At 35.5% G+C, this 57671-nt stretch carries 40 protein-coding genes, 1 pseudogene and 1 riboswitch (1 of these 42 running past the window's edge); of the genes and pseudogenes, 38 read left to right on the forward strand and 3 right to left on the reverse strand.

Features of this window, described 5'->3' with window-relative positions:
* Positions 1-489 precede the first annotated feature (489 nt).
* The 13 genes from CN946_RS00525 to purD all read left to right on the forward strand — a co-directional run bounded on the left by CN946_RS00525 (position 490) and on the right by purD (position 17331).
* A complete protein-coding gene (locus tag CN946_RS00525; protein ID WP_098859431.1) occupies positions 490-4011 on the forward strand; it encodes a S8 family serine peptidase in 3522 nt (1173 codons plus the stop codon).
* Between the two features lie 246 nt (positions 4012-4257).
* A riboswitch (purine riboswitch) is annotated at positions 4258-4359 on the forward strand.
* A 133-nt stretch (positions 4360-4492) separates the two neighbouring features.
* Positions 4493-4978, forward strand: coding sequence for a 5-(carboxyamino)imidazole ribonucleotide mutase (gene purE, locus CN946_RS00530; RefSeq protein ID WP_098859432.1), 486 nt, complete (start codon positions 4493-4495; stop codon positions 4976-4978).
* Positions 4975-6123, forward strand: coding sequence for a 5-(carboxyamino)imidazole ribonucleotide synthase (gene purK, locus CN946_RS00535; protein WP_098859433.1), 1149 nt, complete (start codon positions 4975-4977; stop codon positions 6121-6123). Before purE ends, purK begins: the two co-directional genes overlap by 4 nt.
* Entirely contained in the window at positions 6120-7415 is a 1296-nt protein-coding gene (gene purB / locus CN946_RS00540; protein WP_098859434.1) for an adenylosuccinate lyase, read from the forward strand. The genes purK and purB overlap by 4 nt, the downstream gene beginning before the upstream one ends.
* A gap of 115 nt (positions 7416-7530) precedes the next feature.
* Positions 7531-8253 (forward strand): phosphoribosylaminoimidazolesuccinocarboxamide synthase, encoded by a 723-nt coding sequence (gene purC, locus CN946_RS00545; protein WP_069032644.1) that lies wholly within the window; start codon positions 7531-7533, stop codon positions 8251-8253.
* Positions 8241-8495 carry a phosphoribosylformylglycinamidine synthase subunit PurS gene (gene purS / locus CN946_RS00550; RefSeq protein WP_069032645.1) on the forward strand — a complete coding sequence of 85 codons (255 nt, stop codon included), beginning with the start codon at positions 8241-8243 and terminating at the stop codon, positions 8493-8495. The genes purC and purS overlap by 13 nt, the downstream gene beginning before the upstream one ends.
* Positions 8492-9175: a phosphoribosylformylglycinamidine synthase subunit PurQ gene (purQ, locus tag CN946_RS00555; protein ID WP_098859435.1), complete on the forward strand. Its 684-nt coding sequence runs from the start codon at positions 8492-8494 to the stop codon at positions 9173-9175. The genes purS and purQ overlap by 4 nt, the downstream gene beginning before the upstream one ends.
* On the forward strand, positions 9159-11378 hold the full coding sequence (purL, locus tag CN946_RS00560; RefSeq protein ID WP_098859436.1) for a phosphoribosylformylglycinamidine synthase subunit PurL: 2220 nt from the start codon (positions 9159-9161) through the stop codon (positions 11376-11378). Before purQ ends, purL begins: the two co-directional genes overlap by 17 nt.
* On the forward strand, positions 11363-12775 hold the full coding sequence (gene purF / locus CN946_RS00565) for an amidophosphoribosyltransferase (protein ID WP_098859437.1): 1413 nt from the start codon (positions 11363-11365) through the stop codon (positions 12773-12775). The genes purL and purF overlap by 16 nt, the downstream gene beginning before the upstream one ends.
* Positions 12776-12860: 85 nt before the next feature.
* Positions 12861-13898, forward strand: coding sequence for a phosphoribosylformylglycinamidine cyclo-ligase (gene purM / locus CN946_RS00570; protein ID WP_098859438.1), 1038 nt, complete (start codon positions 12861-12863; stop codon positions 13896-13898).
* On the forward strand, positions 13898-14461 hold the full coding sequence (purN, locus tag CN946_RS00575) for a phosphoribosylglycinamide formyltransferase (RefSeq protein WP_098859439.1): 564 nt from the start codon (positions 13898-13900) through the stop codon (positions 14459-14461). The genes purM and purN overlap by 1 nt, the downstream gene beginning before the upstream one ends.
* Positions 14462-14510: 49 nt before the next feature.
* Positions 14511-16046: a bifunctional phosphoribosylaminoimidazolecarboxamide formyltransferase/IMP cyclohydrolase gene (gene purH / locus CN946_RS00580; RefSeq protein WP_098859440.1), complete on the forward strand. Its 1536-nt coding sequence runs from the start codon at positions 14511-14513 to the stop codon at positions 16044-16046.
* A gap of 19 nt (positions 16047-16065) precedes the next feature.
* Positions 16066-17331 carry a phosphoribosylamine--glycine ligase gene (gene purD, locus CN946_RS00585; RefSeq protein ID WP_098859441.1) on the forward strand — a complete coding sequence of 422 codons (1266 nt, stop codon included), beginning with the start codon at positions 16066-16068 and terminating at the stop codon, positions 17329-17331.
* A 109-nt stretch (positions 17332-17440) separates the two neighbouring features.
* On the opposite strand, the gene CN946_RS00590 is transcribed toward purD, so the two are convergent.
* Positions 17441-17698 (reverse strand): YgaP family membrane protein, encoded by a 258-nt coding sequence (locus CN946_RS00590; RefSeq protein ID WP_056474726.1) that lies wholly within the window; start codon positions 17696-17698, stop codon positions 17441-17443.
* A gap of 221 nt (positions 17699-17919) precedes the next feature.
* Here CN946_RS00590 and pcrB point away from each other — a divergent pair, with 221 nt between their 5' ends.
* The 10 genes and pseudogenes from pcrB to gatB all read left to right on the forward strand — a co-directional run bounded on the left by pcrB (position 17920) and on the right by gatB (position 30858).
* On the forward strand, positions 17920-18618 hold the full coding sequence (gene pcrB / locus CN946_RS00595) for a heptaprenylglyceryl phosphate synthase (protein WP_098859442.1): 699 nt from the start codon (positions 17920-17922) through the stop codon (positions 18616-18618).
* Positions 18618-20795: a DNA helicase PcrA gene (gene pcrA / locus CN946_RS00600; RefSeq protein ID WP_098859443.1), complete on the forward strand. Its 2178-nt coding sequence runs from the start codon at positions 18618-18620 to the stop codon at positions 20793-20795. Before pcrB ends, pcrA begins: the two co-directional genes overlap by 1 nt.
* 16 nt (positions 20796-20811) lie before the next feature.
* Positions 20812-22812 (forward strand): NAD-dependent DNA ligase LigA, encoded by a 2001-nt coding sequence (gene ligA, locus CN946_RS00605; protein WP_098859444.1) that lies wholly within the window; start codon positions 20812-20814, stop codon positions 22810-22812.
* Between the two features lie 73 nt (positions 22813-22885).
* Positions 22886-24088, forward strand: a complete 1203-nt coding sequence (locus CN946_RS00610; RefSeq protein ID WP_098859445.1) for a CamS family sex pheromone protein — start codon at positions 22886-22888, stop codon at positions 24086-24088.
* 201 nt (positions 24089-24289) lie between these two features.
* Complete coding sequence (gene pruA / locus CN946_RS00615) at positions 24290-25837, forward strand: L-glutamate gamma-semialdehyde dehydrogenase (RefSeq protein ID WP_098859446.1); 1548 nt, start codon at positions 24290-24292, stop codon at positions 25835-25837.
* Between the two features lie 447 nt (positions 25838-26284).
* A pseudogene (locus CN946_RS00620) lies at positions 26285-26488 on the forward strand (FtsW/RodA/SpoVE family cell cycle protein); the annotation flags it as partial.
* 343 nt (positions 26489-26831) lie between these two features.
* Positions 26832-27356, forward strand: coding sequence for a deoxycytidylate deaminase (locus tag CN946_RS00625; protein ID WP_098429207.1), 525 nt, complete (start codon positions 26832-26834; stop codon positions 27354-27356).
* Positions 27357-27652: 296 nt separating this feature from the next.
* Complete coding sequence (gene gatC / locus CN946_RS00630; RefSeq protein ID WP_098859447.1) at positions 27653-27943, forward strand: Asp-tRNA(Asn)/Glu-tRNA(Gln) amidotransferase subunit GatC; 291 nt, start codon at positions 27653-27655, stop codon at positions 27941-27943.
* Between the two features lie 14 nt (positions 27944-27957).
* The gene (gene gatA / locus CN946_RS00635; RefSeq protein WP_098859448.1) at positions 27958-29412 is read left to right on the forward strand and encodes an Asp-tRNA(Asn)/Glu-tRNA(Gln) amidotransferase subunit GatA; all 1455 of its coding nucleotides are present in this window, start codon (positions 27958-27960) and stop codon (positions 29410-29412) included.
* A 15-nt stretch (positions 29413-29427) separates the two neighbouring features.
* Positions 29428-30858 carry an Asp-tRNA(Asn)/Glu-tRNA(Gln) amidotransferase subunit GatB gene (gene gatB / locus CN946_RS00640; protein ID WP_098859449.1) on the forward strand — a complete coding sequence of 477 codons (1431 nt, stop codon included), beginning with the start codon at positions 29428-29430 and terminating at the stop codon, positions 30856-30858.
* A 61-nt stretch (positions 30859-30919) separates the two neighbouring features.
* Here gatB and CN946_RS00645 read toward each other — a convergent pair whose 3' ends face one another.
* Positions 30920-31387: a formate/nitrite transporter family protein gene (locus CN946_RS00645; protein WP_098859450.1), complete on the reverse strand. Its 468-nt coding sequence runs from the start codon at positions 31385-31387 to the stop codon at positions 30920-30922.
* A gap of 267 nt (positions 31388-31654) precedes the next feature.
* On the opposite strand from CN946_RS00645, the gene CN946_RS00650 reads away from it, so the two are divergent.
* The 15 genes from CN946_RS00650 to CN946_RS00720 all read left to right on the forward strand — a co-directional run bounded on the left by CN946_RS00650 (position 31655) and on the right by CN946_RS00720 (position 56299).
* Positions 31655-32539, forward strand: coding sequence for a diacylglycerol kinase (locus CN946_RS00650; protein ID WP_098859451.1), 885 nt, complete (start codon positions 31655-31657; stop codon positions 32537-32539).
* A gap of 109 nt (positions 32540-32648) precedes the next feature.
* Positions 32649-34031 (forward strand): 23S rRNA (uracil(1939)-C(5))-methyltransferase RlmD, encoded by a 1383-nt coding sequence (gene rlmD / locus CN946_RS00655; RefSeq protein ID WP_098859452.1) that lies wholly within the window; start codon positions 32649-32651, stop codon positions 34029-34031.
* A gap of 206 nt (positions 34032-34237) precedes the next feature.
* The gene (locus CN946_RS00660; protein WP_098859453.1) at positions 34238-35221 is read left to right on the forward strand and encodes a tRNA dihydrouridine synthase; all 984 of its coding nucleotides are present in this window, start codon (positions 34238-34240) and stop codon (positions 35219-35221) included.
* A 363-nt stretch (positions 35222-35584) separates the two neighbouring features.
* Positions 35585-36502, forward strand: coding sequence for an N-acetylglucosamine kinase (locus CN946_RS00665; RefSeq protein ID WP_098859454.1), 918 nt, complete (start codon positions 35585-35587; stop codon positions 36500-36502).
* Between the two features lie 35 nt (positions 36503-36537).
* Positions 36538-37665: a MupG family TIM beta-alpha barrel fold protein gene (locus CN946_RS00670; protein ID WP_098859455.1), complete on the forward strand. Its 1128-nt coding sequence runs from the start codon at positions 36538-36540 to the stop codon at positions 37663-37665.
* Between the two features lie 25 nt (positions 37666-37690).
* Positions 37691-39058, forward strand: coding sequence for a nucleotidyltransferase family protein (locus tag CN946_RS00675; protein ID WP_218012624.1), 1368 nt, complete (start codon positions 37691-37693; stop codon positions 39056-39058).
* Between the two features lie 33 nt (positions 39059-39091).
* Positions 39092-39808 carry an SIS domain-containing protein gene (locus tag CN946_RS00680; protein ID WP_098859456.1) on the forward strand — a complete coding sequence of 239 codons (717 nt, stop codon included), beginning with the start codon at positions 39092-39094 and terminating at the stop codon, positions 39806-39808.
* Positions 39809-40249: 441 nt separating this feature from the next.
* A complete protein-coding gene (locus CN946_RS00685; protein WP_098859457.1) occupies positions 40250-42190 on the forward strand; it encodes a BglG family transcription antiterminator in 1941 nt (646 codons plus the stop codon).
* A 168-nt stretch (positions 42191-42358) separates the two neighbouring features.
* Positions 42359-46660, forward strand: a complete 4302-nt coding sequence (locus tag CN946_RS00690; RefSeq protein ID WP_098859458.1) for an InlB B-repeat-containing protein — start codon at positions 42359-42361, stop codon at positions 46658-46660.
* Between the two features lie 99 nt (positions 46661-46759).
* Positions 46760-48064, forward strand: a complete 1305-nt coding sequence (gene celB / locus CN946_RS00695; RefSeq protein WP_098859459.1) for a PTS cellobiose transporter subunit IIC — start codon at positions 46760-46762, stop codon at positions 48062-48064.
* A 51-nt stretch (positions 48065-48115) separates the two neighbouring features.
* Positions 48116-48631 (forward strand): RDD family protein, encoded by a 516-nt coding sequence (locus CN946_RS00700; protein ID WP_025568868.1) that lies wholly within the window; start codon positions 48116-48118, stop codon positions 48629-48631.
* Between the two features lie 29 nt (positions 48632-48660).
* Positions 48661-48969, forward strand: coding sequence for a PTS sugar transporter subunit IIB (locus tag CN946_RS00705; protein ID WP_098859460.1), 309 nt, complete (start codon positions 48661-48663; stop codon positions 48967-48969).
* A gap of 140 nt (positions 48970-49109) precedes the next feature.
* Positions 49110-49421, forward strand: a complete 312-nt coding sequence (locus CN946_RS00710; protein WP_097974004.1) for a PTS lactose/cellobiose transporter subunit IIA — start codon at positions 49110-49112, stop codon at positions 49419-49421.
* Positions 49421-50734, forward strand: a complete 1314-nt coding sequence (locus tag CN946_RS00715; protein WP_098859461.1) for a 6-phospho-beta-glucosidase — start codon at positions 49421-49423, stop codon at positions 50732-50734. Before CN946_RS00710 ends, CN946_RS00715 begins: the two co-directional genes overlap by 1 nt.
* Positions 50735-51367: 633 nt before the next feature.
* Positions 51368-56299 (forward strand): S8 family serine peptidase, encoded by a 4932-nt coding sequence (locus CN946_RS00720; protein WP_098859462.1) that lies wholly within the window; start codon positions 51368-51370, stop codon positions 56297-56299.
* 128 nt (positions 56300-56427) lie between these two features.
* Here the strand turns inward: CN946_RS00720 and CN946_RS00725 are convergent, their stop codons facing one another.
* On the reverse strand, positions 56428-57671 hold the 3' portion of the coding sequence (locus CN946_RS00725; RefSeq protein ID WP_098859463.1) for an amino acid permease. The gene runs 175 nt beyond the window's last position; the window shows 1244 of its 1419 coding nt (coding positions 176-1419); its start codon lies off the right edge, out of view — the gene reads right to left on this strand; the stop codon is at positions 56428-56430.

The following is a 57671-nucleotide window of genomic DNA, read 5'->3' on the forward strand; positions in this document are numbered from 1 at the left end:
CTTTACATAGGGTACATTTTACATTGGTGCACCTTTTTTTATTTGAAGGAAGAAAAACATTAAAAAACTATTAGTACTTTTTAATCATTTTTTTCTACCATATTCGAGGATATATTTAAAATTAATAGAATTTTCTTTATATTTTCACAAATATCGATTTTAAACAATTGATTAAACAAAGGAAATTCGACGTATTTATATATTTTTCTTCCTATTATTTATTATTTTTAAGATTAAGAATACCAATAATAATTTTTTTTGTAATGATTTGTAGAAAAAAGACAAATTATTTCATAGGAATTTCCCCCAATTTACTCCAGCATTTGATGAATGTACATTTAGATAGTATTGACTTACTTACTAAATGGTAAGAGCTTAAGTTTAACCAAATTGATCATTCTAAAGTTATTAAACTACTAACCTCTTAATCATAGTATTAAAGCAAATACATAATCGAAATATTACATCCATAAAAAGGAGAGGGATTTCATGAAACTTCGAAAAATTTTACCGTTTAAAGTAATGACCACAGTGGCGATCTCATCTTTGATTTTCTCATCTTATACGGCTCTTGCGGAAAATAATGATTCAACAACTCAATCGGTCGAAGATCAAGTACCCCAATTACTAGACCAAAGTCCTAAAGCTAAAGAGGACTTATATAAAGAAGATATTCAAAAGGATGAATCTGAGAAAACTTATAAACCTACCGATAAAGTTCGTTTTATAGTTGAAATTGAACAACCATCAACTTCCGACACTTCTACATCAAACAAAAAATCCTTACTTAAAGAAAAGCAAGACAAAGTAATCGAAGAAATCACAAAAAATAATAAGGCTAAATCAAATTCACCTAAATTAAAGCAACGCTTTTTTGAAGGGTTCAATGGATTTAGTGTTGAGACAGAATATCAAAACCTAAATGAAATTAAGTCTATTCCCGGAGTACTTAACGTAAATGTTGCGAGAACATTCCACGAAACGATGGCAGCAAGTAAAGAGTTAGTACAAGCACAAAAGGTTTGGAATCAATATGGTTATCAAGGAGAAGGTTTACTTGTTGCAGTTGTCGACTCTGGTATCGATTATACTCATAAGGATATGAAGTTGACTGATAAAGGTAAGGAAAAAGAAAAATTAACTCAAAGTGGCATACAAAGTAAATTAGACACTACATCTGTAAATGATATTTGGTATACAGATAAAGTTCCAACAGGTTATGATTGGGCAGATCATGATACTGATGTTATTCCTCGTGGAGATGGAAGTCCACACGGTACGCACGTTGCAGGTACTGTTGGTGCGAATGGCGATGAAGCAAATGGCGGTGTTCAAGGAATCGCTCCTGGAACTCAATTATTAGCTGAAAAAGTATTCTCCGATGTAGGTGGAGGTGCTTATGAGGATGACATTATCGCAGGTATTGAGCATGCAGTTACGATGGGTGCAGATGTAATCAATATGAGTTTAGGTGTTGATGCAGGATTTGTGGGTGAAGATTTTGACCCTGTTCAAAAAGCAATCAAAGAAGCAACTGAACAAGGAACGCTTGTCGTAGTTGCTGCTGGAAATTCAGCTTATAGTACAAAAACTAATTTATTATTAGATTCTGCTTCAAAACCATATGTAGAAAACCCAGATATTGGAACAGTCAGTGCACCAGGGGTAAGTCCGTTTGCATTATCAGTCGCATCTTATGAGAATACGAAAATGCACTTAAATACAATGGCTGACGCAAATGGTTTTAAACTTCCTTTCCAAGATCAAACAATGTTTGCTCCAAGTAAAAACTTTAAACTATCTAAAAACTTAACACCAGGTCAAGAGTATGAATTGGTTTATGTAGGTGAAGGATCAAAGCTTACTGATTTTAGTACAAAAAATGTTGAGGGCAAGATAGTTGTAGCAAAAATGGCAAATCAATACACTTCATATTCATTCGTTCAATTTAATGCTGCAAAATATAAAGCTAAAGCTGCAATTATCATCCCGCCAAATAGTATGGGTGATTATCCATATATGAAATTTGCGGATACTTCTATACCAGCTGCAACAACTGGTAAAGCTGTAGGTCAAGAATTAATCAATAAGCTATCCAATAATCAAGTTGTAAAAATGAAACTTGCCGGAGATACTTGGATCGATAATCCAATTAAAGATACGATGTCTTATTTTTCATCATATGGAGCTCCAAGTACATTAGATTTTAAACCAGAAATGTCTGCTCCAGGTGGTAATATTTATTCAACTGTACCTGGAAATGATTATGAAGTAATGAGTGGTACATCAATGGCAACTCCTCATGTTGCAGGGGGTTCTGCATTAGTATTACAGTCACTATATGAAAAAGGATTACAACATTCAGAGAATACAGCTTTAAAAGCAAAAATCGCTTTAATGAACACATCAAAAATTGTTATGGATCCAAAAACAAACGGAGAAATTCCATATTCTCCACGTATTCAAGGCTCTGGTTTAATGCAAATTCAAAATGCAATTAATACACCAATCATTGTTACAAGTAGAAACACACCATTAGAGCAAGCTGGTGCAGTAGCTTTAAAAGAAATTGGACAAAACACAAGCTTTAAACTAAATATTGATGCATTTGATGCACCAAAAGGAAAAAATAATAGTGATGATATCGAATACAATGTTTATGTAGATTTATTAAAGGATAAAACGGAAACTAAGCAATTTGATTTAGATAACGACGGTGCACTTGATACAAAGGATTATTTAGCATTAACAAGTGAACGCATAGACGGTGCAACGATCACTGTGAATGATAATAAAGTAACTTATAAAGAGGGCTCATTGCTTAAAATAAAAGCAGGTCAGACAAAAATGCTGACAATTAATGTTAACCTACCAGATTCATTAAAGAAAAATAGTTTTGTCGAAGGGTTCGTACGTTTAGTTCCAGTGGCAAAAGACCAAGATAAAGCTGTACCAATTTCTGTTCCTTATATGGGCTTCTATGGTAATTGGGATGAGCCTAGAAATATCGATCCACCAGCGTGGGAAAAAGATGCATTTTTAGGTTATACTGCACTTTGGGATGGAACTTCAGAGCGTTATCCTAAAGGATACAACTCTACAACTGGTACATTTGATCTAAGCAAAATTGCAATTTCACCAAATTACCATATAAATGGAATTTATTCCTCATTTACAGCATTACGAAATTTAGCAAAAACTGAAATGTATATTGAAGATCAATCAGGAAAAATGGTTAATTATTTAGGAGATTTTAGTGAATTTGATGGAACTCCATATAAATTCAGAAAAAATGTCATGTCATATGGTGATACAAGCTATAATGAACTTTATACTTGGGATATGACAGATGAGTCAGGACAATTTGTTCCAGACGGGGACTATAAATATGTTATTCGTACAACTTTAGACTATCCAGGGGCAAAACCTCAAGAAGTAAAAATGCCAGTAAAAGTTGATTCGATTTTACCTAAAGTTACAGATATTAAAGTTACTCCAAAAGATGGTGGTAAATATGAAATTTCTTGGAAGGGTACTGATGATGAATCTGGTTATGCTGCTTCAGTTGTCTGGGTAAATGGAAATTATTATTCACCAGGGGCAGCTCAAACATTATTAGTAAATGTTGAACCTAAGAATATTGTAATAGGTGGAGCTGACAATGCGTTTAATCACTCATTTACTACATGGGGAGATCAAAGTGCAAAATATATGAGTGAATGGATGGTTCTTTCGAACGGTAGCGTATATCCTACTACAAATATTAACAAAAACAGAGTAGCTTCAGTCGACTTCTGGGCTCAAAACAGAGTAGATTGGAAATTTAATGTAAAAGATACAAACGGAAATGTAGTAGATACTTTCGAATACAAAAATGCAAAAGAAGTTCATACAAAATGGATTCCAAAGGCTGATCTGCCAAACGGCACATATTATATCTCTGCTGATGTTACGACAAAAGATGGGTTTAAAGTAACATCAACTCCGACTAAAGTAACGGTTCTTCAATAAAAGTCAAGAATTGAAAAAGCTATCTTTCCCATTTATTATAGGGATAGATAGCTTTTTTGTTCTTCATTGATTATTCGATAATAGAAATCCGAATAAGAAATAAAAAAATTACAGTTGCTATCAGTAATTTAATAAAAATAGACATCATAGAATGTAAAAAACTGAGTAAAACACGAACATTAAAATATTTTTTGATAAAAACATTCATATTTTCTTGAAAAAAGAGTTATAAATTGATACTATAGAGATAGGAAATTTAGCAAACCTCATATAAGTTTGGGAATATGGCCCAAAAGTTTCTACCTAGTAACCTTAAATTACTGGACTATGAGGGGAAGTTAATCACACGTGTACGTATTTAAGTATACGCCTAAGTAGATTATCTTTCCTCACCATAGAGGGATAATACTATTTAGGCGTTTTTTGTTGGAAATTTATGATAAACATAAAAAAATAGCGAATAAACTTGGGGGATAAGCAGATGAAACCGGTAGTTGGTGTCATTATGGGGAGTACAAGTGATTGGGCAACAATGAAACATGCTTGTGATGTGTTAGAAGAGTTAAATATTAACTATGAGAAACGAGTTGTTTCGGCACATCGTACACCAGATTTAATGTTTGAGTATGCGGAATCAGCTAGAGAACGTGGTATTAAAGTAATTATTGCAGGTGCAGGCGGTGCTGCTCACTTACCAGGAATGGTAGCAGCAAAAACGACACTTCCAGTAATTGGTGTACCAGTACAATCAAAAGCTTTAAATGGATTAGATTCATTATTATCAATTGTACAAATGCCAGGTGGAGTACCTGTTGCTACTGTTGCAATTGGTAAAGCAGGTGCGACGAATGCAGGCTTACTCGCAGCTCAAGTATTAAGTATCCAAGATCAAGAAGTTTATTTAGCATTAGAAACTCGTCGTGAAAACACTACTAAACAAGTTCTAGAAAGCAGTGAATCACTATGAATAGCAAAGTAATTCTACCAGGACAAACAATAGGGATCATTGGGGGAGGCCAACTTGGAAGAATGATGGCGCTTTCGGCGAAAGAAATGGGCTATAAAATAGCTGTTTTAGATCCTACTCCAAACTCGCCTTGTGGGCAAGTATCTGATATAGAGATTACGGCTGAATATTCTAATATAGAAGCAATTAAACAGCTTGCGAAAGTAAGTGATGTTATAACATATGAATTTGAAAATATTGATGTAAACGCTCTTGAGTATTTAGATGAACATTCTTATTTACCTCAAGGCAGTGAGTTATTAAAGCTTACAAGAAATAGATTAACTGAAAAAACAGCTATTCAAAATTTAGGTATAAAGGTTGCTCCATTTCAACTAGTAGAAAATGAAGAGCAATTTTCTGAGGCAGTTACGAAAATAGGTTTACCAGCTGTTTTGAAAACGACAACTGGTGGTTATGACGGAAAAGGGCAAGTTGTTTTAAAATCTGAAGAAGACTTTGTTGAAGCGTTAGAACTTGTTAAAAAACAGCAATGTATTCTTGAGGGCTGGGTTCCTTTTGAAAAAGAATTGTCAATAATTGTCGCAAGAAATAGTAATGGAGAGGTAAATACGTTTCCAGTAGCAGAGAATGTTCATATAAATCAAATTCTGCATACTTCATCTGTACCGGCAAATACTTCAAAATCAGTACTAGGAACAGCAGAGAACTATGCAAAAAAAGTAGCTAGCTCATTTCATCTTGTAGGTGTTTTAGCAATTGAGTTATTTGTAACAGAAGATGAGCAGGTTTATATTAATGAATTAGCTCCGCGTCCACATAATACAGGACACTATACGATGGAGGCAGTTGAAACTTCACAGTTTAAGCAGCATATTCGAGCGGTTTGTAATTTACCATTAGGGAATACGGAATTACTTAAACCAGTTGTAATGGTAAATATATTAGGTGAACATGTTGAAGAAGTATTGAATGTAATGCAAAATGATAGTACATTAAATGTCCATCTTTATGGTAAAGAAGAAAGCAAAAAAGGCCGTAAAATGGGACATATTAATATAATGGCAGCATCAACAGAACTAGCGATGCAAAAAGTACAAGAGTTAGGGATTTGGAAACAAAACCCGGTGGAGGTAAAAATATGATTGAACGTTATTCACGCCCAGAAATGGCAGCAATTTGGACAGAAGAAAACAAATTTAAAGCTTGGTTAGAAGTTGAAATCTTAGCATGTGAAGCATGGGCTGAATTAGGAGATATTCCTAAAGAAGACGTAAAAGTGTTACGTGAAAAAGCTTCTTTCGATATAAACCGAATTTATGAAATTGAAAAAGAAACACGTCATGACGTAGTTGCATTTACACGTGCAGTTTCTGAAACATTAGGTGACGAACGTAAATGGGTACATTATGGTTTAACTTCAACTGATGTAGTAGACACGGCACTTTCATACTTACTACGTCAGGCAAATGATATCTTATTAAAAGATTTAGAGAATTTCATTGGAATTCTAGAAACGAAAGCTAAAGAACATAAGTACACAGTAATGATGGGACGTACTCACGGTGTACATGCAGAACCAACTACTTTTGGTTTAAAACTGGCATTATGGACTGAAGAAATGAAGCGTAACTTAGAGCGATTTAAGAATGCGATTGAAACAGTTCGAGTAGGCAAAATCTCAGGCGCTGTTGGAACTTACGCAAATATTCCTCCATTTGTTGAAGAATATGTTTGTGAAAAGTTAGGAATTCAAGCAGCTCCAATTTCAACTCAAACTTTACAACGTGATCGTCATGCTCACTACATGGCAACATTATCTCTAATTGCAACTTCAATTGAGAAGTTTGCAACTGAAGTACGTGGATTACAAAAAAGTGAAACACGCGAAGTTGAAGAATTCTTTGCAAAAGGTCAAAAAGGCTCTTCTGCAATGCCACATAAACGTAATCCAATTGGATCTGAAAACATGACAGGTTTAGCTCGTGTAATTAGAGGTCATATGGTTACGGCTTATGAAAATGTATCACTTTGGCATGAAAGAGATATCTCACATTCATCAGCAGAAAGAATCATCTTACCAGATGCAACAATACTTTTAAATTACATGTTAAATCGATTTGGAAATATTATTAAAAACCTTACAGTATTCCCTGAGAATATGAAACGTAACATGGACCGTACTTACGGACTAATTTATTCTCAACGTGTACTTCTTGCTTTAATTGAAAAAGGAATGTCACGTGAAGAGGCTTATGATACTGTTCAACCAAGAGCAATGGAAGCTTGGGAAACTCAAGTACAGTTTAAAGAGCTTGTAGAAGCAGAAGAGAAAATTACTTCTTTATTATCTCAAGAAGAAATTAATGATTGCTTTGACTACAGCTACCACTTAAGTCAAGTCGATACAATTTTTGAACGCTTAGGATTAAATTAATAAATATTGTTTGGCTAAGATTAGAGAAAAAAATTCTTAGCCAAGCAATTCAAATAACAGATAAAGCATAAATTCTATTGGGTGTTTAAATGAGGATATGGGAGGCATTGTTAGCATGGCAGAGCAAGTAATGTTGTATGAGGGAAAAGCAAAAAGAATTTTCTCAACTGAGAATCCTGAAATTGTAAGAGTTGTGTACAAAGATTCAGCAACTGCATTTAACGGTGAAAAGAAAGCAGAGATTGCCGGTAAAGGTCGCTTGAATAATGCAATTACTAGTTTACTATTTTCAAAGTTAATGGAATCAGGAATTGCATCTCATTTCGTAGAAAAAACATCAGAACTTGAACAACTTGTAAAACGAGTAACAATTGTACCAATTGAAGTAGTTGTTAGAAATATCGTTGCTGGTAGCTTATCGAAACGCATGGGATTAGATGAAGGTGTTAAGTTAGAAAAGCCAATCATTGAGTTTTATTACAAACGTGATGATTTAGGTGATCCAATTATTAATGAAGATCATATCGCTGCACTTAAACTAGCAACAACTGAAGATCTTGAAACAATTAAAGAGATTGCTCTCCGTGTTAATGATGTACTAGTAGAACAGTTTAATGCATGTAATGTTCGATTAGTCGATTTTAAATTAGAGTTTGGCAAATTAAATGATGGAACAATTTTGTTAGCAGATGAGATTTCACCAGATACTTGCCGATTATGGGATAAAGATACAAACGCGAAATTTGATAAAGATGTATTCCGTAGAGATTTAGGTAACTTAACAGATGGATACGAAGAAATTTTAAAACGCTTAGGGGGATTATCATGTTCAAAGTAAGAGTATTCGTTACATTAAGAGAAAGTGTTTTAGATCCACAAGGAAATGCAGTTAAAAATGCACTTCATAGCATGAATTTTAGCGAAGTTCAAGATGTTCGTATCGGTAAATATATGGAATTATTAATTGATAAAAATGTTGCAGATTTAGATACTACAGTAAAAGAAATGTGTGAAAAGTTATTAGCAAACATCGTAATTGAAGATTACCGTTATGAGGTAGAGGAGGTAGTCGCACAGTGAAGTTTGCAGTAATTGTGTTCCCGGGCTCAAATTGTGATGTTGATATGTATCATGCAATCAAAGATGAGTTAGGCGAAGAAGTAGAATACGTATGGCATGATTCAACGAATTTAGATGAATTTGATGGTATCTTATTACCAGGTGGGTTCTCATATGGAGATTACTTACGCTCTGGCGCAATTGCAGGTTTTGCAAACGTGATGGATGCCGTGAAGAAAGCTGCTGCTGAAGGTAAACCAGTATTTGGCGTTTGTAATGGATTCCAAATACTAACTGAAGCAGGTCTACTACCAGGTACTCTTAGACGTAATGAGAAATTAAAATTTATGTGTAAGCCTGTTGAGTTAGTTGTTGAAAACAATGAATCAATGTTTACATCTGGTTATGAAAAAGGTCAAGTAATTACAGTTCCAATCGCACACGGTGAGGGAAATTACTATTGCGATCAAGAAACATACGAAGCACTTAAAAGTAATAATCAGATAATTTTCCGTTATCAAAATAATCCGAATGGTAGCTTAGATGATATCGCAGGAATTGTTAATGAAAAAGGAAATGTATTAGGAATGATGCCACACCCTGAGCGTGCAGTTGATGCATTATTAGGTAGTGCAGACGGACTTCAACTATTTCGTTCGATTGTAAGAAACTGGAGGGAAAACCATGTCGTTACTTCTTGAGCCAAATCCAATTCAAATTGAAAATGATAGAATTTATGCCACTATGGGCTTAACTGATGAAGAGTTTCAATTAGTCAAATCAATTATTGGTCGCAATCCGAACTATACAGAGCTTGGATTATTCTCAGTAATGTGGTCTGAACATTGTAGTTATAAAAACTCAAAACCCTTATTACGTAAATTCCCAATAAGCGGTGAGCATGTTTTACAAGGACCAGGTGAAGGAGCAGGTATTGTTGATATTGGCGATGAGCAAGCTGTAGTATTTAAAATCGAAAGCCATAATCATCCTTCTGCAATTGAACCGTACCAAGGTGCTGCAACTGGTGTAGGTGGAATTATTCGTGATGTATTTTCAATGGGAGCACGTCCTGTTGCACTTCTAAATTCTTTACGATTTGGTGAATTAGAAACTCCAAGAGTTAAATATTTATTTGAAGAAGTTGTTGCAGGTATTGCTGGATATGGAAACTGTATTGGTATTCCAACAGTTGGTGGAGAAGTAAACTTCGATCCATGTTACGAAGGCAACCCTTTAGTAAATGCAATGTGTGTTGGATTAATCAATCATAAAGATATTAAAAAAGGTCAAGCGCATGGTGCTGGAAATACTGTAATGTACGTTGGTGCTTCAACTGGTCGTGATGGAATTCATGGTGCAACTTTTGCTTCTGAAGAGTTATCTGATGCATCTGAAGAGAAACGCCCAGCAGTACAAGTAGGCGATCCATTTATGGAGAAGTTATTACTTGAAGCATGTTTAGAAGTTGTTCAAAATGATGCTCTTGTTGGTATTCAAGATATGGGCGCAGCTGGATTAACATCTTCATCTGCTGAGATGGCTTCAAAAGCAGGAATGGGAATTGAGATGAATCTTGATTTAGTTCCTCAACGTGAAGCTGGTATGACAGCTTACGAAATGATGCTATCTGAATCTCAAGAACGTATGTTACTTGTTGTAGAAAAAGGTAGAGAGCAAGAAATCGTAGACTTATTTGAAAAGTATGATCTACATGCTGTATCTGTAGGACGTGTTACAGATGATAAGATGCTTCGCTTACTTCATAATGGTGAGGTTGTAGCTGAATTACCTGTAGATGCTCTTGCTGAAGAAGCTCCAGTATATCATAAGCCATCAACTGAACCTGCATATTATGGTGAGTTCCAAGCGATGGAAAACTATATTCCTGAAATTAGTGATTCAAAAGAAACATTAAAACAATTACTTTCTCAACCTACAATCGCAAGTAAAGAGTGGGTTTACGGTCAGTATGATTATATGGTTCGTACAAATACAGTAGTTGCTCCAGGTTCAGATGCTGCAGTAATCAGAATTCGTGATACAAAAAAAGCTCTAGCAATGACAACTGACTGTAATGCTCGCTACTTATATTTAGATCCTGAAGTTGGTGGGAAAATTGCAGTAGCAGAAGCAGCTCGTAACGTAATTTGTTCAGGTGCTCGTCCACTTGCGATTACAGATTGCTTAAACTTCGGAAATCCTGAAAAACCTGAGATTTTCTGGCAGTTAGAAAAAGCAACAGATGGTATGAGTGAAGCTTGTAATGTATTAAGTACTCCAGTAATCGGTGGTAACGTATCATTATATAACGAAACAAATGGTGAAGCAGTTTACCCAACTCCTGTAGTTGGTATGGTAGGTCTAATTGAAGATGTCGAGCATATCACGACTCAAAACTTTAAAACTGCTGGCGATTTAATTTATGTAATCGGTGGAGCAGAAGCTGAATTCGGTGGAAGTGAGCTTCAAAAATTATTAAATGGCAAAATCTTTGGTAAAGCACCAAGTATTGATTTAGCTGTTGAATCTAGCCGCCAAGAGCAAATTCTTGCTGCTATTCAAGCAGGTGTAGTTGCTTCAGCACATGATATTTCTGAGGGTGGTTTAGCTGTAGCGATTGCAGAAAGCACATTTGGTCCGTCAGAAGTTGGTGCAACTATTACGATCGAAGGAAATGAGGTTGTTTCATTATTTAGCGAAACTCAATCACGTTTCTTACTTTCAGTTAAACCTGAACATAAAGAACAATTCGAAGCATTAGTAGATGCAAAGTTAATCGGTACAGTTACAGAAGAAACATCAGTAACAGTTCGTAATGAAAACAATGAAACAGTTCTTCTTGCTTCAGTTGAGGAACTGAAACAAGCTTGGAAAGAGGCGATCCCATGCTTGCTGAAATAAAAGGACTAAACGAAGAGTGTGGAATTTTTGGGATTTGGGGGCATACTGATGCTGCCCAAATCTCCTACTATGGTCTGCATAGCTTACAACATAGAGGCCAAGAAGGAGCTGGAATTGTTGTAACGAATGGGAATGAACTTGAAGGTGCAAAAGGACTTGGTTTAATAACAGAAGTTTTCAGTAAAGGTCAATTAAATGATTTACACGGAAAAGCTGCTATTGGTCATGTTCGTTATGCAACTGCAGGCGGAGGCGGCTATGAAAATGTTCAGCCTCTATTATTCCAATCGCATACTGGAAGCATTGCTCTTGCTCATAATGGTAATTTAGTAAATGCTTCAAGATTACGTAAAGACTTAGAGATGCAAGGTAGTATTTTTCAAACTACTTCTGATACTGAAGTGCTTGCTCATTTAATTAAACGTAATGGCTCTGCTCCATTGAAAGATAGCATTAAAGCCTCTTTAAATATGATCAAAGGAGCTTTCGCTTACTTAGTTCTAACTAAAGATGCAATGTATGTCGCACTAGATCCAAATGGCTTTAGACCATTGGCGTTAGCTAAACTAGGTGACGCTTATGTTGTAGCTTCAGAGACGTGTGCATTTGATGTAGTCGGAGCAAAATATATTCGAGATATTAATCCGGGAGAATTACTAATTATTTCAGACAATGGAGTGGAAACTGATCAGTTTACTTCATCAGTTAATCACACAATTTGTAGTATGGAATATATTTATTTCTCTCGTCCTGATAGCAATATTGATAATATCAATGTTCATGCTGCACGTAAAAACATGGGGCGTGTATTAGCTAAAGAAGCTCCTGTTGAAGCAGACGTAGTAATCGGTGTTCCAGATTCAAGTATTTCAGCAGCAGTTGGTTACGCAGAAGAATCTGGTATTCCATATGAACTTGGTTTGATTAAAAATCGCTACGTAGGTCGCACATTTATTCAACCTTCTCAAGAACTTAGAGAGCAAGGGGTTAAGATGAAACTTTCTCCAGTTCGTTCGATCGTTGAAGGGAAACGTGTAGTAATGGTAGATGATTCAATCGTTCGTGGAACTACAAGCCGCCGAATCGTACAAATGTTACGTGACGCAGGTGCAAGTGAAGTTCATGTTCGTATTGGCGCACCACCATTGAAAAATCCTTGCTATTATGGTATTGACACTTCTACAAGAGAAGAGTTAATTGCTGCAACTAATACAATAGAAGAAATTTGCGAAGAAATTGGTGCAGATTCATTAGAATTTATTAGTTTAGAAGGATTATTAAATGCTATTGGTAGAAATCATGAGGGACCAAATAGAGGGCAATGTACTGCTTGCTTTACAGGGAAGTATCCAACAGTAATCTATGATGAAAATGAATTAGTACATTCTCATAATTAATATTAAAAAACAGAGGCGGTGAGCAAAGTCGCCGCCTCTTTTCAATTGAATCTATTCATAAGGAACTGAAAGGGGAAATCATCACATGGCGAATGCATATAAACAAGCTGGAGTAGATATCGAAGCTGGCTACGAAGCAGTGAACAGAATGAAGAAACACGTTCAAAAAACAATGCGTCAAGAAGTTCTTGGTGGATTAGGCGGATTTGGAGGAATGTTTGATCTTTCCAAATTCAATCTTAAAGAACCAGTTCTTGTATCAGGGACAGATGGAGTAGGAACAAAATTAAAATTAGCTTTCCAAATGGACCGTCACGATACGATTGGCATTGATGCAGTCGCGATGTGTGTGAATGATATTGTGGTTCAAGGAGCGGAGCCTTTATTTTTCCTAGATTACTTAGCAGTTGGCAAGGCTGTACCTGAACGAATTGAGCAAATTGTTAAAGGTGTATCTGATGGCTGCGTTCAAGCAGGTTGCTCATTAGTGGGTGGAGAAACTGCAGAGATGCCTGGCATGTACCCAGAAGATGAATATGATATTGCTGGTTTTGCAGTTGGGATTGTTGACAAGCCGAAGCTTGTAACAGGACAAAGCATTAAAGAAGGAGATTTTTTATTAGGAATCTCATCAAACGGAATCCATAGTAATGGATATTCTCTAGTTCGTAAGGTTTTATTAGAAAAAGGTGGCTTAACGCTTGATCAACACATTGATAAATTAGGTCATACTTTAGGCGAAGAACTACTACGCCCAACTAAAATTTATGTAAAACCAATCTTAAATGTCCTTAAAAAGTTTGAAGTAAAAGGTATGGCACATATTACTGGTGGTGGGTTTATTGAAAATATCCCAAGAATGCTTCCAGAAGGAATCGGTGCAGAAATTGATTATGGTTCATGGCCAATCCAACCAATCTTTGATTTATTAGAAGAGATTGGTGAATTGAAGCGTGAAGAAATGTTTAATATTTTTAATATGGGTATTGGTATGGTTCTTGCGGTTAGTGAAGAGAACTTACATGACACTATTAAACTATTAGAAGAAGACGGAGAAAAAGTATTTATTATCGGAAGAACAAAAGCAGGTGAAGGTGTAACCTTTGGCGGAGGTTCTCTGTAATGAAGAAGATTGCCGTATTTGCTTCAGGAAATGGCAGCAACTTTCAAGCCATTCTTGATGCAACTCTAAGCGGAGAAGTGAATGCTGAAGTGAAATTACTTGTTTGTGATCGTCCAAATGCATTTTGTATCGAACGTGCAAAGCAAGCAAATATACCATCATTTATATTTTCAGCGAAAAACTATGAATCAAAAGAGCAATATGAAGGTGAAATTATTGCCCATCTTAAAGAGTTAAATGTCGAATTTATCGTATTAGCCGGCTATATGAGATTGATTGGTCCGACAATTTTAGACTCATTTCCTGGGAAAATAGTAAATATTCATCCTTCATTTCTACCATTATTTCCTGGAAAAGACGCAATTGGTCAAGCTCTCCTAGCAGGTGTCGAATCGACTGGTGTAACGGTTCATTTTGTCGATGAAGGAATGGATACTGGTCCAATTATTGCGCAAGAAGAAATTCTGATTGAAAAGGGAGATTCTAAGGAGTCTCTTGAGCAGAAGGTTCATAGTGTCGAGCATGTTTTATATGTGCAAACACTAAAAAAATTGTTTAGTTAATTAGATTAGATATAGAGCATGAAATCGATTAGATAGGGGAATGTATATCATGAAAAAACGAGCTTTAGTTAGCGTTTCAGATAAACAAGGGATTATTGAATTTGTAAGTGGATTAATTAAGCATGATTTTGAAGTTATATCAACAGGTGGAACTTATAATTTATTAAAAGATGCTGGATTAAATGTAATTGGTATTTCAGAAGTAACTAACTTTCCAGAAATTATGGATGGTCGTGTAAAAACATTACATCCTTCAATTCACGGAGGTTTACTAGGTGTTCGTTCAAATGAAGAACATATGCGTCAAATGAACGAGTTAGGAATTCAACCAATTGATTTAGTTTGTGTAAATTTATATCCGTTTAAAGAAACGATCATGAAGCAGGATGTTACATTTGAAGATGCAATTGAAAATATCGATATCGGTGGCCCTACAATGCTTCGTTCAGCAGCTAAAAATCATGAATTTGTATCTGTAGTAGTGGACCCAACAGATTATGAAGTAATTTTAGCTGAGTTAGCTGGAAATAATTCGGTTTCTATTGATACGAATCGTCGATTAGCTGCTAAAGTTTTCCGTCATACTGCAGCTTATGATTCATTAATTTCTAATTATTTAACAGAGCAAGTAGGAGAAGAAAATCCTGAAAGCTACACTGTTACTTACGAATTAAAACAATCTTTACGTTATGGTGAAAATCCTCACCAAAAAGCGACATTCTATCGTGATCCAATGCCAACAGTTTCGTCAATTGCTTATGCAGAGCAATTACATGGTAAAGAGCTTTCTTATAACAATATTAATGACGCTAATGAAGCATTAAATATTGTACGCGAATTCTCAAATCCAGCTGTTGTCGCTGTAAAACACATGAATCCTTGTGGAGTAGGCGAAGGCACTACAATTGAAGAAGCATATGATCGTGCTTATACTGCTGATCCAGTTTCAATTTTTGGAGGAATTATTGCGACAAACCGTGAAGTTGATGCTGCAACAGCTAAGAAATTGCATGAATTATTCTTAGAAATTATTATCGCTCCTTCATTCAGTGAAGAGGCTTTAGAAATCTTAACTAGTAAAAAGAACTTACGTTTATTAACAGTAGACTTAGAAACTAAGCCTACGTTTGCACCTAAATTAACGACAGTTCACGGTGGCTTATTACGTCAAGATATGGATACATTTGGATTAGATGATGCAACTATTACAGTCCCTACAAAACGTCAACCGACTGAAGAAGAGTGGGAGAATTTAAAATTAGGTTGGAAAGTTGTAAAACATGTTAAATCAAATGCAATTGTTTTAGCGAAGGATCATATGACAATCGGTGTTGGTGCAGGTCAAATGAATCGCGTTGGAGCTGCAAAAATTGCGATTGAACAAGCTGGCGAAAAATCAAATGGCGCGGCGTTAGCTTCAGATGCATTTTTCCCTATGAATGATACAGTAGAAGCAGCGGCTAAAGCTGGTATTACAGCAATTATTCAACCGGGCGGATCAATCAAAGATGAAGATTCAATTAAAAAAGCTGATGAATATGGAATTGCAATGGTCTTTACAGGGGTTCGTCACTTTAAACATTAAGAAATAAGGAGATGACAAGATGAAAGTATTAGTCATTGGTCGCGGAGGCCGTGAGCATACAATTGCTTGGAAGGTAAATCAATCGGAGAATGTAACAGACGTATTTGTTGCTCCAGGAAACGATGGAATGATTGATGTTGCAACACTTGTCAATATTGATGAAAGTGACCATGAAGCACTTATTGCATTTGCCAAAAATGAAGAAATTGATTTAACAATCGTTGGTCCTGAAGTTCCTTTAATGAACGGAATTGTAAATGATTTTAGAGCTGCTAATTTAAAGATATTTGGTCCAACTAAAGAAGCGGCAATTATTGAAGGAAGTAAAAGCTTTACAAAGGATTTAATGAAAAAATATGCTATTCCAACTGCAGCTTATGAAACATTTACAAATTTTGAAGAAGCAAAAGCATATGTTGAAAAAGTTGGTGCACCGATTGTTATTAAAGCTGATGGATTAGCAGCTGGTAAAGGTGTAGTTGTAGCGATGACAATGGAAGAAGCAATCATCAGCCTTCATGACATGCTACTTGATGAAAAGTACGGCGATGCAAGTGCATCTGTAGTAATTGAAGAATATTTAGAGGGTGAAGAATTCTCGCTAATGTCGTTTGTTAACGGGAATAAGGTTTATCCTATGGTAATCGCTCAAGACCATAAACGTGCTTATGATGGAGACAAAGGACCTAATACTGGTGGTATGGGTGCGTATTCGCCAGTACCACAAATCTCAGAGTCAGTTGTTGAACAATCTCTAAAAGAAATAGTAGTCCCAGTCGCAGAAGCAATGATTTCTGAAGGAAGACATTTTACTGGCATACTATATGCAGGTTTAATGTTAACAAGCCAGGGACCTAAAGTAATCGAGTTTAATGCAAGATTTGGGGATCCAGAGACTGAAGTTGTATTACCTCGTTTAGAGAGTGAGTTAGCTGAAGTATTGTTAGGAATATTAAATGAAGAAGAAATCCATTTAGAATGGTCAGAGGAAGCCGTTGTTGGAGTTGTGCTTGCTGCAAATGGATATCCTGAAGTTCCTGAAAAAGGTGCTGTAATAACTGGATTAAATAATGTAAGTAATGAAACGATGGCTTTCCACGCAGGTACAAAACTTGAAAATAATGAATTTGTTACAAATGGTGGAAGAGTATTAATTATTGCACATAAAGGAAGCTCCATTAATGAAGCTTGCGAAAATGTATATAAGCAAATTGATACGATTCAATCTAATGGCTTATTCTATCGCCACGATATAGGTCATAAAGCAATTAAAGTAAATAATTAGAAAGAAAGGGTCGTCATTTATGATCAATGACGACCCTATTTCTTGTTAAAATAAGAACGAATGTTCTATTTTTATCTATACAATCTACTCCATTTTTGATAAACTACTTTTATGAAGGTTGAATGCAATCTTCGAATGTATCTCCCTCGTCGTGTTTATCTGCCATAATCTTACATTTCTTACCTAGAGCAGTCATTGGGCAAAAACGTAATACTCCCTCTGCAACTTTCATGGCACCGATTATGATCAAAATGATTACAGAATTACTACATCTTCTGCGTGTAAGCTTTGCTGTGCCGTAAGCTAAAATTGTTAAGCCAGCAGTTATACGTATAAGTGCATTTATTATGCTAATATTTGGTCTCAACTGTAACTCCCCTTATAATAAGTATCAGTGACTACATCACTCTTTACCATTTTTCCCTTTAATTGTTTCAATATCATAGGAAACAATTAGTATTAATTACTTAAAATGGGGACGTAGGGTTACTTTTCCTTTTTTATAAGATACAATACATTTATATTTTTGATAAAAAGTACTTAATAAAATAGATAAATTAATGTTAAAAAACAATTCCGGAGGACAAAATGTACGATTATTCACAATGGAATCACATATTTAAATTAGATCCAAACAAAGAAATCTCTGATGATGAATTAGAAAAAATTTGTGAGTCAGGAACGGATGCAATTTTAGTTGGTGGAACGGACGATGTAACGTTAGATGCTACGATATCTCTACTAGTTAGAATAAGGCGCTATGCAGTACCATGTATTTTGGAGGTATCAAATCTTGAAGCCGTAACTCCAGGTTATGATTTCTATTTTATCCCGACAGTTTTAAATAGTAATGATCCTAAGTGGATTATTGGAATGCATCAACAAGCAATGAAAGAATTCGCTCATTTAATTCATGCTGAAGAATTGGTAATGGAAGGTTATTGTATATTAAATGAAGATTGTAAGGCTGCAAAGCTAACAAGTGCAGTGACAGATCTTTCAATAGAAGATATTGTAGCTTATGCGGAAGTTTCTGAGCAATTATTAAAATTACCGATTTTTTATTTAGAATATAGCGGCACATATGGTTCACCCGAGGTGGTAGAAGAAGTTTCAAAAGTATTAAACAATACGAAACTATTCTATGGTGGGGGAATTTCATCAACTCAACAAGCAATTGAGATGAAGCAATTTGCTGATACGATTGTTGTTGGGAACATTATATATGATAACTTACAAGAGGCTTTACTAACTGTGAAAGCTGTGGAAAAAGGAGCGACTAAGTAATGAAAACAGCAGAAGAATTATTGCAAGGTTTAAATCCGATGCAAAAAGAAGCCGTTAAAACGGTTGATGGTCCATTATTAATTATGGCTGGAGCCGGTTCAGGTAAGACTCGAGTACTAACACATCGAATTGCGTTTTTATTAGGTGAAAAAGGTGTCGCTCCTTGGAATATACTTGCGATCACCTTTACAAATAAAGCAGCTAAAGAGATGAGAGAGCGTATATTTAATCTAGTTGGAAAAGATGCAGAAGATATTTGGGTTTCCACATTCCACTCAATGTGTGTGCGCATTCTTCGTAGGGATATTGATCGAATTGGCTTTAACAGAAGCTTTTCTATATTAGATACAACTGACCAATTAACAGTCATAAAAAATATTCTGAAAGAGAAAAACTTAGATTCAAAGAAATTTGATCCTCGTAGTATTCTAGGTTCTATTAGTAGTGCAAAAAATGAACTGCAAACTGCTGCAGATTATTCAAGAGATGCTTTTACTCCATTTGAAAAAGTTGTTGGAGAAATTTATGCATCTTATCAAGATCGACTACGTAAAAATCATTCATTAGACTTCGACGATTTAATTATGATGACAATTAATTTATTTGAACGTGTTCCAGAAGTACTACAATATTATCAACGAAAATTTCAATATATTCACGTGGATGAGTATCAAGATACTAACCATGCTCAGTATAAAATTGTAAAATTGCTTGCCGAGCAATTTAAAAATATTTGTGTAGTTGGTGATTCAGATCAATCAATTTATCGCTGGCGTGGAGCAGATATTTCTAATATTCTTTCATTCGAAAAAGATTATGATAAAGCACAAGTAATTCTGTTAGAACAAAATTACCGTTCGACTCAAACGATTCTAGATGCTGCTAACGCAGTTATTACGAACAATTCAAACCGTAAAGCGAAAAAGCTTTGGACAGAAAATGGACAAGGTACACCGATACATTATTTTAGAGCTGCCTCAGAACAGGACGAAGGATATTTTGTAGCTGGAAAGCTAGCCGAGTGGAAAAAAGAAGGAGTTCATCAATATGGTGATGTTGCTATTCTTTACCGTACAAATGCGCAATCACGTGCAATGGAAGAAGTTTTAGTTAAGTCTAATATTCCTTATAAAATGGTCGGCGGAGTAAAGTTCTATGATCGTAAAGAGATTAAAGATATACTTGCTTACTTAAGATTTATTGCCAATCCAAATGACGAGATCAGTTTTTCAAGAATTATTAATGTGCCAAAACGTGGTGTAGGCGCGGCGTCTGTAGATAAAATTATTAACTATAGCATAATGAATGACTTATCTTTATCTGATACGTTAGAGCAAATTGATTTCGTTGGATTAAGTGGAAAAATCACGAAAGCAGTTGGAGATTTCCATGCTATGGCGAAAAACTGGCAGCAAATGTTGGATTATTTATCAGTTACCGAGCTTGTTGAGGAAGTTCTTGATAAAACAGGCTATATCCAAGTGTTAAAAGATGAAAATACTATTGAATCTGCTTCTAGAATCGAAAATATTGAAGAGTTTTTAACAGTTACAAACGCTTTTGAAGAAAGCAGTGAGGATAAAAGTTTAGTTTCATTTTTAACTGATTTAGCATTAGTTTCTGATATCGATCAAGCGGATAAAGAAGAATCACAAGCAGATGAGGTTATACTTATGACGCTTCACTCTGCTAAAGGGCTAGAGTTCCCTGTAGTCTTTTTAATAGGTTTGGAAGAAGGTATTTTCCCGCATAGTCGTTCTTTAATGGATGAAGAAGAAATGGAAGAAGAAAGAAGATTAGCATATGTAGGTATAACACGTGCGGAAAAGGATTTATATATTACAAATGCTCAGACACGTACACTTTATGGTCGCACTAGTGTGAACCAAGAATCTCGCTTTATTAATGAAATTCCTGATGAACTATTAGATCGTGCAAATAAGAAGGTTGTAGCTGAGCGACGTGCTGTTTCTAGACCAGCAGTGGCAATGAAAACAACAGGTGGAGAGTCACTTGGTTGGCGAGTTGGAGATAAAGCTTCTCATGGTAAATGGGGAATTGGTACAGTTGTAAGTGTAAAAGGAGAAGGCGAAGCAATGGAGTTGGATATTGCATTCCCAAGTCCTGTTGGTATTAAGCGTTTATTAGCAAAATTTGCTCCAATTACGAAAGCATAGAAGGGATGGAGAGCTCTTGGATCAAAAAATCATTGATAAAGTTGAAGAACTAAGAACAAAATTAAATCAATACAACTATGAGTATTATGTATTAGATCAGCCATCAGTGCCAGATGCCGAGTATGACTCACTATTACATGAATTAATTGGATTAGAAGAACAATATCCTACTATTTTAACACCAGATTCTCCATCTCAACGTATAGGTGGACAGGCAATTGATTTGTTCGAAAAAGTCGTTCATAGTCATCCGATGTTAAGCCTAGGAAATGCGTTTAATGAAGGAGATTTAAGAGATTTCGACCAAAGAATTAGACAGGATTCTGCGGGGGTATCTTATGTTTGTGAACTTAAAATAGACGGTTTAGCCGTTTCACTTCAATATGAAAATGGATTGTTTGTCAAAGGTGCAACTCGTGGTGATGGTACAGTTGGAGAAGATATTACGCATAATTTAAAGACGATTAAAGCAATTCCATTAAGACTTTCTGAGCCAATTACAATAGAAGCTCGTGGTGAAGCATTTATGCCAAAAGCTAGCTTCGAAAAGGTAAATGAATCACGTGAAAAGAATGGAGAAGAATTATTTGCAAATCCAAGAAATGCAGCGGCTGGTTCATTACGTCAACTTGACCCAAAAATTGTGGCAAAGAGAGATTTATCGTTCTTCGTTTATGGGTTCCCTACAGCTGAGGAATTTTCAATTCAAAAGCATAGCGAAGCATTAGATTATCTTCACAAACTTGGATTTAAAACAAATACTTTCCGCAAAACATGTCATACAATTGAAGAAGTAATTGAATACGTTGAAGAATGGAAAGAAAAACGCCCGTCATTGCCTTATGAGATTGATGGAATTGTCATAAAAGTGGATGAATACAGTATTCAGAAAAAGTTAGGATCAACAGCAAAAGTACCAAGATGGGCTATTGCATTTAAGTTCCCAGCCGAAGAGGTAGTAACCAAATTAGTAGATATTGAATTAAGTGTTGGACGTACAGGTGTGGTAACACCAACTGCAATCTTAGAACCTGTTCGTGTTGCAGGTACAGTAGTAAAACGTGCATCGCTTCATAATGAAGATTTAATTAAAGAAAAAGACATTCGAATTGGTGACTCAGTCGTTATTCGCAAGGCTGGAGATATTATTCCTGAAGTAGTAAATGTACTATTAGATCGTCGTACTGGTGATGAACAGCCTTTTGCGATGCCAACTCACTGCCCTTCATGTGATCATGAGTTAATAAGAGTAGCAGGTGAAGTAGCACTACGTTGTGTAAATCCTTTCTGTCCATCTCAAATTCGTGAAGGATTAATTCATTTTGCGTCTCGTGATGCAATGAATATCGATGGTTTAGGCGAAAGAGTAGTATCGCAATTATTCGATGCAAATTTGATTAAGACATTTACAGATCTTTACCTTCTAACGAAAGAACAATTATTATCACTAGAGCGTTTTGGAGAAAAGTCAGCAGGTAAATTAATTTCTGCAATTCAAGCTTCTAAAGAAAATTCTCTTGAAAAATTATTATTTGGTTTAGGTATTCGTCATGTTGGAGCTAAAGCAGCAAAAACATTAGCACAGCATTTCCAAACAATTGATCGATTGATGGAAGCATCGGTAGAGGAAATAACCGGAATTAATGAAATTGGTTCTAAAATGGCCCAGTCAATTAATGATTATTTTTCACAAGACGAAGTAAAAGAACTTATTTCAACGTTTAAAACTGTTGGAGTGAATACGGAATATAAAGGGATTCAAGTAGAAAATATTAATATGGATTCTCTTTTTGCTGGTAAAACAGTAGTATTAACTGGTAAGCTAGAACAGATGACTAGAAGTGAGGCTAAGAAGCAATTAGAAGCACTTGGCGCAAAAGTAGCAGGAAGTGTTAGTAAAAGTACTGATCTGGTCATTGCAGGTGAAGCAGCTGGATCGAAATTAGATGCTGCACGTAAATTAAATATCGAGATTTGGGATGAAGAGAGAATGGTTAAAGAGCTTCAACCACAGTAATATTTCAATCAACTAGAGGACGGATTAGTGAGATAGTAGTTCGTTCACTTAATAAGTAGAAGGTGTGAGTTAGATGAAAAAACGTATAGGAATGCTCCTATGTTGTTTTTCGCTCATCTTATCTGGCTGTTCATTATCAATAAAGAATGAAGATAAGGTTGTACAAGAGAGCAATAACAAAAAAGGGGAAGACGCAATAATACCCCGTTATTCAATTTCAAATGATTACTACAAGACAATACTTCCTTTTAAACCGAGTAAAACAAGAGGTGCTGTCGTTGCAAATATCGATAATAGACTTGATATTAGTGAATTTGAATTAGGTTTAATGCGAATTGTACAAGAGCAATATTCAACAAAAGATTATCTGTATCAAGAAGGACAATTATTAAGTAAAAAAACGGTGGAATCTTGGCTAAAAAGGAAGTATACTCCTTCACAATTTAAACAAAAACAAGATGCACTAAAAGAGGCAAATTTAAAACCGAATTCGATTACAAATGATGGATTGAATCCAATTCAAACGGACACAAAAAATCTTACTGAAGATCAAAAAGCTAAACAAGCTCCGATTTTTTTAAATTCTATTTTAGAGCAAGATTATCTAAAAAAGAACGGTAAAGAAGTTAAAGTTGAGGGCGTAGCAATTGGTTTAGCAATGAACTCTGTTTATTATTATCAAGAGGAGCACGGCTACCCAAGAGAGCTTAAAATTCCTCAAGATGAAATGATTAAACAAGGTAAAGCGATCGCACAAGAAATTTTGACGCGAGTGCGAAAAATGGACGAATTTAAAGATATACCAATCACATTTGCTATTTTCCGTCAGCAAAGTCAGTCATCTGTAGTACCTGGAAACTATGTTGCTATGGCTTCAGTTTCTGGAAATGACTTCTCAATTAGCAATTGGGATAAAATAAATGAGAAGTACTATTTATTCCCTTCAGCTGCTGCAACAGCAGATTACCGAGATGATGCAATGAAAATGGTTAACTTTAAATCAGATATAGAAAATTATTTTCCGAATTATACGGGTGTTGTAGGCACTGGTTTTTATAAGGATAATGAATTAATACAACTAAAAATTGATATACCTATGCAATTTTATGGTAAGGCAGAAGTCATAGCATTTACTCAATATGTAGCGGGACTTATGATGGACCATTTCCCTTCATACTTAAAGGTTGAGACGAATATATTCTCATCAAATGGACAGGAAGCACTCATCGTAAAAGATGTAGATGCTAAAGAACCAAGTGTGCATATTTATAACTAAAAGGAAGAGGACTACTCTTCCTTTTTTTTATGTAAGGGAAGAATCTGTAAGCGTTTCATATTTGAAGAATATATAGGAATATTGTATTATGTAAATGTGAGTTTTTTATACAGTAGTTATTCTACTAGCAATTGACTGAAAACACTGATAGAAAAACGGTTACAGTTGTTGCTATTTTCAAACTAAAGGGGGATTTATTCAATGGTTATACCTTACAAACATGAGCCATTTACAAACTTTGGCTTAGAGGAAAATCAAGAACAATACAATCAAGGATTAGCAAAAGTTTCATCTTATTTAGGTGAAAAATATCCACTAATCATTGGTGGAGAGCGTATCTTTACAGAAGAACAGATCGTATCTGTAAATCCTTCAAATCATAAAGAAGTTATTGGGTCTGTATCTAAAGCAAGCCGTGACTTAGCTGAAAAAGCTATGCAAATTGCTGATACAACTTTTAATACATGGAAAAAAGTGAAACCTGAAGTTCGTGCTGACATCTTATTCCGTGCGGCTGCAATTATTCGTCGTCGTAAACACGAATTCTCAGCTTTATTAACTAAAGAAGCTGGTAAACCATGGAATGAAGCAGATGCTGATACAGCTGAAGCAATTGATTTCTTAGAGTTCTATGCTCGTCAAATGTTACAATTAAAAGACGGAATTCCTGTTGAAAGCCGTCCTGGTGAATATAACCGTTTCAACTACATTCCATTAGGAGTTGGTGTTGTAATCTCTCCTTGGAACTTCCCATTTGCAATCATGGCTGGAACAACTGTAGCTGCTGTAGTAACAGGTAACACTGTTCTATTAAAACCAGCAAGTACAACTCCAGTAGTTGCTTACAAATTCTTAGAAGTATTAGAAGAAGCTGGATTACCTGCAGGAGTAGTAAACTTCGTACCAGGTAGCGGTGCTGAAGTAGGAGATTACTTAGTTGATCACCCACGCACTCGTTTCATCAGCTTTACTGGTTCTAAAGAAGTAGGTATCCGTATTTATGAGCGCGCTGCAAAAGTAAACCCAGGTCAAATCTGGTTAAAACGCGTTATCGCTGAAATGGGCGGTAAAGACACAATGGTAATTGATAAAGAAGCTGATTTAGAATTAGCTGCTAAATCAATCGTTTCATCTGCATTTGGATTCTCTGGTCAAAAATGTTCAGCATGTTCTCGTGCAGTAATTCACCAAGATGTGTATGATCAAGTTCTTGCTCGTGCAATCGAATTAACAAACGAATTAACTGTTGGAAACCCAGAAGACCGTTCAACTTACATGGGTCCAGTAAATGACCAAGCTGCTTTCAATAAAGTAATGAGCTACGTACAAATCGGACGTGAAGAAGGCCGTGTAGTAACAGGTGGAGAAGGAGACGATTCTACTGGTTGGTTCATCAAACCAACAATCGTTGCTGACGTTGCTGAAGATGCTCGTTTAATGAAAGAAGAAATCTTTGGACCAGTTGTAGCATTCTGTAAAGCTAAAGACTTCGATCACGCTTTAGAAATTGCTAACAACACTGAATACGGTTTAACTGGTGCTGTAATCTCTAACAACCGTGCAAACATCGAAAAAGCACGTGAAGATTTCCACGCTGGTAACTTATACTTCAACCGTGGATGTACTGGTGCAATCGTTGGTTACCAACCATTTGGTGGATTCAACATGTCAGGTACTGACTCAAAAGCAGGCGGACCAGACTACCTAGTTCTTCACATGCAAGGTAAAACAACTTCAGAAATGCTTTAATAAATAGAGTAAAGGTTTGTTTTATTGACATCCTTTAATAGAAGAAACCCCACAAGGAAAATTAATTTCTTTGTGGGGTTTTCTTTGTATTACAGTTCATTTCTTATTTATCATCAAAAGATCAAAATTACTTTTGTCTATAGTATGTCTAAAAATAGAACTTTATTCGAAACATCAAGTTGTTCCGTAGTAAGTGCAATGAAGCAATTAGTATAATGGTTAAAAGAAATGAATGTTAGAGGACTTTGAGTATGAATCCTAAAAAAGATCTTTTAAAATCCTACGACTTTATAATGTTAATTTTAATGTTTTGTTTAATGTCTATTAGTATTGTTGCGATCTATTCGGCCAGTAAAAGTAGTCAGTATCAGGGAGGTTTCGTAGCAAGGCAAAGTGTTTTTTATTTAATTGGACTTACAATATCAAGCATGGTTTCAGTTACCGTTTATTGGTTCATTACAATTTCAAATCTTTCAGAATATAGGAATGACAATAGGCTTGCTACCCGTAACAGGTATTACACTACCATTTTTAAGTTATGGTGGAAGTTCATTATTATCAAATATGATATTAATAGGATTAACACAATCAGTCAGGAATTCTTATATTGGATACATTTTCTATAATTTAGAAGGAGAGAAGTATGGATAAAGAAATATTCGGTAAGAGAATGAAAATTTTACTATACATAGCAACTGGTTTGTTTTCGATTATCATTTTAAAATTGTTATACATTATAATAATTTAGAAAGAAAGTTTTTTTAATTAGGTGTTTTTAAAAAAAAAATTGTGAATCACTTTACAAAAGGTGCTAAATAATAAATATACCAGATTAGAATCAGCATCATTTTATAATGAATTAAGTATTTTGAAGGGCGTAAGTAAATTTAGGCTCTTTTTGTTATGCTCAATACTTTACTTCCAACTAAACCCTTCCCCATATTATTATGCTATAATTTTAAAGAAACGATAGTGAACAGAGAGAAGGGATCTCATGCAAATTTTACAGAGAATTATTCAATTAGTAGATTCAATTCCATTAGGAACTCGCGATGATTGGGACTCTTATTTTTTAGGACAGGCATTTATAACTTCTCTTCGTTCAACTTGTGGAAGTAGAAGGGTTGGAGCAGTTATTGTAAGTGATAATAGAATAATTGCTTCAGGGTATAATGGATATCCAAAAGGAGCTAAGCATTGTATTGATGGGGGATGTCCTCGCTTTGCTGCTCGTCAAGAAGGGTTATTAGATAGTGGTAAATACTCGGATCAGTATCCTTGTGATGCTTTCCACGCTGAAGAAAATGCAATTTATCAATTAGTACAATCAGGAATTCAAAAAACGAAAGGTGATAGTTGGACAATTTATTGTACAACTGCACCGTGTCGAGCTTGTGCAAAAATGATAAATGGAGCGGGGATAACTAGAGTTGTTTATAATGTAGGCTATCCGGATGATTATTCAATTGAGTATTTTAAAAAATATGGAATTGAATTAACAAGAATCCCTGCTGAATAAACTTTAGTCCATAATTAAACAAACGTTTGATTAATTTTATATGTAAGATGTAAGAATTTGATGTACAGACTGTTTGAAAGCGAATGTCTTTCGAGGTTCATTTAGCCTGGTGAGGAGCAGATTTATCCTATACGATAATAAGCTTATAGTTAGGTCAAGTAACCAAGAAAGAGAGCGTTTGGCGGACAGTCTGTAATTATTTTACTAGTATTTAAGTGGAATGTTGCCCGACACATGGGAAATTTGGTATTATCAGTATATTGTATGTTGTGCGAATAATATGGAGGTGCATATAAATGTCAAAAATTACAATGGAGCAAGTTAAGCACGTTGCTCATTTAGCGCGTTTAGCGGTTACTGAGGAAGAAGCAGAGAAGTTTTCAAAACAACTTGGAACAATTTTAGATTTTGCTGAGCAGTTAGGTGAACTTGATACAACAAATGTGAAACCAACTACACATGTTCTAAAAATGCGTAATGTATTACGTAAAGATGAGCCAGGTAAAGGTTTACTAATTGAAGAGGTACTGAAAAATGCACCAGACCACAAAGATGGACAAGTTAAAGTACCGTCAATATTGGATTAAGGGGGGAAATTAGAATGTCATTATTTGAATATACAGTTTCAGAATTACATAGCAAATTAAAATCAAAAGAGATTAAAGTAGAAGAATTAGTAAATGAATCTTATGAGCGAATTTCTGCAGTTGATGGTGAAGTAAAATCATTTTTAACTTTAAATGAAGAACAAGCGCGTCAACAAGCAAAAGCACTTGATGAAAAGCCTTGGGATGAGTCTCGTGGAATTCTTTCTGGTATGCCAATCGGTGTAAAAGATAATATCGTTACAAAGGGTCTTCGTACTACTTGTGCGAGTAAAATTCTTGAGAACTTCAATCCAATTTATGATGCGACAGTTGTAACGAAATTAGCACAAGCTGAAAGCATTACGATCGGAAAATTAAATATGGATGAATTTGCAATGGGTTCATCTAATGAAAATTCTGCGTTCGGTGGTACTCGTAACCCTTGGAATACTGAATACGTACCAGGCGGAAGTAGCGGTGGGTCAGCAGCTTCAGTTGCCGCTGGAGAAGTATTATTCTCTTTAGGTTCTGATACAGGTGGTTCAATCCGTCAACCAGCTTCTTTCTGTGGAGTTGTTGGTTTAAAACCTACATATGGGCGTGTATCTCGTTCTGGTTTAGTAGCATTTGCTTCTTCTCTAGACCAAATTGGCCCAATTACTAGAAATGTTGAAGATAATGCATTGTTATTACAAGCAATTTCAGGTTTAGATGCAAGTGACTCAACTTCAGCAAATGTAGAAGTTCCTTCATTTGCTAAGGCGTTAACAGGTGATGTAAAAGGTCTTCGTATCGCTGTACCTAAAGAATATTTAGGAGAAGGCGTTGGTGAAGAAGCTCGTGCATCTGTTATGGCTGCTTTAAATTTATTAGAAAGCTTAGGTGCTACTTGGGAAGAGGTTTCATTACCACACTCTAAATATGCATTAGCTACATATTATTTAATTTCTTCATCTGAAGCATCTGCTAACTTAGCTCGTTTCGATGGTATTCGCTACGGCCATCGTGCAGACGATGTAGAAAACTTAATTGATCTTTATAAGAAAACTAGAGCTGAAGGCTTTGGAGATGAAGTAAAACGTCGTATCATGTTAGGTACTTATGCATTAAGTTCTGGTTACTATGATGCTTACTATAAAAAAGCTCAACAAGTACGTACATTAATAAAAGAAGATTTCGAGAAAGTATTTGAAAACTATGATGTTATTATTGGCCCAACTACACCAACTCCTGCATTTAAAGTAGGCGAAAAAGTAAGTGATCCAATGACAATGTACGCAAATGATATTTTAACGATTCCTATTAACTTAGCGGGTGTACCTGCAATTTCTGTTCCTTGTGGTTTCCATAATGGTCTTCCATTAGGATTACAAATTATCGGTAAACATTTTGATGAGTCTACAATTTACAGAGTTGCCCATGCATACGAGCAAGCAACTGACTTTACAAAACAAAGACCACAACTATAAGGAGGCGCGGGAAAGATGAATTTTGAAACGATAATCGGTTTAGAAGTGCACGTAGAATTAAAAACAAAATCAAAAATCTTCTCACCAAGCCCTAATGCGTTTGGTGCAGAACCAAATACAAACACTGGTGTAATCGATTTAGGTTATCCAGGTGTGTTACCAGTATTAAATGAAGAAGCTGTAAACTTTGGTATGAGAGCAGCAATGGCATTAAATTGTGATATTGCTACTGAAACAAAGTTTGACCGTAAAAACTACTTCTACCCTGACAATCCAAAAGCTTACCAAATCTCTCAATTTGATAAGCCAATTGGTGAAAATGGATGGATTGAAATTGAAGTTGGAGGCAAAAAGAAACGTATCGGTATTACTCGTGTTCATTTAGAAGAGGATGCTGGAAAGTTAAATCATACAGATGAAGGATATTCATTAGTAGACTTTAACCGTCAAGGAACTCCATTAATTGAAATCGTTTCTGAGCCGGATATGAGAACTCCTGAAGAGGCTTATGCATATTTAGAAAAACTTAAGTCAATTATTCAATTCAGTGGGGTATCAGATGTAAAAATGGAAGAAGGCTCACTTCGTTGTGATGCTAATATTTCTTTACGTCCATTTGGACAAGAGAAATTCGGTACAAAAGCAGAATTAAAGAACTTAAACTCATTTGCTTTCGTTCAAAAAGGACTAGAGCATGAGCAAGTTCGCCAAGAAAAAGTATTATTATCTGGCGGAGTAATCCAACAAGAAACACGTCGTTACGATGAAGCTACAAAGACTACAATCTTAATGCGTGTAAAAGAAGGATCGGATGATTACCGTTACTTCCCAGAACCAGACTTAGTTGAACTATACATTGATGATGAGTGGAAAGAACGTGTTCGCCAAAGTATTCCGGAGCTTCCAGATGCTCGTCAAAAACGCTATGTAGAGCAATTAGGTTTACCAGCATATGATGCAATGGTATTAACTTTAACAAAAGAAATGTCTGATTTCTTCGATGACACTGTAAACAATGGTGCAGATGAAAAGTTAGCATCTAACTGGTTAATGGGTGAAGTTTCGGCATATTTAAATAAATCACAAAAAGAACTGCATGAAGTTGCTTTAACGCCTGAAAACTTATCAAGTATGCTTAAGTTAATTACAGACGGTACAATCTCTTCTAAGATTGCGAAAAAAGTATTCACGGAGTTAATCGAAAACGGCGGAGACGCAAATGAAATTGTAAAAGCGAAAGGTTTAGTACAATTATCTGATGAAGGCGCTCTTCGTAAAATCGTTATTGAAACTCTTGATGCTAACCCACAATCTATTGAAGACTTTAAAAATGGTAAGGACCGTGCTATTGGTTTCCTTGTTGGTCAAATGATGAAAGCGACTAAAGGCCAAGCGAATCCACCACTGTTAAATAAGATCTTAATGGAAGAAATTCAAAAAAGATAAGGTTTTTCAATGCAAAAAACTACGGGCTATAAGCTCCGTAGTTTTTTTGTACTGTTTAGGGTCAAAATGACTCAATAATATGGTTGGCTTGTTGGTGCATACAAAAGGATATCCACTTTACTGTTGGGTCATTATACAATCCTGTTATATGAATTAATAAAGAAAAACAACCAGCACCTAGTATATTTCCGATGTAAGTTATAAGCCATAGATGCAACACCTCTGGCCAATTCATCTTTCCTCTAATTGCAGTATAAGCAAAATAAAATATGTTTCCTATAAATAGATCAGCACCACCATATGCAATTAGAAGAATGGCGACAGTAATTGTTATAGCAGCCATTGGGTAGGCAAAAGGTGTATACGCAGCATGAAAGAAATGACCTGATTTAAATGCTACTATAACTCCGAAGCCTATAAACATACTAGCCATTATTGCTCTTAATAAAAAACGTAAAACACTATCTCGGTAAATTTTTAATTTTTTTAGAGCAAAATACTCTACATTCACGAACGGTTTGTTATCCATCTCATTATCAATCCTTAATTCTACTTTAATGTATTTATCATCAATATGTACTATAATGATTAAGTTGTTCAAAACGATAGAAAATTATAGCAAAGAAACGAATGTAATATAAATTTAATATAATATAATATAATAATGCTTTTCAATATGGGTTTGAACATGCTTTAGAAAGGTAAAAATAGATAAGTAAATGGAAAAAGTTTACTACAAAAACTTTTTAGGTTAGGATATAAGTTAGAGAACTTAAATAAATAAGTAGGATGGTTAATGATGAAACGTGCAAGAATTATCTACAACCCTACTTCTGGTCGTGAAATTTTTAAGAAAAAGCTTCCCGATGTGTTGCAATTGTTCGAGCAAGCGGGTTATGAAACCTCTTGTCATGCAACAACCGGTGCAGGTGATGCGACAATCGCAGCAAGAGAAGCATGTGAACGAAAATTTGATTTAGTTGTAGCTTGCGGTGGAGATGGAACACTTAATGAAGTCATTAGTGGTATGGCAGAACAAGAATATCGACCAAAGTTAGGATTAATCCCGGTTGGGACAACAAATGATTTTGCTAGAGCAATTGGTGTGAATGTTTCAATTATGGAAGCGGCTGAAGTCATAACAAATGGGCAAACTGTCCCCCTTGATATTGGAAGAGTCGATGATAAATATTTTGTAAATATTTTAGCTGCCGGTAAAATTACAGAATTAACATATGAAGTACCTAGTAAACTAAAAACAATGTTAGGACAACTGGCATATTATTTAAAAGGTATTGAAATGTTACCAAGAGTTAAGCCTACACGATTAAAAATTGAGTATGACGGAAAAGTATTTGATGAAGAAGCATTTTTGTTCTTATTATCGAATACAAATTCTGTTGGTGGATTTGAAAAAATTGCACCTGAAGCAAGTATTAATGATGGACAATTTGACTTATTAGTCTTAAAGAAATCAAATATAGCTGAAATCATCAGAGTATGTGCTCAGCTATTAAGTGGCCAGCATGTACAAAATGAACATGTTCTTTATACTAGAGCAAGCCACTTGAAAATTATGTCTGAGGATAAACTACTATTAAATATTGATGGTGAGTATGGTGGAGAAACACCATGTACTGTCGATATGCTTTACAACCACCTAGAAATCTATGTACCATAATAAGTGAAATAGTAGCAAATACTAGAAAAAGTAACCACGGTAGTTAACGTGGTTATTTATTTTGTATAATGAAATGGTTTAATAAAAGGTTGAAAGGTAGGTAAGGGACTTGTCGAAAAGAGTGTTACCTGTAGAAAAGAATCAATTTATAGATGTTGAATTTATCGATTTAACACATGAGGGACATGGAGTTGCAAAGGTAGAAGGATATCCGATCTTTGTACCAAATGGACTTCCAGGTGAAAAAGCACAAATTAAGGTGCTAAAAACAAGCAAAGGCTTTGGGTTCGGTAAAATTATAGAATTCCAAAAAGAAAGTGATGTACGAGTTGAACCGATTTGTTCGATTTACAATCAATGTGGTGGTTGTCAAACTCAACATATGAGCTATGAAGGCCAACTTGAGGCGAAACATAAACAAGTAGTAGAAGTTGTAAAACGAATTGGGAAACTTGATGACGTAGTAGTCCATCCAGTGTTAGGAATGGAAAATCCATGGAGTTACCGTAACAAAGCACAAGTTCCAGTAGGGGAACTAGAAGGTGGATTAGTTGTTGGTTTCTATCAAAAGAGAAGCCATGAAATTATTCCAATGAATGAATGCTACATTCAAGGAAAAGAAAATGATGAAATGATACAAGCTGTGAAAGATCTTTGTGAAGAATTAAAAATCGAGCCATACGATGAAGTTGGCCACAAAGGACTATTGCGTCATATTATGGCACGCTATGGATACTATACAAATGAATCTATGCTAGTTCTTGTTACTAATAAAGTGAACTTTGCTCAAAAAGACGAATTAATAGCTAGAATTGTTGAGAAATATCCAACAATTACCAGCATTATTCAAAACGTAAATAATGAAAAAACAAATGTGATTCTTGGAAATCAAACAATTGTATTATACGGAAGTGAAACAATCAAAGATAAAATTGGTGATATTACTTTTGAAATATCAGCTCGATCATTTTATCAAGTAAACCCTACACAAACTAAGGTTTTATATGATAAAGCACTCGAGTATACAAACTTAAACGGTAGTGAAACAGTTATTGATGCATACTGTGGAATCGGTTCAATATCTTTATTTTTAGCTCAAAAGGCTAAAAAGGTTTATGGTGTAGAAATTGTACCAGAAGCGATTGAAGATGCGAAACGAAATGCTAGGATTAACGAGATGACAAATGTTGAATTTGAAGTAGGGAAAGCCGAAGAAGTTATACCTAATTGGTACAAGCAAGGAATTACAGCGGAAGTATTAGTTGTAGACCCACCAAGAAAAGGTTGTGACGAGGCTTTATTAAATACAATCATTGATATGAAGCCAAGCAAAGTAGTTTATGTATCATGTAATCCTGCTACATTAGCAAGAGATTTACGAGTACTTGAAGACGGTGGTTATAAAACAGTAGAAATACAGCCAGTGGATATGTTCCCACATACTAGTCACGTAGAAGCTGTCGCGAAATTAGTACTTAAGGAAGGGAACTAACACTAAGTTTTTGAACCTAGTGTTCTTCTAAAGTTCTTCAGTTTTTTAGCAAAACTTTTATTAACTAAGATTACTGGATTGCCGGTTGATGGCATGAAGATAATAAGTGAATAACGATACAAGTGTAAGCAAGGGCATCTTGCTTTATAATTTTGGGATAGGAAATTGGACTAAGAATCCCATAATGAGAGGATTTGAAAATTAATATGAAAGATAATTTTTGGCGTGATTTACCACGACCATTTTTTGTGCTTGCACCGATGGAAGATGTGACAGACGTTGTTTTTCGCCATGTGGTGAGTAAAGCGGGTAGACCGGATGTATTTTTCACAGAGTTTACAAATTCGGATAGCTATTGTCACCCTGAGGGTATGAAAAGTGTGCGTGGCCGTTTGATTTTTACAGAAGATGAACAGCCAATGGTGGCACATATCTGGGGGGATAATCCTGAATATTTCCGTCAAATGAGTATTGGTATGGCAGAACTAGGATTTAAAGGAATCGATATTAATATGGGTTGCCCTGTACCGAATGTGGCATCAAGAGGGAAGGGGAGCGGTCTTATTCTGCGCCCAGACGTTGCTGCGGAACTTATTCAAGCAGCAAAAGCAGGCGGACTTCCTGTCAGCGTGAAAACGCGACTCGGTTTTAAGGAGGTAAATGAGTGGGAGGAGTGGTTAACGCATATTTTAAAACAAGATATCGCCAACCTTTCTATTCATTTACGTACAAGAGACGAAATGAGCCAAGTAGATGCGCATTGGGAGCTTATTCCAGAAATTAAAAAATTACGTGACCGCATCGCACCAAATACGCTTCTAACAATCAATGGAGACATTCCTGACCGTCAAATTGGACTACAGCTTGCCGAAAAATATGGTATTGATGGGGTTATGATCGGCCGAGGCATTTTTAAAAATCCTTTTGCTTTTGAAAAAGAGCCAAAAGAGCATAGCAGTAAAGAACATCTTGATCTTTTAAGACTGCAGCTTGATCTTCAAGATCAATATGCGGATGTATTGCCACGTTCAATCACAGGGCTTCATCGCTTTTTCAAAATTTATGTCAAAGGATTCCGCGGAGCTGGTGAATTAAGAAATCAATTGATGAACACGAAATCAACAGATGAAGTACGTGCAATGATTGATAACTTTGAGTCAAAGTATCTTGATGGAATATTGGAACTGTAAAAGTGTCAGCCTTGTGTTGGCAATTACATTCTGCACACATAAATAAAGTTTAAAAGTACTCTCTAGAGTAGACACTTTAAAAGTCTAGCTATAGGGTACTTTTTTTGTTTTCATTATACAATCTCCAAGTCTGAACTTTGACGCGTAGTTCACATTGAATAAGTGGTTTTTTTCCTTTACATGAAGAAAATATCCACCTAGTAAATGAGAAATGTTTACATTACAATTAATGCAACTATACATTCATAACAAATTTGAAAATTAAGATGAAATAAGAAACGAAAAAGAATGAAATTAAAGATATATGTATAAGTAGATTGATACGATAATTTATTAGCTTAACGAAAGGATGGTCAACAAATAATGAATAGATTGATAATCGGAATGGATGGCGGAGGAACGAAAACGAGAGTTATGGTCAAAGAACGCCTAGATGGAGAAACGTTATTTGATCAAAATTTTGGAATGTCAAATTATAACAACATCGGTGTAGAAGGGCTTAGACCAGTATTTAGTGAAATATATGAATCGCTTGTTTCTTATTTTGGAGAGCGTTTACAAAATGCGATTCTTGTACTAGGCTCTGCAGGAGTAGATCGACCGAAAGATATTGATATTTATTTGAATGCATTAAAAGAAAGTGGTTTTACTTGCCAGTTAGAAGTAGTGAATGATGCAGAAATTGCTCTTGTTGGTGGGAATGGAGATCGAAAAGATGCTTTGATGATTGCTGGAACTGGCTCCATTGTTATGGGAGTAGACTCAAAAGGAAATACTATACGCTCAGGCGGATGGGGCGGATTAATAAGTGATGAGGGTGGCGGTTTCCAAATCGGTTTACATGCAATCGCGGCTGTTATGAATGAGTACGACAAAGTAATTGCTCCAACTTCATTTACCGAAAAATTGCTCGCTCATTTTAAGTTGAATTCCCCGGAAGATTTTATGGATTTATTATACTTGGAAGATACAATTCCCGTAGATAAGGTAGCTTCATGTACGCCAATCGTTTTAGAAGCATGGGTAAAAGGTGACGAAGCTGCTCGTACAATTGTTGAAGGAGAACTAAACAAGTTGGTTCGTTTAGTCATTGGAATCAGCCGACAAATGGGTTCAATTAAATTCCGCCTATCTGTGGCAGGAAGTTTGTTGACGAAATCAGCTGAGTATTTCGATACGCTAAAGGAGAAGTTAAGTGTTGCTTTACCCCAAGTTGAACTTTCTGCACCTCTTTATGATCCAGTTTTTGGGGCCATCATTATTGGTGAGAAATACATTTAATTCAAAATAAAAATAGTAAGGAATGGGGATCGAATATGCGTGAAATAGGAATTAGTGTGTATCCCAACTTTTATCCTTTAGATCAAATCAAAGATTATTTAGAGAAGGCTAAATCATTAGGCTTTAAAAAGGTATTTGTTTCACTTATTTTAAATAATCATGGTTTTGAAGGTGCAATAAATGTAAATGCGGACACTTGGAATGAATTATTTGGTTATTGCAAGGAACTTAATATGACTGTGTCAGCTGATATGAATGATGAAGTTTTCAGTGAGTTGGGTTGTGCATTAACCGACCTTTCAGCATTACAGAATATGGGTATCACAAGGCTCCGCATCGATGGTGGGTTTACGAGTGAAGAAGTTGCGGTCCTTTCAAAAAATAAACAGGGAATTCAAATAGAAGTAAATGCTTCAATGTCTTCTTCTAATAATCAAAATGGAAACGCTTTACGCGAGTGTCGTGAGTTTTTAGAAACAATAGAACGAGAAGGAAATATCGGACAACTAACAGCTTGTCATAATTTCTTTCCTCTACCAGATACAGCATTGTCTTTAGAAGACATACGCTCAATTAACAATATGTTTGCTTTATTCGGTGTGCCAGTCGGTGGGTTTGTTGCTTCGCAGCTTTCTCCTAAAGATTTACACCATTTAGGGCATGGAGTTTGTACAATTGAAAAACACCGCTTTTTGCCTAGCCATATTGCCATGCTAGAGTTATTTGCAAATGGTTTTAATGATGTGTTAATTGGTGACTCATTTGCAGATTTTTCAGAGCTCACAGAAATGGCTAGATGTTACAAACAAGATTATATTGAAATTCCAGTTGTTTTTAATCAGTTTGTTCCCGAGCAGACAAAGGTGAAAATTAGCGAGCAGGTTCTTATTTCAAGAGTTGATCAACCAGCAAATCTCATTCGTGCAACTGATACAAGAGGAATGGAAGTACCTCATTGCTATTGTGCTCCAAGAGAGAAATATACAGTTTCTATATTAAATAATCGAAGTGCACAATATGAGGGAGAGGTACAAATTTCATTAAAAGATTTAGGACAATCCGTTGAACATAATGTCATTGGATTTGTTCATCCTTTTGCATACGATTTAATGCCGTATCTTTTAGCAGGCAAAAATAAATTTCGATTAGTTGAATATAAGTAAAAAAATTTATAGTCGAGGTATTAGTATGGTAAAAAGTGCAGTAATTCTTGCGGCAGGCAAAGGGAGTAAAATGAATCCTTTCAACGCAGTTCGCTCCAAAACAGCAATAAAAATCGCTGGTAAACCATTAATACGTTATAATATTGAATCCATTGTAGCAATGGGAATAGAAGAGATTATTGTTGTCGTTAATGAGGAACATCAAAGGGAGATAGAGAATCTTCTATTCGACATAGATAATGTACAGTTTGTAATTGATCAATCTAATTTAGGAAGTGCAGAAAGTTTAGTAAAGGGAGTTGAGAGACTTTCAAGTACTAATGAGTTTCTAGTTCTTTACGGCGATACGATCATCGAACAAAAGAATCTTGAGCAATTAGCTAATTCGAACAAACCTACTGTTTTGTTGAAAAAATTAGAAGAGTCATCAAGGAATTGGATTGGTGCGAGTATAAAGGATGGATTTGTTCAGTCAATCGGTGCTCATTACCGTGGTGAAAGTATTACCCATCAATTCGCAGGATTTCTTTTTGAAGAGTCATTACTAGATGAAGTGAAAAGAACGCCCGATTATTTTCCGAATGTAAAAGTCGGAGTGGGTGTTCCGAAAGAACGATACATCGAGGCTGCACTTCTAAATTCACTTGAGAAAACAAAATTACAAGCGATTGAGTGTAATGGCTATTTTTTTGATATAGATAAGCCTTGGCATATGTTAGAAGCGAATGAATATATGGTGAATCATTTTTGTAATGCAATAAAAGAGAACGAACTAGCAGAAGGGGCGACGATTTCTGAAAATGCAACCATTCATGGTCACGTAAAGCTTGGTAAGAATTCCTCAATTGGTGATCGAGTTGTCATTCACGGTAACCTAATTGTAGGTGATAATACAATCATAGATAATGGTGCGATTTTCAATGGTAATGCAATTATTGGCGATCATACTGCCATACGTAATTATTGTATGATTTATGATGGAGTTTCAATTGGAACACATTGTATATTCGATCATTGTGCAGAGTTCCTTGGTGGAATGGTAATGGATAAGGTATATCTTTACCACTATGGCGAGTTTTATGGCGCAATAGGTAGTCATACGGATATCGGTGCTGCAACAGTTTGTGGAACATTACGCTTTGATGATGGTGAAACTGAGCACGTTGTAAATGGACGAAAAGAAATACCTTTACATTTTTCAAATGCAGCTTATCTTGGTGATTATTGTAGAACTGGTGTGAATACGATTATTATGCCTGGATGTAAAATAGGTGCTTATAGTGTGCTCGGAGCAGGTGCAATCATCGATAAAGATATTGAACAAAATAGTCTTGTTTTCGTAAAACAAGATTTAGTTATAAAAAAATGGAGTGAAAAGAAGTACGGTTGGTAATTTTATTAAATCAATAAAAGAAGGTATTTATTTATGGAGAATTATTTTAAGTATGTGATGGCAAATCTCGAAAAACTATATACGACACAGAATCAAAATATTGACTATGCAGCAACTTGTATTTTTGAAGCCATTCAAAATGGTGGTCGCTTCCTTGTTACTGGTTCGGGTCATTCACATATGTTTGCAGAAGAATTTTATGTAAGAGCGGGTGGATTTGCGGGGGTCTCTCCAATTTTGCCTAATGAGTTTTTTTTACATGACCATCCATTAAAAAGTACTGTGATCGAACGAATAGAAGCTTATGCAAAGGTGATTTTTGATTTATACAAAATAAGCTCAAAGGATATTCTTGTGATTGCTTCCAATTCGGGAAGAAATGGAATGACTGTTGAACTGGCAAAAATGACACAGGAATGCGGTGCAAAGGTAATTGCTTTTACAAATCCAAATCATCCAGAAGGCTCAAAATCAAGACATAGTAGCGGAAAATATCTTTGCGATTTTAGTGATGTAGTTATAGATAATTGCACTGGACCTGGAGATGCTGCCTTTTATGTAGAAGAAGCAAATACAGGTATGGGGGCAACTTCAACAATGGCTGGAGCCTTTGTTGCTCAATCAATTTCTATATTATTAGCTAAAAAATATCATCAAGCTGGATTAAAACCACCTGTGTTTAAAAGTTCTAATGTAGATGGTGGAGATGAATGGAATAAAGAGTTGTTTGCTAAGTATTATGGTGTTTAATCATTAATCAAATATCATTAAAACCCCTGAAAAATTTATCTTAATTATTGACTCGCTTTTGCGTTCCCAGTTTATGGGAGCGCTTTTTCGTGTTTGAACGGATTCAAGTGTTAACCCTGTCTTACAAAATTTCTAATACGTTGTTAAGAAATGCTTAAAACAATAAAAAGCTATAACTCCTTGATCTTAGTGCTTTTAAAGCAATGTTAAGGTTTTTTTTGTATACAAAATAAAAACAATTGATTTGTACTAGTAAAATGTTCCTGTATTTTAAGATAGGACTTTGGTCGTATTATAGCTGTAGAAGGACATAAGACATATGAACTAAATGTTTTTGTTACAAATTGCGAACTATTTTGGAAAAATTCAAACTGTTAAATAGATTTACTGGAAAGTAAACTTAAAATACTAGATTAGGCATCTAGGTTGGTGAGGTGATGTATGCGGAGAGATCTAATTTTGCAATATTTGTACCAAAAAGGAAAATCACTTACTTCACAGGAACTTGAATCTGAATTCGCCATTTCAAATCGTACCTTGCGAAATGAATTGAAAGAATTAAACGCGATTGGAGAAAAGTCCGGATTTGTGATTCAGAAAAAACGTGGTGAAGGCTATTTACTTCATGTAGAAAACCAAGAACTGGTTCAAACATATATGAAAGAAATAGACGGGGCATTAGCACCAGATTTACCTCGCGTTCGAGTGAATAATATTATTATGCTTTTGCTTCAAACGACTGAGTTTCAAACAATCGATATGTTTGCTGATAGTCTAATGATTAGCAGATCGACAGTTTTTACCGACATGATTGAAGTTGAAAAGCAAGTAAGGATTTTTGATTTAAAAGTAGAAACAAAATCACGTTACGGAGTTCGTTTACTTGGGGATGAGACGAATTTTAGAAGAGCGTTTTCCTACTTCCTAAGTCAAAAAGAAACGGGATTATTAAAGAAGTCAAATTATCAAACTTTTGAGAAAGCGTTTCCGTTTGAGGAAATTCGAGCTGTTTTGAGTGAAGAAGTACAGAATAATCAACTGAAATTAAGTTATTTTGCACTTGAGAATATTTTAGTGCATATCCAAGTACTCTCGTTTCGAGTAACTCAACACAACTTTATCTTGCCTAATCAAGAAAAAAAGTTAGATGTTTCTCTAATCAAACCATCGTTTATGAATATAGCAAAAAGAATTTGTGAAATTCTTTCTGAACTATATCATGTCGTATTACCAGAGAGTGAAATCATCTATTTAGCTGCTCATATAAGTGGTAAATCGAGTGTAGACGATATTGAGGAATATGAAAAAAATGACTTAAAACAAAAACTAAAGAATTGTTTAGAAAGATTAGATCAAACATTCTTAACACAGTTTTCAGGTGATCAGCAACTTTTAAATACGATGATCATGCATATGTATCCATTGTTAAGAAGATTATATTTTAATTTAAAGCTTACGAATCCATTAATAGATGATGTTTATAGTAGGTATTCAGATGTGTTTATGATTGCTTTAAATTTTTCTGAAATGATAAAGGAAATATGGGGGTTCGAACTTTCTAGTGACGAAATGGGTTATATTACAATGCATTTAGCAGCTCACGTAGAAAGGGAGAAGCAAAAACAATTGAGTTCCTACAAAAAAATTCTACTATCTTACGGATTAGGAGCAGGTTCGGCTGAATTAATGAAAATGAAACTTGAGACACTTTTCCAAGGGGCAATCATTGACGTCGTTTTGTATAGTGAGCTTCAATTGTTAAATTTAGAAGATTATGACTTATTAGTTTCATCGACTTCGATTCCATTTGACAATATTTCGATTCCATATATTCAAGTAGCACCAATACTAACTGAAACGGATGTCCAAAGAATTCGTCGTACGCTTACAAGATACCCGGCTAATAAAGTTAAAGAAGATGTACCAACACTTTTATCTTTATTTCATACAGATTTGTTTTATATAGAAGAAAGCAAAGAGTCGTTTGACTACAAAGCCTTTATTAAAGAAAAGGCAAAAAGTGTTGTTGAACTAGGATTTGCAGCACCTAACTATCCAGCTTTAGTTGTCGACCGTGAAGAAAAAATTTCGACGATACTGCAAAATGGAATTGCTGCGCCACATGCATTAAAAATGGTTGCGATTCAGGATTCAATCAGTGTGGTGATTTTTAAAAATCCACCAACAATCGTTGGGAAAGTTGTACAAATCCTATTTTTAATTAATCTTCGTGCCGGAGATTTGTTTTTACACAAAGAGTTAAGTCGATTATTTCTACACTTAATGGATCACCCCGAGACGAAGCAAAAAGTATTAAAATCAAATAATTTCAACGATTTTCAATATGAAATTTCAAAAATCTTGTTTCAATACGGTTCGTAACGGTTTAGCGATCATTCGAAATAAAATACGTAGGATGATCGCTAATAGAAACGAATCAACTTCATGTTATCATTTGTCCTTTTTAGATAATCTTGAAAACGGTTACTTGTAAAAAAAAGGATCTTCGATTAGAAAATTAATTAAAAAAATTATTTTGGAGGAAGATAAATGAAAAGAAATAAATGGTTTTTAGGTAGAGCACTTCCAGCTTCTGTACTAGCGGCATCAATGTTTGCAACTCCATTTAGTGGCGTTGTTGCAAAAGCGGCACCAACTATTTCAACTCAATCAGTAGCGCCGATTTCAACTGGCAATAAGATTTTTATGAATACTACACAAATCACTCATGCAAAACCAAGTGGATTAGATACAACAAAGCCAGTAAAATGGACAACTTCTGATCCATACGTTGCATATGTTGACACGATTGGTAACGCAAAAGGTGATTACAGCGGAAAGATTTTAGGTGTATCTGGCGGATCTGCAATCATCACAGGTACTGGAGTAGATTTAAGTGGTAATGCAGCTACTGTGAATATTACGGTTTCTGTAATTGAGACGCAGGCATCTACTAATCTTGAAAAGGTAGTTTACTATTACAATGCGGGAGATTCAAAAATTCCTTCTGCTCTTTCATCATCTAATTTGCAAACAACAAATATTCCAACTGCTCCATCAGGAACTAAGTTTCCTTCAAAAAACTATGTTGGCTATGTTAATGGAGAAAATGGCGTAAAATGGTTAGTTTCAAAGGATACTTTAATTAAGTCAAATGGTAACGTTAATTTTGGTGAAGAGAAAGATCATCCTATCACTACTGGTATCGTATCCGATGCAATTACTCTATATGATCCAAACTTAGCTCCGGCTGATCAAATTCAATATTTACAAGGTGGAAGATATATTCCTCAAACTGGTGAAAATTCAGGTTCAGGAGTCGATAAAAACGGAAACCCGACTCAATTTAACGCCAAAGAAGTAATTACAAACATTATGTCTGATGGAAATAATGGTCTTTGGATTCTAGGCGAAAAAGGAAATGCTACTCATATTGTAAGAAAAAAAATGTCTCTAATGGGCAAATCATTAGTTCAAGAAGAAATTTCTAGAAACTATGCAGATCGATTTGGATTCCAATCTGGTTCTATGAGCTTTGCTAATAAGGATAATATGATTAAAGCTCTTATGACCGCAGATAAAGATGCTATAAGCTCAATTTCTGATACGGATAATGATGGATTATGGACAACAATGTACGCTTCAGGTGAAATTTGGAGATACAACTACATGAAAGAAAACTTTGGTGAAAAAGATGCTAGGACAATAGATGCTAAAGCTTCTGCTATTCGCGCTGTTGAAGCTATTGTAACGCTTGGTTATGTATCTGGAACGCAGTTAAAGGTACCTTCAAAAGACAATGTTAACGATGTTGTTTATGTTGTTACAGCACTAGGTGGCAAAGTAACGACGATTGATGAAGGTAAGAAGTGGCTTGCAGATAACGAAGGTAAACCAGTATTCGTTGATAATGATGGGAATTATACGTTAGACACAACAGGAAAACCTGCTTCTGCTGGCTTCTTTGCTAGATCATATAAAGTAGAAGGCAGCAACAATGGCTCTACGACTGCAGAAAGCAAATCATGGGATCAAGCTTGGCTTCAAAAAAGTGCAGGAACTACTAAAGATGTAAACGGGAATACAGTTAAATATTCTGTTCCAGGTAAAATCAGTGGAGGAACTGCTGGAATCAAGGCTTATGACACTGTTGCGGTACCGCCACGTTTAACGAATATTGTAAATGAACAAAATCCTAATTTAGATGATGCAACAAAAGCTTTAGACTCTAACAAAGTCTTTTATAAAGCAACTACATCTACAGACGAATTAGTAGGTCATTACTTTACATTAGACCTAGCTTATAACACGTTTAAAGATAGTGATCCTGAGTTAGCGGCTCTTGTGAAAAATGATTTAATTAACCATACAAATGCAATGGTTTTAAACAACTATTATCAAGTAAGTGTTACTGGGGAGAACCCAATTGAATCTCGTTTCAACGGAACAGCACCTGGAGATGGATTAAATGCTCCTTCAGCTCCAACTAAGTGGGCTAATTTAAATCCAGAATTCCTTGATGGTGTATCAAATGCATGGGATAGAAATGACTACGAAGATGGTCCATTAAATGCAACATTGGCATTACAGATGCTTGTAGCTGCAAGAGATATGGGCGGTTATACGCCAGCAGAAAAAGCTGCACTTGAAGCACAAGGTGTTGCAGTAATTTCTCCGCTTGATTTTGCAAATGAATACAAAGTAATGAATGGTGTGAAAGCATCTACAACAGCTTCAGAGCACAATGATTATGAAACAAGATATCCAAAGTCTTATAACTCAACTTCATTACTTGATATGTCATTACAATACCACTCTAGATACTTTGGTATCTCTGCTCATAACGGAGACGATATTGGCGTAAGTGGTGTATCTTATGAATCATACATGAACTATTCTGATGAAGAAGAAGCTTCACTAGCATATTACACACTATCTCACCATGCAGAGAAAATGAATGCTAAAGGGATCTTAGATGGCATGAACCAATGGTGGTTCAATGAAAAGAGAGAGAAAAATCCATTTATGTCAACTTTCTATGCAGCTTCTCTAGGTGCAATGAAAGAAAAAGGATTTAGTATCGGAAGTTCAACGGTTGACCTTGCAGGCTCAACATGGCAAATGACTCGTATACCAAATAACTTCATGAACTGGGATGTTCTATCTGCAAACAGAAATGACGTAACACACGTGACACCTGATTTAATGGTTGATCAATTAATCCCACGTGATGAAGTAATGATGTCTAAATACAATACAAATATTTTCGGAACGATGGACCGAAGAACAATTGATTCTGGTAACAGCTTATCAATGGAATCTTCAACTGTAACATCTATGCCTTATTGGTTAACTCAAAACCCTGAGGATGCTGCGTATGTAGAAGATTTAGGATCAAAAGTTACTGCGCCAGTAAATAACGGAACAGAAAGTATTAATTATCCAACGAATGTAGCAGCTATGAATCCAAACGCTAAATATAACGAAGACACACATACATTTACGATTAATGTTGGTGACTCAGTTAAATTGGATGCTAAAACTACAGGATATACGAACAATGTAGCGTGGTTAACGAATTCTTGGGATTTAGCTGGATATAGCAATGGATTACCAACGCAAATCAATGCTGATTCAAATGTATCTCAAGTTCTTGATTTAAGAACATTAGCAGCTTACGGTGAAGTTGGTAATGTAAGTGCAGCAGGAATTAGTGTAGATGGTGTGCACTATGGTTCATACGCAACTGCTTTAAGACCAGGAACTAGTACAGTTACGGGCTATGTGATCGACGGATTCTTTAGAACACCGAAAAAAATCACTTACACAATCAAAGTTGTTGATCCGATGAAATCAGCTGAAAAAATTGCACCTACTGGGCTTGACAAGAACTCATTTGCTTACCCAACTTGGTTAAAAGATGCAATGGCTGAAAAAGGATTAAATACAGATGGAAATAAATATGTAGAAGTTAGCTACGAATCATCTTCACCAGACGATGTTGCTGTTGATGCGGATGGAAAAGTAACGTACAACACTGATAAACCAGCTAACATCACTGCAACGGTTGTATACTCTGGAATGACATTGAACGGAGAAGCGCAATTTGCAAATGATAGCCACGTGATGACTTTTGTACGCACAGTATCTAAAGATGCAAAACAAACAGTTTCATTTAATTCACAAGGTGGATCTGCAGTAGATCCAATAACTGCAACTTACAATGAAGCGATTACATCTCCAACACCAACAAAAACAGGTTATACATTCCTTGGTTGGTATAAAGATGCTTCATGTACTCAAGCATGGAACTTTGCAACTGATAAAGTAACAGCATCTACTACACTTTACGCTAAATGGGGTATTGGTAAATACACAGTAACATTTAACAGTAAAGGTGGATCTAACGTAGCAACTTTAACAGGAAACTATGATTCTATCATTGCAAAACCAGCTAACCCAACGAAAAAAGGATTTGTCTTTGCTGGATGGTACAAAGATGCAGGACTTAAATCTGCATGGAACTTTGCAACTGATAAAGTAACAGCAAATACAACGCTTTACGCAAAATGGGATGTTGCTAAAGCAACAGGGCTAAAAGCAACAAAAGCAAGTACTACTTCAATTAAAGTAAATTGGACTGGAGTAAGTGGTGTTTCTGGTTATGAAATCGTTCGTGCTACAAAAAGCGATTTCTCTGATCAAACAACAAAAACAACTACAACTGGAACATATACTGCAACAGGATTAGTTAAAGGTAAAACTTACTACTTTAAAGTTCGTGCTTTCACTCTTGATGGAAAAGTTAAAGTTTACGGTAGTTACACAACTGTTATTAAATTCAAACTTTAAATCTTAATTTTAAAAAAGAAATAAATTCTAAAAGGGATCTTGGTATATGGGGAATTACTGATTTACCAAGATCCTAATTCCTAGAGAGGGGATAAAGAAATGAACAGCAGCTTTTTTGAAAAAAAATTCTTACCGATCGCTTCGAAAATAGGTAATCAAAGACACTTACTTGCTTTGCGTGATGGTATTATGTTTGCCATGCCACTAATGATTATTGGTTCATTTTTCATTATCGTAGCTTGGTTAGAAGCAGATTGGTATCAAAACTTCATGGCAAAAGTATTTGGCGAAAATTGGAATGCTTTTGGAGACATCGTTTATAACGGTTCAATGGGGATTATCGCATTAGTTGCAGTATTTGGCGTAGCGTATTCCTTAGCAAGTAGTTATAAGGTAGATAAAAAGAATATTGATGGAGTTCCAGCTGGGGTATTAGCATTAGCAAGTTATTTAATTGTTAATATTATGAGCACTTTCAAAGATGGTAAGGAAACTGTATCTGCATGGTCACCTGATCTTTTTGGTGCACAATACTTGTTTGTTGGATTAATCATTGCAATTATTACTGCTGAAATTTATCGTTACTTCTTACAAAAGAAGATTATCATCACTTTACCAGATACAGTGCCGCCAACAGTGTCACGCTCATTTACGGCTCTTATTCCTGGCTTTGTGATTATCCTTTTCTTCTTACTAGTTCGATACGGATTTAGTCATACAGGCTGGGGAGATTTTGCAACGTTTGTTCATAAAGTTGTGACACAGCCATTTACGATTTTAGGTTCAACTTATGTTGGTACACTTGTCGCATGTTTAATGGAACACCTTTTATGGAGTTTTGGTATCCACGGTTCATCAATCATCACTTCTGTTATGGAACCAATTTGGATTACAAATGCAGATGCAAACTTAGAAGCACTTAAAGCAGGTAAAACGTTACCACATATCATTACGTATACATTCTATGAGAATGGAATTTGGATGGGTGGATCTGGTGCTACTTTACCAGTTGCAATCTATATGACATTTTTAGCTAAGTCAAAACTTCTTAAGAAGGTAGGACGTCTAGCAATTGGGCCATCTATCTTTAACGTTAATGAGCCAATTATGTTTGGTGTTCCAATTGTTTTAAATCCATTTTTAATGATTCCTTATATTCTAGCTCCAGTAGCAGTATTAACAATAACGTACTTTGGTACGGCAATGGGAATTTTCCCGCATACAACTGGAACAATCATCCCGTGGACAACACCTTATTTCATAAGTGGTTATCTAATGACGGGTGGTAAGATTATGGGTGTAGTCATGCAATTGGTAGCTTTTGCAGTGGCTTCGATCATTTGGTTCCCATTCATTCGAATTTGGGATAAGAAAAATTTAGAAATGGAGAAAGCTAGTAAATAATTCTCCAAAGCAAATAGATGGATAATTGATTAGAAGAAGGGACTAAATCTTATGGAAAATCGACAAAAAATTATAACTTCGTTTCGATTAAAAAGAATCGGTGCCTTTGCCATAGATGCAATAATTGTTTCAATCATCTTGTCAATTGTGTATCGAATCACGGGACTTCCAAACTTTCCAGGAGTTCTGGCAAATATGATTGAGCTTCAAAAATCAACTGCTAGTCAAGATGCAGCTGTAAAGGTAATGGCTCTTTTTAATGAAGCATTTCTTCAATCGCTTATAATCTATTTTTGTTATGACGTCTTAACAACCTTATTGTTAAGAGGATCGACAATTGGAAAGAAGATCTTTCGATTGAAGTTAACACGCATTAATAATAAAAAGGGAATACTTCCTTATGTATTGCTAGTGATTGTTAGAAGTTTCTTTAAGTTTTTGACGATGTTTATTTTTCAAGGTCTCCCTTTCTTCTTATCCGTTATTAGCATGTTTGCCAATAAAAAATCATTAGCTGTTCATGATCGAATTGGTCGATTTGTCGTTATAAATAAGAATGAAATATAAAAAACTTACTAAAGAAAGAGGAAATCATCATGAATATCTTACTTTGCTGTGCTGCAGGCATGTCAACAAGTCTAATCGTTTCTAAAATGGAAAAAGTTGCTGATTCAAAAGGGATTTCAGCACGCATTTGGGCAGTTTCTGAATCAGTTGTTCGCTCAGAAATCGATGAAGCTGATGTGTTATTGTTAGGTCCACAAGTACGTTTCCTTTTAGGAGAAATGGAAGAAATCTGTGAAGAGAAAAACATTCCAGTTGAAGTAATTAATATGATGAATTACGGCATGTGTGATGGTGAAGCGATCTTAGAGCAAGCTATCAATTTAATTGAAAATAAGTAGTAATTGTTGAGAAATGACTTTTCTGATCTTTACTCAAGAAAAATACGATGAATACCTTTTAGGTTTATAACTTTGAAATTAATAACCGCGGGGTTATGACGATAAAAAAATTTTATTAATAAAGAGAGGAGGTCAGTTTTATGGTGAAAAATGAAACAGAAATTTTTACACTGATTCTTCATGGTGGAAATGGTCGAAGTGCTGCAATGGAAGCGATTCAAGCAGCAAAAAAACAAGACTTCGATTTAGCTCGCAAGAAATTGAAAGAATCAGGTGATGCTTTAAATGAGGCACACCATATTCAAACAACGCTTATTCAATCAGAGATTGGTGGCACTCCAACGGAGATTTCACTTTTAATGATTCATGCTCAAGATCATTTAATGAATGCAATGACTGTAAAAGACTTGGCAAAAGAGTTCGTTGACATGTATGAAAGGGGCCTAAAGTAATGTCAAAATTTAAAATCGTGACAATTGGTGGGGGCTCAAGTTATACGCCAGAATTGGTTGAAGGAATTATTAAGCGCTATGAACAAATCCCAGTAACTGAGCTGTGGCTTGTTGATGTAGAAGCTGGCCGTGAAAAGTTAGAAACAGTTGGTGCACTAGCAAGGCGAATGGTCAAAAAAGCTGGAGTACCAATGGAGATTCATCTTTCGTATGATCGTCGTGAGGCCTTAAAAGATGCTGATTTTGTTACAACACAGCTTCGCGTTGGACAACTAGCTGCACGTGCACTTGATGAAAGAATTCCACTTAAACATGGGGTAATCGGTCAAGAAACAAACGGTGCAGGTGGATTGTTTAAAGCATTACGTACAATTCCTGTTATTCTGGATATTTGTAAAGAAGTTGAAGAGCTATGTCCAAATGCTTGGATCCTTAACTTTACAAACCCTGCAGGTATGGTTACAGAAGCAGCATTAAGATATTCAAATATTAAGAGATTCATTGGTCTTTGTAATATACCGATCGGAATGGAAATGGGTGTTGCAAAATTATTAAACGTAGATCATTCACGTGTACGTATTGATTTTGCAGGTCTAAATCATATGGTATATGGTACAGAGGTTTATTTAGACGGAGTTAGTGTAAAAGAGCAAGTACTTGAAATGATTATGGACCCTGCTAATGCTAGTTTTGTAAAAAATATAGATGCGGAAGAATGGGCACCTGAATTCCTAAAAGCAGTCAATGTCATACCTTGTTCTTATCACCATTACTATTACAAAACATCTGAAATGCTTGAAAGAGCATTAAAAGATTTTGAATCGAATGAAACTCGTGCAGAAGTCGTGCAAAAAATTGAAGCTTCTCTTTTTGAAAAATATAAAGATGAAGCGCTAGATATAAAACCACCTGAGTTAGAAAAACGTGGTGGAGCTTACTATTCTGATGCGGCTTGTCGTTTAATTTCATCTATTTATAATGATACGAGAGATATCCAACCATTAAACACGATGAACAAAGGAGCTATTTCAGGCTTACCATATGACGGAGCAGTAGAAGTAAGTTGTGTCATCACAAAAGATGGTCCAATTCCACTGACAATCGGGGAATTACCAGTTCCAGTTCGAGGATTAATTCAAACGATTAAATCTTTCGAACAAACAGCAATTGAGGCTGCTGTAGAAGGAAGTCGCGAAAAAGCAATACTTGCCTTGACGATTAATCCGCTTGTAGCAAATGATAAATTAGCTGTAGCGATCGTTGACGAAATGCTAGAAGCTCATAAAGAGTATTTACCAAGGTTTTTTAAATAAAAATAGTAAGACAGCAAACCTGATGGGGTTGCTGTCTTTTTTATTTTTTATTCCTTTTTGTATTGTTAATCTAATCTTCTCTTGCCATCTTCGGCCAGCAAAACTTACTTTAATTTTGAAATTTTTACTCCTAAATTTACCACAGAAGTCCTATGATCTGCTTTTACATTTATTAAAAATTTGTGAATATTTACCTAGGGGTATAAATATATCTAGAACTTTAAATCTATAAAAAACTGCTTCAAATCGGTAAATTAGTACAAAAAATTACATGTTTTTATTAAAAATACAAAATAATGTAAAAATTTTAAAAAAATTGTAAATTTTATAAAGGAGTTTTGACTCAAAAAAAGAATTATTTAATTTATCTATTATTCCTTAAAAATTAATTTTATTAAAAAATTATGTAAGACTGTATAGGCATTAATAGATTCATAACGATGAAAGGAGATATTAGGGGATTTTCTGGAAGAAAGTGTTAGAGGTAATTTGGCATGTTCTTTATTGAGAAATAAGGCAATGAATCTGTCGATATTCCTCGAATGACCGTAAAAAACAGGGGAAGTTTTTTAGGAAGGTTTTGTACTAATCTATTTTATTTTTCACTTGAAAATTATTGAGAGGAACTGAGATATGAATAACAAAAAAAATCGCAAAATATCTACATATGCTTTAGCATCTGCTCTTGCTCTTTCTAACTTGGCATTTGTGTCACCAACATCTGCTGCTTCTTACCGACCTGGTGATTTAGCATCAAAGTTGGAACAAATTAGACAAACTCAGGAAGCAAAAGAACTACAAAATAAAAACAATGTATCTGATGCGAAAGCAAATTTAAAAGCATCAGATAAAGTTCGCGTCATCGTTGAAGTAGACGGACAGTCACCAATTGAATACGCAACAAAACAAGGGAAATTATTTAAGGACTTATCTGAAAGTCAAAAATCTAGTCTTTATGCTAATGTAGAAAGCCAACAAAACTCAGTTAAATCTAAGTTACAATCAAAAGGAATTAATATTAATTATAAGAAACAATTTTCAACTGCATTTAACGGTTTCAGTGGTGTAGTTGAGTTTGGTGATGTAGCAAAAATTGAAGCTACTTCAGGTGTGAAAAATGTATATTTAGCAAATGAATACAATCGTCCTACAGCTGAGCCATCTACTCCTGATATGACGAAGAGTCATCAATTTATCCAGTCTAAAGAAACTTGGAAAGACACTGGCTACGACGGTAAAGGAATGGTTATCTCTATTATTGATACAGGAATTGACCCAACACACCGTGATTTCAAATTAACTGACCCTTCAAAAGAAGACTTAACTAAAGATTCAGTAGCTCAAATTGTAAAAGATAAAGCTTTACCAGGTAAATTCTACACTGATAAAGTTCCTTATGGTTATAACTATTATGACCAAAACAGTATCGTAACGGACCTTGGACCTGGTGCTTCAATGCACGGTATGCACGTAGCAGGTATTACGGCTGCTAACGGTGACGAAGCAAACGGTGGTATTAAAGGGGTTGCACCAGAAGCGCAAGTTCTTGCGATGAAGGTATTCAGTAATGACCCAAGTTATCCATCTACATGGTCTGATATTTATCTTGCAGCGATCGACGATTCTATTAAACTAGGTGCAGATGTACTAAACATGAGTCTTGGTTCTGTAGCATCTTCTTATGAACCTAATAGCGCAGAAGATCTTGCAATTACTCGTGCAGTTGACAATGGTATTGTTTGTGCTGTTTCTTCAGGTAACTCGAATCAAATTGGTTCTGGATGGGATGATCCTCTATCACAAAATCCTGATATCGGTGTAACAGGTGCACCTGGTCTTAATAAAGATACAATCTCAGTAGCTGCTTCTGGAAATGAAGCTTATCTTTATGAACATGCGATCACCGTTGATGGAAATAATAGCTTAAGTGTCTTAGGTAAAGGTATTGATGGTTGGAAAAATCTATCAGATAAATTTGGTGGAAATATTCCAGTTGTAAACCTTGGTAAAAACGCTACTGATGGAAGCTATAAATTAGGTGGACCAGATGATTATAAAGGTGTAGATGTAAAAGGAAAAATCGTATTAGTAGCTCGTGGAACATATACTTTTGCTGATAAGACGAAGTATGCTGCACAAGCCGGAGCAGCTGGTATCATCGTATGGAATGCAACAAACGGAGTTCAATACGATAACCAGGGCGGTTGGGATGTTCCAATGATGCTTGTTAACTCAAAAGCAGATGGTGAAGCGTTAGCGAATGCCATTAATGGTTCAGGAACTATACATGTTGCTCAAACTGCGAAAAATGAAAGTCCTGAAATGGGCCGAATGACAAGCTTTACTTCATGGGGAGTTACACCAAGTCTTGAATTGAAGCCTGAAATTACAGCTCCTGGTGGGAATATCTATTCAACAGTTAATAATAATCAATATGAGGTAATGAGTGGTACTTCAATGGCAGCTCCACATGTAGCTGGTGGTTCTGCATTAGTACAAGAATACTTGAAAAATGATAAGCGTTTCAGTTCTTTAAGTGTTAGCGAACGAACTCATTTAGCGAAAGTATTATTAATGAATACTTCAAAGGTAATTAATGATTTAGATGGTCATCCGTACTCTCCTCGCCGTCAAGGTGCTGGCATGATGCAAATTGAAAACGCTGTTACAACACCAGTTTACTTCTATAACAAGTCAACAGGTGAAGCAAAATACGAATTGAAGGATTTCCAATCTAAGCAAGTTTCAATGACTTATACAGCTAAAAATATTTCTGATAAAGATGCGTTTTATAAAGTAGATACTACTGCACTAACAGATGAATTCTATCAAACTAATGATGTCGACCATAACGCTCTTCAAACAGGCGCATTAGAAGGTGCGAAAATAGATGCACCAGATTCAATTATGGTACCTGCGGGTAAATCTGTTGATTTCACTGTAAAGATTGATCTAACTAATGCAAAAATTCCAGGATTCGATAAGGCTGGAAAAGAGATTTCTGTGGATCTTCATAACAATATTTTCGTTGAAGGATCTGTAAACCTTATCGGTACCCTTGGTAATCCCAACTTAACAGCTCCATATGTAGGTTTCTATGGTAAATGGGACAGTTTGCCAATCGTTGATGGATTTAAAGATCTTGGTGAGACTCGTTTTTTTGATTTAACATGGCTTGATAGTAAAGCACATGACATGAAAGTTGATGGAGATAAAACTTACTGGGGTTCTGTTCCTGGAAAGAACTTTTATGCAGTATCACCAAATGGGGATAAATTTGCTGATAATATTAATGCACTTCCATCATTCTTAAGAAATGCAGAAGAAGTACAATATAACATCCTAGACAAAGACGGTAAATTCCTTCGCCGCTTAAGTGCTCAATCTGATGTGACAAAAAATACCTATGACAGTGGTAAAGGCAGTATCGTGAAGGATAGCATGTCAACTATTTGGGATGGTAAAGTAAACGGTGAAGTTGTTCCAGACGGATTATACAATTACGAGATTAAGTCTGTAATTGGTTATGAAGGTGCGCAGTGGCAATCTAAGAAAATTCCTGTTTATGTAGATACTCACGCTCCAAACATTAAAGCTACTTATGATCCAGATAAAAAAGTAGTAACTTGGGAAGGTTCAGATGATGGAACTGGAGTTCAAGTTTATGGTATCTTCGTAAATGGAACTCTAGTCGGAAAAACTGACAATACAAAATCTTCATTTGATTTATCTTCAGCTCCAGGTAAATCAGTAGTAGAAGTAGTTGCTATGGACTATGCAGGTAATGCAGCAGAAGATACTGCAGCAATTGGTGACGTTGATCTTCCGCTAGTATATATCACTGATGGCTCAAAAGATAAAAACGGTGAATATATTCCTAACTCACCAGAACCATGGGGAGCTTATAATGATAATAAAGTTCCTGTTAAAGGTTTCGTAACAGATGAAATTGGTATTAAAACAGTTAAAGTAAATGGAAAAGAAGTTCCAGTTGATTTTGATGCAAAGACTGGGCACTACAACTATTCAACAACTGTAACGTTTGACCAAGATGGTCCTTACACTGTACAAGTTGAAGCTACAGACTTTGCTAATAAGAGCTTCTCTGTTGCTCGACATGTCTATGTAGATACTCATGCAGCAGAAATTAACGTAAATGCTCCTGATCGAGTGGACAAAAATGTAGATCAAGTAACATTTAATGTAAACTTAAAAGATAACTATAGCTACTTAAACTTCTACGTTGGTGAAAACCACGAATTTGAAGTGCCATTAATTAGCCCTGTTGATGTTGTAAAACCACTAAACAAAGATTATAAAGTAACGGTTCCTTTAAAAGAGGGAGAAAACAAAATTACTTTAAGAGCGACTGACCTTGCTGGTAATGAAACAGTGAAGGAAGTAGTAATTAATCGTGCAGATGCTCCGTTAACAACTGGTTGGGTAGTAAATGACGATAATAAAGTATACTACTACGATGAAGATGGTAAAATGCACAAAGGCTTCTTAGAACTTAAACAAACGGAAGAAGATTACACTTGGACATCAACATTCTATTTTGACCCAGCAACTGGTGAAATGCATAGAGGTTGGTTAGATTTAAGTGGAAAACGTTACTACTTTGACCAAGAAGGCGGAGTAATGGCAACAGACATCACGTTTGTTCCAGAAAACAACACGTACTTCTACTTTGATTCAAAAGGTGTAGCACAATCTGGTATCTTTAATTTATTCGGTGACAAAGCGTACTTTGATGCTAAATCTGGTTTATTACGCAGCGCTTGGAAACAAGTTGGTACTAAAATGGTTTATGCAGACAAAGATGGTACTTTACACATTGGCTGGTTAAATAATAGTGGCAAGTGGTACTTCTTTAATAAAGATGGCTACATGCAAACTGGTTGGTTAAACGATGGTAAAGACACTTACTATTTAAATAGTAAAGGTGAAAAAGTATATGGCTGGAATGTAATCGGAGGGAAAACTTACTACTTTAATTCAACTGGTGTGAAAGCAAAAGCTGGTTGGTTAACAGTAAGTGGTAAGAAGTATTACTTAAACAGCGATGGATCAAGATTTAGTAATGGTTGGAAATCAATTAGTGGTAAATACTACTACTTTGATAAAAACGGTGTAGTAAAAACTGGTTGGTTAACAGTAAGTGGTAAAAAGTATTACTTAAACAACGATGGATCAAGAGTTAGCAATGGCTGGAAATCAATTAGTGGTAAAAACTACTATTTCGATAAAAACGGTGTAGTAAAAACTGGTTGGTTAACAGTAAATGGCAAGAAGTATTACTTAAACAACGATGGATCAAGATTTAGCAATGGCTGGAAATCAATCAGTGGTAAATACTACTACTTCGATAAAAACGGTGTAGTAAAAACTGGTTGGTTAACAGTAAGTGGTAAAAAGTACTACTTAAACAGTGATGGATCAAGATTTAATAATGGCTGGAAAAAAATCAGTGGTAAATACTATTACTTCAACAAATCAGGTGTAATGGCTGTTAATACTAAAGTAGGTAAATATAAAGTTGGAAAAGACGGAGCAAGAAAGTAATTTTTGAGATTTAATCTTGGGCATGTATTCGATACGAAATCGGATACATGCTTTTTGTTTAGTTAAGGATGTACTAACGCAGAAAAGCCACAAGGAAAATCAATTTCCTTGTGGCTTTTAATGCTACTCTAGCTTATTTTTGTTTTATTATTGTTGTTCGCCGTCCCCAGCTTACTTCTTTTCTTACCATATAATCCATACACAACAAGTCCTATAGCCATCCATACAATAAAACGAATAAATGTAATGCCTGGAAGACTTGCAATTAGATAAGCCGAGAATCCAATCCCGATTAATGGAATAATTGGAACTAATGGAGTTTTAAATCCTCTTTTTAAGTCAGGACGTTTTACACGTAATACAATAATAGAAGAACAAATTAAAATAAATGCTGTTAACGTTCCGATATTAACTAATTCGGCAACTTCGTTAATTGGAGTAAAACCAGCTACAAAAGCAGTAATTAAACCAATTATCAAAGTAGGACGATAAGGAGTTTTATACTTAGGATGTAATTTTGTAAACCAGTTTGGCAATAGACCATCTCTACTCATTGAGAACCAAATACGTGATCCAGCAAGCATAAATGAGAACAATACTGATAGAATACCTGTAATAGCAGCGGCAGAAATGATTAATGTGATCCACTTCATTCCGATATTACTAAATGCTTTTGCTACGGGTGCTGCATTATTAAGTGTTTCATAAGGAGCCATCCCTGTAATAATAAGTGACATTGCAACATACAAACATAAAGCGACAGCTAATGATATGATAACTGCAAGTGGTAAATCGCGTTGCGGTCTTTTTGCTTCTTCTGCTGCTGTCGTTAATGTGTCATATCCGAATACAGCAAAGAATACTAGAGCTGCTCCGCTCATTACACCATGAAAACCAAAAGGCATGAATGGGTGCCAGTTAGCTGTATTAATGTGAAAACTTCCAACGCCAATAACTAAAAGAATAATGCCTAATTTGATGATAACCATTAATGAATTAAATTTAGAACCCATTTCAGTTCCTAATGTAAGTAAGCCGGCAATTCCAAGACTAACTAAAACGGCAATTAAGTCAACTTTGTGACCTGCTCCAGTACCAGGCGCGCCTTGTGCCCATACAGGAATGTGAACGCCCATTTGTAATAAAAACTCTTGCATGTAGCCAGACCATCCAATGGCTACTACTGCAACAACTAAGGCATACTCGAGTAACAAATCCCACCCGATTAACCAAGCTGTACCTTCTCCTAAAACAGCATAGCTGTAAGTATAGGCACTTCCGGCTACCGGTATTAGGCCAGCAAATTCAGCATAACACAATGCTGCTGCTGCGCTAGCTAAACCAGCAATAATAAACGATAAGAGAACTGCCG

The sequence above is a fragment of the Bacillus sp. AFS053548 genome (assembly GCF_002575105.1).
GTDB lineage: Bacteria > Bacillota > Bacilli > Bacillales > Bacillaceae_G > Gottfriedia.

Excerpts from the sequence above, each read along its gene's own strand:
- CN946_RS00685 (WP_098859457.1), top strand. The coding sequence starts at position 40,250 with ATGCGGAGAGATCTAATTTTGCAATATTTGTACCAAAAAGGAAAATCA.
- CN946_RS00720 (WP_098859462.1), top strand. The coding sequence starts at position 51,368 with ATGAATAACAAAAAAAATCGCAAAATATCTACATATGCTTTAGCATCT.
- pcrA (WP_098859443.1), top strand. The coding sequence starts at position 18,618 with ATGAAAACAGCAGAAGAATTATTGCAAGGTTTAAATCCGATGCAAAAA.
- purN (WP_098859439.1), top strand. The coding sequence starts at position 13,898 with ATGAAGAAGATTGCCGTATTTGCTTCAGGAAATGGCAGCAACTTTCAA.
- gatA (WP_098859448.1), top strand. The coding sequence starts at position 27,958 with ATGTCATTATTTGAATATACAGTTTCAGAATTACATAGCAAATTAAAA.
- purL (WP_098859436.1), top strand. The coding sequence starts at position 9,159 with ATGTCGTTACTTCTTGAGCCAAATCCAATTCAAATTGAAAATGATAGA.
- purF (WP_098859437.1), top strand. The coding sequence starts at position 11,363 with ATGCTTGCTGAAATAAAAGGACTAAACGAAGAGTGTGGAATTTTTGGG.
- CN946_RS00610 (WP_098859445.1), top strand. The coding sequence starts at position 22,886 with ATGAAAAAACGTATAGGAATGCTCCTATGTTGTTTTTCGCTCATCTTA.
- CN946_RS00650 (WP_098859451.1), top strand. The coding sequence starts at position 31,655 with ATGATGAAACGTGCAAGAATTATCTACAACCCTACTTCTGGTCGTGAA.
- CN946_RS00715 (WP_098859461.1), top strand. The coding sequence starts at position 49,421 with ATGTCAAAATTTAAAATCGTGACAATTGGTGGGGGCTCAAGTTATACG.
- pcrB (WP_098859442.1), top strand. The coding sequence starts at position 17,920 with ATGTACGATTATTCACAATGGAATCACATATTTAAATTAGATCCAAAC.
- gatC (WP_098859447.1), top strand. The coding sequence starts at position 27,653 with ATGTCAAAAATTACAATGGAGCAAGTTAAGCACGTTGCTCATTTAGCG.
- CN946_RS00625 (WP_098429207.1), top strand. The coding sequence starts at position 26,832 with ATGCAAATTTTACAGAGAATTATTCAATTAGTAGATTCAATTCCATTA.
- CN946_RS00645 (WP_098859450.1), bottom strand. The coding sequence starts at position 31,387 with ATGGATAACAAACCGTTCGTGAATGTAGAGTATTTTGCTCTAAAAAAA.
- CN946_RS00690 (WP_098859458.1), top strand. The coding sequence starts at position 42,359 with ATGAAAAGAAATAAATGGTTTTTAGGTAGAGCACTTCCAGCTTCTGTA.
- purB (WP_098859434.1), top strand. The coding sequence starts at position 6,120 with ATGATTGAACGTTATTCACGCCCAGAAATGGCAGCAATTTGGACAGAA.
- purM (WP_098859438.1), top strand. The coding sequence starts at position 12,861 with ATGGCGAATGCATATAAACAAGCTGGAGTAGATATCGAAGCTGGCTAC.
- purH (WP_098859440.1), top strand. The coding sequence starts at position 14,511 with ATGAAAAAACGAGCTTTAGTTAGCGTTTCAGATAAACAAGGGATTATT.
- CN946_RS00680 (WP_098859456.1), top strand. The coding sequence starts at position 39,092 with ATGGAGAATTATTTTAAGTATGTGATGGCAAATCTCGAAAAACTATAT.
- purE (WP_098859432.1), top strand. The coding sequence starts at position 4,493 with ATGAAACCGGTAGTTGGTGTCATTATGGGGAGTACAAGTGATTGGGCA.
- CN946_RS00660 (WP_098859453.1), top strand. The coding sequence starts at position 34,238 with ATGAAAGATAATTTTTGGCGTGATTTACCACGACCATTTTTTGTGCTT.
- purC (WP_069032644.1), top strand. The coding sequence starts at position 7,531 with ATGGCAGAGCAAGTAATGTTGTATGAGGGAAAAGCAAAAAGAATTTTC.
- CN946_RS00665 (WP_098859454.1), top strand. The coding sequence starts at position 35,585 with ATGAATAGATTGATAATCGGAATGGATGGCGGAGGAACGAAAACGAGA.
- CN946_RS00700 (WP_025568868.1), top strand. The coding sequence starts at position 48,116 with ATGGAAAATCGACAAAAAATTATAACTTCGTTTCGATTAAAAAGAATC.
- CN946_RS00705 (WP_098859460.1), top strand. The coding sequence starts at position 48,661 with ATGAATATCTTACTTTGCTGTGCTGCAGGCATGTCAACAAGTCTAATC.
- purK (WP_098859433.1), top strand. The coding sequence starts at position 4,975 with ATGAATAGCAAAGTAATTCTACCAGGACAAACAATAGGGATCATTGGG.
- CN946_RS00675 (WP_218012624.1), top strand. The coding sequence starts at position 37,691 with ATGGTAAAAAGTGCAGTAATTCTTGCGGCAGGCAAAGGGAGTAAAATG.
- purS (WP_069032645.1), top strand. The coding sequence starts at position 8,241 with ATGTTCAAAGTAAGAGTATTCGTTACATTAAGAGAAAGTGTTTTAGAT.
- celB (WP_098859459.1), top strand. The coding sequence starts at position 46,760 with ATGAACAGCAGCTTTTTTGAAAAAAAATTCTTACCGATCGCTTCGAAA.
- gatB (WP_098859449.1), top strand. The coding sequence starts at position 29,428 with ATGAATTTTGAAACGATAATCGGTTTAGAAGTGCACGTAGAATTAAAA.
- pruA (WP_098859446.1), top strand. The coding sequence starts at position 24,290 with ATGGTTATACCTTACAAACATGAGCCATTTACAAACTTTGGCTTAGAG.
- purD (WP_098859441.1), top strand. The coding sequence starts at position 16,066 with ATGAAAGTATTAGTCATTGGTCGCGGAGGCCGTGAGCATACAATTGCT.
- CN946_RS00710 (WP_097974004.1), top strand. The coding sequence starts at position 49,110 with ATGGTGAAAAATGAAACAGAAATTTTTACACTGATTCTTCATGGTGGA.
- CN946_RS00670 (WP_098859455.1), top strand. The coding sequence starts at position 36,538 with ATGCGTGAAATAGGAATTAGTGTGTATCCCAACTTTTATCCTTTAGAT.
- CN946_RS00525 (WP_098859431.1), top strand. The coding sequence starts at position 490 with ATGAAACTTCGAAAAATTTTACCGTTTAAAGTAATGACCACAGTGGCG.